Below are 57,671 nucleotides of genomic sequence, written 5' to 3' on the forward strand. Positions count from 1 at the left end.
TCGCCATCGCGCACCACCAGCGCGACCACGGTCGAACCCATCATCTTGCCCGCCTCGCGGCTGGTGGCGAAAATCCGCTCGTTGGCGGCGTGGATCGCATCGCCAAGTGCATCGCACGCCGGTTCGAGGCCTTCGGGTATCGTTGCCGCTCGCGCCGCCTCGACGATAGCCTGGCTGGCGAAGCGGCCATTGTCGTGCCCGCCCATCCCGTCGGCGACCAGCCATACCTGCTGTTGCGGCAGGCTGGCGTGGCAATCCTCGTTTTCCGCCCGGGCGAGGCCTGTGTCGGTCAGCGACACGTCCTCGATCCGCAATTGTGACGTCATTCGGTGCGCCCCCCAGGGTCTGTCTTAGCCGGCAACTTCGAGCATGCGTTCGACCACTCCTTCGGGGAACCGGCCGGTCATTTCAATCCTTGTGCCATCTTCAGCCTCGATCGCCCAGACCGATTGCGTGGGCGGCGGGTCGGCGGCTTTGTCGGCGACGATCGAGCCGAGCGCCAGCGCCAGCTGATCGGCATCCCAGCCTTGGCCGAATGTGGTGAAGACCAATTCCGAGCGCGGCGAGCGCAACCTCGCGCGCCGTTTCCGCGCCAGAGGCCGGGGCGGCGACAAGGATGGGAAAACGCCGCCCGACCTTGTCGACCGACAGGCAAAGCGCGCCCCCGCTCCACGCCCCCGCCCCATCGACATCGACGAAATACCACGGGGGCGCCTGGACATAACGCGCGTCGAAATCGGTGAAACGGCTTCGCCCTCGGGCCACTTCGGCCGAAAGCCAATCGTCCATCAGCACGTGCGTGGCGTGATCGATCCCGCGAGAGATGAAATCGCCGTGCGCGGGAATCTTGCCGAATAGCCAGGCTCCCGCGGGTCGAAGCGTTTCACCCAGCGTTTCCGCCGTCTCGTCGCGCCGCGGCCCGGAAGCGGACGAGAACATCTTCATCCGGGGGCGCTTGCGCCTGGGGGCGCCACCGTCTGCATGGCCACCTGCGGCACGGGCGCGGCGCTCTTCGACGACAAGTAGTTCATCACGATCAGCCCGAGCAGGACCACCGTCACCACGCCGATCCCGATCAGCGAGGTAATCAACTGCTTGCGCTGAGCCCTCACGCGCCGCGCGTCCGGTCTGAACTAGTCCCGCCTCGCGGAACACCACTTCGCGAAGCAGGCGGTTGAGGAAATAGGTCTTGCCCGATTCGCTGGTGGTTTGCGGCTTGGAATAGATTTCCGCCACGCCCGACAGCAGCCGGTCGAGCGGCGCGCCTTCCTGGACCCCGCTTGTGAAGTAGAATCCCCGCAACGATCCGACGGGCTCGCCCGGTCCGAAGGCGGCGCCGACGAATCGCGCGAGCCGCGAGCGCAGCGAGGCGAGCTGGGCGGGATAGCCCAGGATCAGGCTGCGGCGGGTGGCATCGCCCTCTTCGCTCAGCCGCTTGGCCTGGCGCGCACCCTGGGCTGAGACGAAGCGGTCGAATGCCGCGACGATCTCGTTCTGGTCATAGGCCGCGTCGGGGTCCTTCAGCGTCACCCCCAACACCGCGCGGCGCCCCTGCGCATCGAGATCGTCGTAGAACTCGATGAACCCGGCGAGCAGATCGACCTTCGTCAGCAGCATGTAGATCGGCACGTTGAGGTCGAGCACGCGCCGCAGTTCGCTCAGGCGGCGGCGGACGTTGGCGGCGTGGCGATCGACTCCAGCGAGATCGGCCTTGAGTAGTTCATCCACTCCCAACGCGATGATCACCCCGTTGATCGGCTGTTTGGGCCGGTTGGCGCGGAGCTGGCCGAGCAGGCTGGCCCAGCCCTGCGAATCGGCGGATGCATCGGAATCCTGGCTGGTATAGCGCCCTGCGGTATCGACGATCGCGGCCTCATCGGCGAACCAGAAGTCGAGGTTGCGGGTGCCGCCGATGCCCTTGAGCGACTGGTCGGAAAACGGGAAGCGCAGCCCCGAGTTGAGCAGCGCGGTGGTCTTGCCCGATCCCGGCGGGCCGATGATCACATACCAGGGACGGCTGTAGAGATAGTCGCGCTGGCCACCCGAGGCCGCCTTGAACTGGCCTATCGCCTCGGCCATCCGCTTTTGGACGACAGCATCCTCGGCCGCGCCCGAGGCGGTAGCGAGCTGGTTGGCGATGGTATCGTTGGCTTTTTTGGCCTTCATCCGGCGCAGGAGCGCAACCGTCGCCCACGCGCCCAGGACGATCCCCACGAGCGCCGCGCGGATCGCAACCGCGCCCAGCGCGGGCAGCAGGATCGGGAACCCGAACCAGATCAGGATCGCGACGGCGAAAGCGAGGAGTCCCGTGACTGCGGTCCAGTTGTTGAGGAAGCCCTTCACGCCCCGCCTCCCATCACGCGCAGCAGCGCATAGACCGCCAGCACCAGCACCAGCGCCCCGGCTGCGGCCAGCGCTATCACCGGCCCGCTCCCCACTTTACCCAGCGGGGCGTCGAACCCGACCCATTGCGGCGAGACGAAACGCTGCGAGAGCGCCTTGATGTGATCGATCCCGGCATAAATCCGCCCGGTTAGATCGTTCAACTGCGCCCGCCCATTGTCGGCGGTGCGGAACTTGCCCTGGTATCCCGCCGCGATGCAGGCGTGGGCCAGCTCGATGATGTCGGCGTTGTCCTCGGGTTCCTTCAGCGCGGTCTCGATCTCCTTCCAGATCGTCTCCTCGTCGCGGCTGGCGCCGTATTCGGCGGAAAGCGACGGGCCAGTCCATGGCATCGCGCCATCGAGATTGGGCAGGTTGGTGGCGATGTCGTCGATCGTTGCGGCGAGTAGGGCGCGCGCCGTCCGTCTGGTTTCGTCGGGATAGAGCGGGGTGATCGCGCGGTCGTAGGCGAGTAGGGCGTCGCTGGCGGCGCGTTGGAAATCGGGCATCGCGATGCGGGCGCGGCCCGAGCGGACGCTCGCCGCCAAGGCCAGGACCGGCCCCGCCTCTGTCGCCAGCGGTGCGCGCAGCTCGCGCGGGGTCGCGGGTACGGGAAAGCCTTCGTCGCTCAGCCGCGGCCCGGTCGGGCGGGGCGGCGGCGGGGCGGCGGCAGGGGGAGGTGGCGTGAAGTTCGGTGCGGGTTGGGCCGGCTCTGCCTGGCGCGCGGCCGCTTCGGGCGTCGGCGCGACAGGCGGCGGGGCGGCGGGTGCCGCGGGCTGAAATTGAGTTTGAAGCCCGGCCAGCGGCGACGGCCGGAATACCGTCCGGTTGCCGCCAGCAGAGGGGTCGTCTTCGCCGCCGCTCATTCGCGTTCCTTTCGTCACCCCGCCTCCTTGCGGAGGCTTTTCGACCCGGCAGCCCGGCATCTGACGTGCCGGTTGTCATGGACGAGGCAAGCCCGAACGGCGCATTGACGGCACCGGCGGGCGGCGCAGCGCAGCTTCGTTCCGGACATGGCGACAGGACACCCCTGTCATCCCCCGCGCAATGCGTTTAAGCACAGCTTCCGCCAATCCGAAAGGCGCGTTATGGTGTCGCCGGCGTCCTTTTTGGAGCGCCTCGGGCAGGGGACCGCGACAGCCGATGGGGCCAAACGATTCGTTCGACCCGCGCACCTGGAAAACGGGCGATCCCGCTGCTGGCGGAGCGCCCGTAACCGCGCTGAGCCCCGCACCGCCAGTGCCCAAACCGCAACCCGATGCAGGACCGGCTTCGCGCAGGTGGCTGGGGCTGGCGCTGAGTGTGGCGATCCTTCTGGCCGGCGCCATGGCGGCCTACGTGACCCGCGGCGATGAACCGGCCCAGGCTCCAGTCGCGTCAGCGCGATGACGATTCCACGGAAGCCATTCGTCGGCTGAACGCTGGCAGCAGCGGGATGATCAAAGCGGCCAGAACCAAGGTCATCGCGATACTGGCGTTAAGTCCTTCGTCCGAGCCGCCCCACATCCTTAGTCCGGTCAGATCGAAGTTCGTCAACGCTCCAAGCTCGTCCACGCCGGGGTTGGGGTCCAGCCCGAACCCAATCGATTCGCTGGCATTCCAGGCGAAATGCGCGGCCATGGGCGCCACGATGCCGCCGCTGCGCTCCGCCAGCAGCCCGAACCACAGTCCCCCCAGCATGAGGTTGGCCAGACTGACCACATCCGCGGTCGCCCCGCCCGCCCACCAGTGAAACCCCGAGAAGGCTATGGCCGAAAGCAGGACGGCCAGCGACGAGCCGAGCATGTCCTGGACCGCCCCCAGCAACCAGCCCCGGAACAGAAACTCCTCGGCCGCCACACCGAGCAGAACGATCGCAGCGCTGAGGATCAGGTGATGCTCCGCCGTCGGTTCGATTGGCACCTGATGCAAGCTCGCGTTGAGCCAGGCATAAATCACACAGGTCGTCAGTCCGCCCGCTCCGATCGCCAGACCTAGAGCAAGCCACCCGAGCGGGCTTTCCCCGGCGCGCAGCACCTGGTGCCTCCCAAGAAGGCCGAGCAAAAGACTCAACAGGATCAACGGCGCGAACAAGATGAGATAGAACAACACGTTCGCGGCGATCATCGAATCGACCGTGATCCTTTCGCCAATCGCGTCACGGACCGGTTCGGCCACCGTGAACAGCGCCGCGCCGATGCCGAAGACGATCATCGCCCAATCGGCGATTGCGGATCGTGGCTGTGCCTCTTGTCCGACCAAGCCTGGTTCCTTCCGCCCCCCGGCCTACCGGCTCGCCGCAGTGCCGGCCTGTCCCAGCAACTGCGCCTGCGCCTGGCCTGAGATCAGCGATTTGTTGGCATCGCCGACGACGAAGAACGCGCCCCAATAGATCGGGTGCGAACTTGCCCGCTGGTTCATGATCGCGAGCTGCGCGCTTTGCAACGCGTCGCCGATCGTGCCGCCCCGCGCGGCGCGATAGAAGTCCTCGATCAGCGCCTCGCTCTCGCCCTCGTCCGAGATCGGCCAGTAGGTGGTCAGAACCGCGCGGGCGTTGGCGGCCAGGAACGCGCGGACCAAGCCTTCGAGAGTATTGCCCGCTTCCTCCTGCCCGGCGGCGCGGGCTTCGGCCTGGCTGACCCCGCTGGCGGTCTCGCACGCCGAGAGCACGACCAGATTGGCGTCGAGCCTCAGCCGCGCGATTTCGTTGAAGCTGAGGATCCCGTCGGAACCGGCGTCGCCCATGCTTGTGACCAGCGCGGGAGGCGATTTGGCGCAGCCCCACTGACCTTCGGTTAGCCCGTGCGTTGCGAAGTGGAGCACCTGGAACTGGTCGAGATCGCTGCGTTTGAGCACCGCACTGTCGCTGAACGCAGCGTCGGTCAGCATCGGCGTTTCGCGCAGCCCCAGGGCATTCCCCGCGCGGACCAGCTCACTCTTGTCGATCGGTGCCAGCTCGCGGCTGAGCGCTGCGATGGTCTTGAGTTCGACCTGGCAGCCGCTGCCTACGCTGACCATCGTCCCCGCTGCCTGCCCGGTCATCGGGATCGGCATGTGCTCGGCAAAGCCCATGAACGGCAGCGGAGCGTTCGAGGCCGGGAGGCCCCTGGAGACCAGCAGCGAACGAGGGCTCAGCGCGGAGGACAGCGTCACGCGCCGGGCGAGGAAGTTTGTCCGGGTGTAATCGTAAGGATCTCGCGCACGAGTTGCTTTGAAATCATCGACGCTCGCCTGGTCGGTGACCAAGACGCCCAGCGGCAGCCGCTCGAGCGGGCCCGAGGGATCGACGATCAGCGATTTGGCACCTAGCATCCGGTTCTCGACCGGCCCCGCGACCAGCTGGAACAGCGCTCGCGCCGCGCCCACATCGAAGATAGGCAGCTTGTCATAGCCGCCGTCGATCGACGCGCGAGTCCGGTTGGCCAGCGCGTCGATCGTCGCGTTGTTGCGGGCGACCCGATATATCTGCGCGCCGTCGGCATCGATGAGGATGCCGAACGCATAGTTGCGCACCTCTGTCAGCTTGAAGAACGCTTCCCCCGGCCGCAGCACCTTGGTGATATCCGCGACCGTCACCGGGGTGTCGTCGACCGCGCTGAACGAAGAGTTGGCCTGAAGCTCGCCGTCGATCTGGACCAGGCGGCCCTCCAGCGCCTCGCGCTTCTCGTCGAGGCCCTTGGCAAGACCCGCCTGATCGTTGGGGATCGCCGCGATCTGATAGCGCAGCTTGGTGATCTCGCGCTCGACCTCGTCGCGGTCCTGGACTTTGGCGGCGAGCGCGCCATTGGCGGTGACCACCGACTGGAGCTGGACGAACTGCCGCGCCACTGCCGGATCGCCAACCGACTGGATCGCGCGGAAGAACTTCTCTGCGGCCTCGGGCGATCTGGTCCGCCGCGATTCGGAGACGAGCAGATCGAGGTACTGCTCGAGCGCGGGGGGCAGCAGCGAACCGGCCGCGTTGGACGAGACCAGCGCGTCGACCGCCTTGTCGAACTCCGCCATGACTTCTTCGCGCGGGCGCCCTGCCTGCGAAGCCATCCCTGCGCGCTCGAGCCGCGTCTCCGCCAGGCTCGGCCCGAAAGTCACTGCTTCGCTTCCCGCGCCTTCGAGATTGCTGACCGCCATGTCGAGCGCGGCAAGCGCTTCTGGATAACGCTTGTCCTGCGCGAGCAGCCGGGCGCGCTGGCGCTGGACCCGCGCGACCAGCCAGGCGACCTGCTGCTGATCGATCTGCTCGCCCTTGAGCGCGGCGATGCTGCGATCGGCGGCGTCGAGCGCGGCGATGGCTTCTGGTTTCTGCCCTTGAGCGAGCAACGCGACGCTGCGCGCCCAATTGGCCTGGGCATCGATCACCAACTGCGACAGCGAGGCGATGTCGGGGGTGGAGACCAGTCCGTTGCGGCGGTTTCCGGCCATCATCTGATTGATCATCCGCACCGTGGTCGGGTCGGTCAGCGGCTGGCTGGGGTCCATCGGCGCCGAGGCAAGCCGGTCGAGCGCGGCCACCGCGTTGGCGAAGTTGCGGCGGTTGAGCAGATCGAGCGCGCCGTAACTGTTGCGCTTGCGGACGAGGACTTCCGCGCCCGGCAGGGTGGGATTGGCGGCGAGCAGTTGATCCGCGCGATCGAAGTAGTTCTGCGCGGAATCGAAGAACCGCAAGTTGGAATCGGCAAGGCCCGCGACCAGCAGCAATTCGATGCGCTCGGCTATGGGGGCGTCGGCGGGCAAGCGGCTGATCGCGTCGTTGAGCGAGCGGCTGGCCTCCATGTGGAGCCCTTGGCGGATCAGCCGCAGCCCCTGCTGCAACGCGCTCTCGCTGTCCGCGGCGAGCGTGTTCGCGCCCATTTCCATCGGCGCGGGGGCGAGCGAGGCGAACTCGACGCCCGGCGCCGCGGTGCGGTTGCGATCCGGATTGACCTTGCTAGCCCCGGTCAGCAGCCGCAGCGCCTCTTCGCCCGGACCCTGCGCGGACGGAATTACGCTCAAGCTGAAGCGGCGCCCGTCGCGTTCCGCCACGGTCTCGATCGTCTGGAAGCCGAGCAGGCTGTCGAAACAGCGCCGCGCGCGGACCGTGCCGACTTCGGCGACGCGGGCATCGGCCGGGGCGCCGCACTGCAATGCCGCCTCGATCCGCGCCACATCGGCATCGCGCACCGCGCGGATCACGCCCAGATAGCGGTTCGCGGTCGCCCCGCGGCAGGTGATCGCATAGCTATCGGAAAAGTGGTCGGTGACCGAAGGGTCGTCCCAGTACCGCGTCGCCAGGCACGGCTCGCCCCGCGAATCGCGACCCAGTTCGAAGGTATCGGGTGCGTTCGGGCGCTTGGCCCATGCCGGGGCGGTCCCACCCGAAAGCGCCACCAGCGGCAACACCGCCAACATCGCCAAGCGCAGCGCGCGGCTTGCTGTGGAAGGCGCGGTCATGGGGCTCTGTCCTCGGATTTGGCGGCGCAATCGCCTTCCTTGTCGGGGTCGCACTCGATCGTCTGCAAGGGAAGATCGCTCAGCCCGAACGAGCCGACGTCGCCGAACAGCGATTCGTTGTTGGTCCCCACCACCGGATCGAAGGGAATGGAGAAATCGCCCTGGGTGCTGAAGATGTCGCCGCGGAACGCGTTGAGCGGGGGCAGCGGCGGCGAGCTGGTCGTGCTGGCGATGCAGCCCGACCCCGACCCGATGAGACAGCCGTTGATCCGCGCGCTGATCCGGTCGACCGCGTTCAAAGTGATAATCTGGTCGCCGAGAACCGCGGCGGCTGAATCCGGAACGCCGTTGATCGTCCCGAACAACGCAAACCCGCCCGCGTTAGGTGGGTTTGGACCCTGGAGGAAAAGCGCCGGGCTGGACGGACTGGCGGTCGAAGCCAGTACCGCGCCCGAATTGATCGCCGACCCGCCGGTGTTCTGGAACAGCGCGTAATCGGAATACCGCACCGTCACGCTGCTCGCCGACAAGATCGTCGGCGAGGTATAGACCGCCGCGCCAAATGCATCCGCGACGTAGAGCGTCGAGGAACCCCGCGCGACGTAGTCGGTGGCCACGGTCGCGGGTGCCGCGGGCGATCCGCCAGGCGTCAGCCCCAACGTAGCGAGGAAGCTGGCGTCGAGGCCCATCCCGATGCGGTCGGCCCGCAGATCGAGCGCCAGCCCCGGCACCAGAACCCGCCCGCCGGCGTCGGCAGTGGTGGCGAAGCGCATTGTCGTGGCGCGCGCGGTGGGCGACGCCGAACCGCCCAGGCGAAGCGTGCGCGTCCCGGTGGCGCTCGCCGAGATCGTCCCGGTGACGTCGAACCGCTGGAGTCCGAGCACGTCGATCCGGGTCGCTCCGGTATCGGCATCGAGCGCGAGCGTGCCGATCGCCACGTCCTGCCTGGCGCCTGCGCCAGTTCCGGCATCGAGGATCACGGTGGCGGCGTTGAGCCGGTTGATCTCCGCCTGGCTCAGCGCGAAGCCGCTGCTGCCGATCGCCCCGTCGCCCAATCGCAGCGGGCTGGCCCCGGTCGCGCGGTCGATCACGGTGATCTGGGTGGCGGCAACTGCCCCGTTGATGTCGGCATCGCTGGCGCTGAGCGTCACGTTGCGTCCCGTGGCGGTGACCGGACCCAGCGTAGCGCGGGTCGCCGCCGCCAGAGTGATGTCGCCGCCGGAGACCGCCGAACCCAGCGTCAGACTCGATCCGGTGGCGTTGAGGTTTAGAGTGGTGCCCGTGGTCACCGCACCCGCCGTGATCGCCCCCGCCGTGACCGCCGCGCTCGTTCCCGCCGCCAGGCTTCCGAGATTGGCCGTAGTCCCGCCGTTGATCGTCACGCTCGCCGCTGTCGCGGTGGTCGCGCCGGTGACGCCAAGCGACCCGCCGTTGACGATCACCGAGCGGGCGGCGGTGATGTTTGCACCGTTGATCGCTCCGCTCGCGTTGAGGACGACGTCGTGCCCGAGGTTGGTCGCGGTGATGTCGGTGAAGCTCAACGGGCCCGCGGTCACCGCGATGTCGACCGTGCTCGCGTTCGAAACCGGATCGGCCCCGCGCGCAGCGTTGCCCGCGCTGATCGCTTCGCCCGCTGCGAATTCGGTGGTCGCGCGCGCGGTCAGGCTCGCGCCATCGACCTTGCCCACGGTGATGCCGTTGGCGGTTAGCCGCACGTCGCTTTCGCGACCGGCGGTGCTTCCACCGGTCAACTGCGAATTGGCGAGCACGATATTGCCGCTGGCCGCCGAGACGGTGAGCGTTTCGGTGTTGTTCGCCGCCGTGCGGTCGGCATTGGCGACGAGCGTGAGGCGCCCGGCGCCCTTGGCGACATCGCCGCTGGTCGCGGTGACGGCGGCGTTGCCAGTGGCCGCCTGCGTCCGTGCCGAACCGTCGCCGAGCGTCACGCCCGTCCCGCCGGTCACGGTGTAGTTGCCGCCCGCCGTCACGTTCTGCTGGATCGCAGCGGTCGTACCCGCGCTGATGGTGGTGTTCGCACCAGTGGTAACGTCGCCGACGAGTTGCGAGGACGTGCCCGAGGCTACTGCGACGTTGCCGGCGGTCGCGGTGGTGCTTCCGAGCAGCGCCACGCTGGTGCCGGCGGCTACGGTGACATCGCTCGCTGCGGTGAGCGCCGCGCTGGCGATGACGTTCGCGCCGCTCGAATTGATGACGATGTCTCCGCCCGCGTTGGTCTCTGCCGCGTAGGCCGCGTCGAGCGCCGCCGCGCCGAAGGTTACGGTGCGCGTGTCCGGGCCGGTGCCTGAAGCGTTCACCGCTCCGCCGGTGGTGATTGTCCCTTGTCCGGCGAGCAACACGTCGTCGCCCGCGGTGGTGGCGCCGGTAATGGCGACGCTCGCGGTGTTCGATTTGAGCGCGATGTCCTCGCCCGCGCTGGCGCTGCCGATGGCGATGGCGTTGCCTGCCCGTCCGACCAGACTGCCGCCCGCACTCAGCGTGGCGGCGGTCAGGCCGGTTGCAGCTCGGATGTCGATGTCATGACCGGTGCCGATGGCGTTAACGGCGCCGACCGTGACCGAGCCGCCGGTAGAGACCAGATCGACCGACTGGCCCTGCGCCAGGTCGCCTAGATCGGCCGCGCCGTTCCCCGCATCGATGGTATCGGCGACAATGTTGCCGCCTGCACTGACCAGCGCGCGGTCGGCGTCGATGTCGTCGGCGGTTACCGCACCCGACGCCGAAAGGCCCACGTCGCTCTCGCGCCCGGCAATGCTGCCGCCGGTAAGCTGCGAGTTGGCCAGCACGATGCTGCCCGCGTTGGCAGTGATGCTCAGCGCCTCGGTTCCGGTGACGTCGCTGTTGCCGATCACCGTCAGGCGGCCCGAACCTTGCGCCACGTTGCCGCTGGTCGCGGTGATCGTCACCGCGCCCTTGGCCGCCTGCGTCCGCGCCGACGCATCGCCGAGCGTGACCCCCGTCCCGCCGGTGACGGTGTAGTTGCCGCCCGCGGTGACGTTCTGCTGAACCGCCGCGGTGGTGCCCGCGGTGACCGTGCTGTTCACGCCGCTGGTGACGTCGCCGACCAGTTGCGCGGAGGTACCCGAAGTCACCGCCACATTGCCCGCGGTCGCGGTGGTGGCGCCGAGCAGAGCCACGCTGGTGCTGGCGTTGATCGTCACATCGCTCGCCGCACTTAGGGCGCCGCTGGCGATCACGTTGGCAGTCGTGGAACGGATCACAATGTCCGCGCCGGGATTGCTCTCGGCGGGGAAGGCGATTGCGGTGGGCGAGGCGAAGTCGACCGTCCGAGTGTCCGGACCGACCCCACGCGCAATGGCCGCCGCGACCGTGACCGCGCCCGCACCAGTCACCAGCACGTCATCGCCCGCATCCATCGCGCCCAGCGAGGCATTGCGCCCGGCCGAAACACCAATGTCCTCGACCGCGGTCAGCGCGCCGGTCGAGGCGTCGCGGCGCGCGCGGGCGCCAAGGCTGCCAGCGCTGCCCACGGTCGTCAGGGTCAGGTCGTTCGCGGCATCGATCCGGGTATCGCCGCCTCCGGCAAGTGCGCCGCTGACGATGTTGCCGCTGTCGCCGCCGCCGCTGACGTTGCTGACGAGCATGGTAGTTCCGGCGGACGCGCTGCCGATCAGGATGTCGCCGTCGTGCGCCGCATCGCCCAGCGGAGCGATTCCGGTGGCGGTTAGCGCGAGCGCACCTCCGGCTTGCGCGGTGGTCAGGTCGATCGAACCATCGCTGGTGGCGGTCCCGGCGGCGACGGTCAGGCTGGTGCCCGCATTGGCGGTGCCAAGCTGGGCGAGCCCGCCAGCGGCCGCGCCGATCGCGCCAGTGGCGGTGACGTTCGCGCGCCCGAACGCGCTGTTGCTGGTGCCCGTAGATGCCCCTGCCAGTCCAGTGAGATCGGCGGGCGTCGCCAGAGTCACCGTGCCACCGGAACCGAGCGCGCCGAGGCGGATGTGAGTCGAACTTGTCAGCGTTGCGCTGCCGGCGGAAGTGGCGCTGCGTGCGCGCAGCTCGTCTCCCGCAGTCGCCGCGGCACCGCCCGATTTGGTCAGGCTCAGCGCACCGCCGAGCGAGGTCATCAGGATCGAGAGCGTGCCCGTGGTTGCCGTGATCGTCGCGGTGCCGTTGGCCGAGGTCAGCGAATCCGCCACTGCCGCAGCGGTGCCGAGATTGAGCGTGGTGCCGAAAGCGACGTCGCTGAGTTGCGCCGCGCCCCCGATCGTCCCCGAGATCGCGGTGCCGGCGCCGAGGTCGGTCTTGCTAAAGCTCGCGTCGAACGCTTCGGGCGCGCCCGCGGCGTCGAGCGCCACGAGAGGGATCGCGGCGGTCGGCTGCCCGGTGAGCACCACCGTCAGGTCGCCGGCGCCGCTCAGCAGCCCGACGTAATAGTTGTCCGCGGTCAACGCCGCGCCCGAGGTGTCGTTGAGCGTGATGGTGCCGGTATTGGTGGCGAGCGTGCCGATCGCCAGCTGATCGGCGTTGATCGTGATGTTGCGGTCGGCAACGATCCGATTGAGCGTGACCACGTCGAGCAGCGGGGTTGCCGCCAGCCCCGAACGGATGGTGACGTCGCCACCCGCACCGGTGGCGAAGATCGCCCCGCCGACGACGTTGGTTCCGGTCGGCGCGCCGCCGCTCAGCGGCGAGCCGGTGAGGGACCCGGCGATGTTGAGCGCCAGCGATCCGCCCGCGGTCAGGCTGTCGAACCGCGCGTCGCCGTCCGAATTGATCGTTAGGTTGCCGGTGGTGCTGAGCGCGGCGACCCCGCGCTGGGTCGTCGGCAGCGTGTTCTCGCCCCCGCCGATGCCATAGACCGAGCCTTGAGCATCGATCGCGACGTCGCCGCCGTTCGACCGGATCAGCCCGGTATCCGCCGCGGAATTGTAGGCCGCCAGCAGCACATCGTCGCCCGAATCGAGAGAAATGTTGCCTGCGGCGGTTAGCTTGGCCGCGATCGTGATGTCGCCGCCGGTGCTGGTGAGCGTGGCGGTCGTCCCGGCGCCGCCAGTGCCCAGGGCGATCGCCCCGCCGGTCGCGGTGATAGCCAGCGCGCCGCCGGTCGCGGTGACGGTGCCCGCGGTCACGCTCGCCCCGGTCAGCGTCGCGCTGGTCCCCGCGGTTACCGTCGTCGCGTCGAGCGCGGTCCCCGCGGTAAGCGCGGTGCTGGTGCCCGAAGTCACGCTGGCGAGCAGCGCGCTGGTGCCCGCGTTGGCGATGACGTTGCCGCTGCCCGCGCTGAGGTTCGCGCGCCCGCCGCCGGTGCCGCTGAGCGCGCCGGTGGCGGTTACGCTCAGGGTGCCGGCGGTCGCGGCGGCGTTGGCGATCCGCGCGTTGGTGGAAGACCCGATCGTCGTGCCGGTGGCCCCGGTGACCGAGCCATTTACGGCCAGTTCGCCGCTGACGCCGGTTTTGATCAGCGTCGCCGTGGCTCCGGCGCTGCCGGTGCCCAGCGTAAGGTTGCCGACATCGGCGCGCAAATCGATCAGTCCGACCGCGGTCGCGCTGTCCACGCTCACCACGTCGCCGCTGACGACGATGTCCGATCCAGCGCCGCTGGCGGAGACCGGGCCGAGCCGCGCCAGCGTTCCCGAGGTAACGGTGACGTCGCCGCCGGTTCCCGAAAGGTTGGCGTTGCCCGTGCCGATGCCGGTAACCTCGCCCGAGGTTGCGGCAACGGCGATCGAGGCCGCTGTCAGCGCGCCGATCCGCGCGTTGCCAGACGAGGTGATCGAGGCCGCGCCGGTGGCGGTCGCGTCGGTGATCGTGGTGTCGCCGCCATCGATCGTCAGCGAAGCGAGCGGCGCGGTGCCACCGGCGGTGCCGAGCAACGTCACTGGCCCGGCGGTCGTGATCGCCAGAGCCACTGCGCCGTTGGTCGTGCCGGCAAGCGTGATCGCCCCGCCGCCGGTGCTGGTCAGCGTGGTCGCCACGCCGAGCGTAACCGCGTCGTTGTAGGCCTGCGCCCCGGTGGTGCGCACCGTCCCGCCGTTGATCGCGGTGGTACCGCCCGCATCGGTGGTTAGCGAAGCCAGAGCCGCGCCGCTGCCGACCACCCCCCGAAAGTGGTGGCCGCGGAGGTGTTCACGGTCAGGGCGCGTGCGGTCGTGTCGCTGTCGACCGTCGTGGCGAAGCCGATGTTGCCGCCCGCGCTCAGCGTGGTGTCCGCGCTCAGGACCACGGCGTCGTTGTAGGTTTGCGCGCCGCTGGTGATGACGGTGCCGCCGTTGAGGTCGGTCGTCCCGGCCGCGTCGGTGGTCAGCGAGGCCAGTGCGGTACCCGCTCCAACCGTGCCGAGGAACGTGGTTATGCCAGCGGTATTTACCGCAAGGGCTTGCGCTCCGTTCACGGTCGAGCCGAGCGTGATCGCCCCGCTGCCGGTGCTAGTCAGGGTGGTCCCTGCGCCGAGCGTGACCGCGTCGTTGTAGCTCTGCGCGCCGGTGGTGGTGATCGCGCCGCCATTGATAGCGGTGCTTCCCGCGCCATCGGTGGTCAGCGACACAAGCGCATCGGTTCCGCCGACCGCGCCGCCGAACGAGGTGATCCCTGCGGTGTTGACCGTCAGCGACCGCGCGCCGTCGAGCGTGGTGGCGAAGGCGATGTTGCCGGTGGCGGTGCTGGTCAGGACGGTGGTCGCGCCCAGCGTGACCGCGTCGTTGTAGCTCTGCGCGCCGGTGGTGTTGATCGCACCGCCATTGATCGCGGTGGAACCGCCTGCGTTGGTGGTGAGCGAAGCGAGCGCCGTGCCTGCACCGACCGCGCCGCCGAACGAAGTGGTTCCTGCGGTGTTGGCCGTCAGCGCCTGCGCGCCGTCGAGCGTAGTGGCGAAGGCGATGTTGCCGGTGGCGCTGCTGGTCAGGATGGTGGTCGCGCCGAGCGTGACCGCGTCGTTGTAGCTCTGCGCGCCGGTGGTGTTGACCGCACCGCCATTGATCGCGGTGGAACCGCCTGCGTTGGTGGTGAGCGAAGCGAGCGCCGTGCCTGCACCGACCGCGCCGCCGAACGAAGTGGTTCCTGCGGTGTTGGCCGTCAGCGCCTGCGCGCCGTCGAGCGTAGTGGCGAAGGCGATGTTGCCGCTGCCGGTGCTGGTCAGGATGGCATTCGCGCCCAGCGTGACCGCATCGTTGTAGCTCTGCGCGCCGGTGGTGGTGACCGCGCCGCCATTGATCGCGGTGGACCCGCCTGCGTTGGTGGTGAGCGAGGTGAGGGCAGTCGTCCCACCGACCGCGCCGCCGAACGAAGTGATCCCGCTTGTGTTGACCGTCAGCGCCTGCGCGCCGTCGAGCGTAGTGGCGAAGGCGATGTTGCCGGTGGCGCTGCTGGTCAGGATGGTGGTCGCGCCGAGCGTGACCGCGTCGTTGTAGCTCTGCGCGCCGGTGGTGGTGACCGCGCCGCCATTGATCGCGGTGGAACCGCCTGCGTTGGTCGTCAGCGAGGCGAGCGCGGTGGTCGCGCCGACCGCGCCAATGAAGGTCGTTGCGCCGGTGGTGTTGACCGTTAGCGCCCCACCACCGTCCACTGCCGAGCCGAGCGTGATCGCCCCGCCGCCGGTGCTGGTCAGCGTGGTCGCCACGCCGAGCGTAACCGCGTCGTTGTAGGCCTGCGCCCCGGTGGTGCGCACCGTCCCGCCGTTGATCGCGGTGGTACCGCCCGCATCGGTGGTTAGCGAAGCCAGAGCCGCGCCGCTGCCGACCACCCCCCGAAAGTGGTGGCCGCGGAGGTGTTCACGGTCAGGGCGCGTGCGGTCGTGTCGCTGTCGACCGTCGTGGCGAAGCCGATGTTGCCGCCCGCGCTCAGCGTGGTGTCCGCGCTCAGGACCACGGCGTCGTTGTAGGTTTGCGCGCCGCTGGTGATGACGGTGCCGCCGTTGAGGTCGGTCGTCCCGGCCGCGTCGGTGGTCAGCGAGGCCAGTGCGGTACCCGCTCCAACCGTGCCGAGGAACGTGGTTATGCCAGCGGTATTTACCGCAAGGGCTTGCGCTCCGTTCACGGTCGAGCCGAGCGTGATCGCCCCGCTGCCGGTGCTGGTCAGGGTGGTCCCTGCGCCGAGCGTGACCGCGTCGTTGTAGCTCTGCGCGCCGGTGGTGTTGATCGCGCCGCCATTGATAGCGGTGCTTCCCGCGCCATCGGTGGTCAGCGACACAAGCGCATCGGTTCCGCCGACCGGGCCGCCGAACGAGGTGATCCCTGCGGTGTTGACCGTCAGCGACCGCGCGCCGTCGAGCGTGGTGGCGAAGGCGATGTTGCCGGTGGCGGTGCTGGTCAGGACGGTGGTCGCGCCCAGCGTGACCGCGTCGTTGTAGCTCTGCGCGCCGGTGGTGTTGATCGCACCGCCATTGATCGCGGTGGAACCGCCTGCGTTGGTGGTGAGCGAAGCGAGCGCCGTGCCTGCACCGACCGCGCCGCCGAACGAAGTGGTTCCTGCGGTGTTGGCCGTCAGCGCCTGCGCGCCGTCGAGCGTCGCGACGAAGGCGATGTTGCCGGTGGCGCCCACGCCGCTGCTCGCCAGCGTGGTCGCGCCGAGCAAGCTGACGATGTCGTTGTAGGTTTGGGTGCCGCTGGTCGAGATCGTCCCGCTCAGCGTCGTGGCTCCGCCGTTGCCGGTGGCGAGGTTGCGGACTCCGGTGAAACCGCTGTCGAGCGTGGTCGTCCCGCCGAAGTCGAGCGTGAGATCGAAGCCATTGCCGATGAGACCCATCGCGAAGCTGCCGCTGCCGCCGGTCAGCGTGGTGTTCGCGCCAAGGCTCACCTGGTCGCCAAAGCTCTGCGCCCCGCTGGTGGTGATCGCGCCGCCATTGATCGCGGTGGTCCCCCCCGTGTTTGTAGTCAGCGAAGTCAGCGCGATGCCAGCGCCGACCGCGCCGGAGAAGGTGGTCGTCCCGGTGGTGTTTGCGGTCAACGCGAAGCCGCCATTGACGCTCGAGCCAAGCGTCAGCGCGGCATTGCCCGAGCTCGCCAGCGTGGCGTCGCCGGTTAGGACCACCGCATCGCTATAGGTCTGCGAGCCGCTGGTAGTGATCATGCCCGCAAGCTGGGTGGTGCCGACAGCGTCGGTCGTAAGGTTGGCAATTCCCGTGAACCCGCCGTCGATCGCGGAGACGCCCGAGTAGTTCAGCGTCAGGTCGTTGCCGTTGCCGAGCACTCCGGGGGTGAAGCTGCCGGTGGTACCTATCAGCGTGGTGTTCGCGCCGAGCGAGACCTGATCGCCAAAGCTCTGCGATCCGGACGTGGTGACGAAGCCGCCGTTGATCGCCGTCGTCCCGCCGGCGTCCGTGGTCAGCGAGGCAAGCGAGGTGCCGACGCCCACGGCGGCGGCGAAGCTTGTCGTCCCGCCGGTGTTGACCGTCAGCGCCTGCGGCCCGTTCACCGTCGATTGGAAAGCGATGGCGCCTGCGTTCGAACTGCTAAGCGTGGTCGCCCCAGCCAGCGTGATCGCGTCGGAATAGGTCTGTCCGCCGACGGTCGCGATCGAACCCGAAAGCGCGGTAGTGTTGCCGCCGTCAATGACCAAGTCGTCGATCCCGGTAAAGGCACCGGTCAATGAACTCGACGCCGAATAGCTCAGCGTCACGTCGAAGCCGTTGCCCACGAGGCCCGCCGCGAACGTTCCCGCGGTCCCGCTGAACACCGTGGCGACGCCGAGCAGGATCTGGTCGTTGAACGTCTGCGCGCCGCTGGTGGTCACGGTTCCGTCACCGAACCGGGTGGTGCCACCCGCATTGGTGGTGAGGTTCGCGACCCCGGAAACGGTACCCGCGATGTTGGTCGCGCCCGAGAAGGCGAGCGTCAGGTCGGACCCGCCGCCCGCGATCGCGGCGAAATCGCCGGTGGTGCCGGTCAGCGTCGTCGCGGTGCCCAACGACACGGTGTCGCCATAGGATTGCGCTCCGCTGGTGGTGACCGAGCCGCCGTTGATCGCGGTCCCGCCGCCGGCGTCGGTAGTCAGGCTGGCGATGCTGACCGCGCCGCCCAAGGTCGTCGCTCCGCTCGTGTTGACCGTCAGTGCCTGCGCGCCGCTGACCGCGCCGAGCAGCGCAATCGCCCCCCGCTGGTGCTGGTCAGGGTCGTCGCTGCGCCCAGCGTGACCGGATCGCCGTAGGATTGTCCATTGACCGTCCGCACGCTGCCGCCGTCCAGTGCGGTGGTGCCCGTCGCATTTGTTGTAAGCGAAGCAAGCGCGGTGGTCGCGCCGACGGCCTTGGAGAAGCTGGTGACGCCCGCACTGTTCGCAGTCAGGTCGAACCCGCCGTCGAGCGTTTCGCTGAAGCCGATGGCGCTGCCGCTCAGCGTGGTGTTTCCGGTCAGCAGCACCACGTCGCCATAACTCTGGCTGCCGTTGGTCGAGATCGCGCCCGAAAGCTGGGTGGTCCCGCCGTTGCCTGTGGTCAGGTTCTTGATGCCGGTGAAGCCCGAACCGATCGCCGAGGTGCCCGAATAGTTCAGCGTCAGATCGAAACCGTTGCCGTTAAGGCCCGCGGCGAAGCTGCCGGTGGTGCCGGTCAGGGTGGTGCCGTTGGTCAGCGTCACCGCATCGCCGAAAGTCTGCGCCCCGCTGGTCGTGACCGCACCGGCGCCCAGCGACGTGGCGCCGCCGGCGTCTGTGGTCAGCGCGGTCAGCAGGGAGGTCCCGCCGACCGCGCCGCCGAACGTGGTGGTGCCGCCGGTGTTGACCGTCAGGTCGAAAAGACCATTGACCGTGCCGGAGAGTGCGATGTTTCCGCTGCCATTGCTCGCCAGCGTGGTGTTTGCTCCCAGCGTCACCGTGTCGCCGTAGGTCTGCGCGCCGGTGGTGGTGACCGCGCCGCCGTTGATCGCGGTGCCGCCGCCCGCGTCGGTGGTCAGCGAGGTGAGCGCTGTGCCTGCCCCGCCGCCGACCACGCCGCCGAACGTCGTGACGCCCGCCGTGTTGACGGTCAGCGCCTGCGCGCCGTCGAGCGTCGAGCCGAACGTGACCGCGCTCCCCGCCAGCGTGGTGTTCGCTCCCAGCGTCACCGCATCGCCGTAGGTCTGCGCGCCGGTGGTGGTGACCGCGCCGCCGTTGATGGCGGTGGAACCGCCTGCGTTAGTGGTCAGCGAGGCGAGCGCGGTGGTCGCGCCAACCGCGCCAATGAAGGTCGTTGCGCCGGTGGTGTTGACCGTTAGCGCCCCACCACCGTCCACTGCCGAGCCGAGCGTGATCCCGGCACCGCCGGTGCTGGTCAGCGTGGTCGTCGCGCCCAGCGTGACCGCATCGCCAAAGCTTTGTGCGCCGGTCGTGGTAACCGCCCCGCCGTTGATCGCGGTGGTACCGCCCGCATCGGTGGTTAGCGAAGCCAGAGCCGCGCCACTGCCGACCGCCCCGCCGAAAGTGGTGGCCGCGGAGGTGTTCACGGTCAGGGCGCGTGCGGTCGTGTCGCTGTCGACCGTCGTGGCGAAGCCGATGTTGCCGCCCGCGCTCAGCGTGGTGTCCGCGCTCAGGACCACGGCGTCGTTGTAGGTTTGCGCGCCGCTGGTGATGACGGTGCCGCCGTTGAGGTCGGTCGTCCCGGCCGCGTCGGTGGTCAGCGAGGCCAGTGCGGTACCCGCTCCAACCGTGCCGAGGAACGTGGTTATGCCAGCGGTATTTACCGCAAGGGCTTGCGCTCCGTTCACGGTCGAGCCGAGCGTGATCGCCCCGCTGCCGGTGCTAGTCAGGGTGGTCCCTGCGCCGAGCGTGACCGCGTCGTTGTAGCTCTGCGCGCCGGTGGTGGTGATCGCGCCGCCATTGATCGCGGTGCTTCCCGCGCCATCGGTGGTCAGCGACACAAGCGCATTGGTCCCGCCGACCGCGCCGCCGAACGAAGTGGTTCCTGCGGTGTTGACCGTCAGCGCCTGCGCGCCGTCGACGGTGCCGCCAAGGGTGACCGCGCCGTTCCCGCTGCTGGCCAAGGTGAGGTCACCGCCCAGGGTGATCGCGCCCCCAGAGACGCCGATAGCACCGCCCGCACTCTGGGTAACAGCACTCGCACCGCCAAGCGTGATCGCAGTGCCGCTGACGGTGTAGTCGCCCGCTGCGCTGACCGAGCCCGAGATGGTCGCGGCGTCGGTCGAGGCGACCGTAACGAACCCGTTCAGGCCAGTCGCGCTCAGCGACCCAGCGCTGACTATCGCAGAACCTGCCGCAGGGGCTCCCGTGCTGGTCGTCTTCAAGAGGATGCCACCATTATCGGCGGACGCGGTGAGGGTGGCAGCGCCATCGACGTTGAGCAGTGAACTGATGATGGCAGTCGCATTGGCCCCGACCAGCGCGACCGAACCGCCGCCCACTGTGCCGGTGGCAAGCACGTGGACGCCGCTGAGCGTCGTGCCGGTGGTGATCGTAAAGTCGAGCGGACTGCCGACACCGCTGTTGAAGGTCACGTCCTGCGCGGCGACAAGCGCGGTATCGCCGCTAGCCGAGATCGAGCCGGCGACCGATATTTCCTGCGCGACGAGGACGATGCTGCCGTTGGTCGCGCTGAGCCCGTAAGGTCCACCCATCGCTGCGGGCGCGCCAAGGACGATTTTCTCGGCCGAAGTGCCGGCTAGATTGATGCTCCCGCCGTCGAGGAAGTCGGTGTCGGTGACTCCCAGCGTAGTCATCACCAGGCTGCCGCCGTTGAAAGCGCCGGTCGGCCCGAAGGTGATCCCCGCCGGGTTGCTTAGGTAGACCGCGATGTTTGACTTGCCGTTCAGGGTTCCGTCGATCAGCGACCTGTAGATCGTCGGTGTCATCGCGCCATCGACGCCGGTGACCCGATTTAGCACCCCGATCGCTGCGGTGCCCGGTGTAGTGAAATCGACTTGGTTGCCGGCCGCGACGTTGAACGTCTGCCAGTTTATCACGCGCGATTGATCGTTGAGGTTTACACTGAGTTGCGTAGGGTTCGGGGTCGGCGATGGTGTGACGGACGTAGGCAATCCGAGTGGCCCGGTCGTGTCGGAAAAACTCGCTCCCTGCGTGCCGCTTAGCACTGGCAGCGTGTCGGTCATGCTTTGCGCTCGGGCCGCAGTCCCCCCGCCGAACGTCGCCAACGTCGTGGCCAGCGCGGTGCTGAGCTGGAGGGCTCCGGTCCGGCGAATGCGGGCGACGGTCATGGCAGCATTCCTTCGCGATACGGCATCAGTGGCGACCCCCGAAGGGCACGAGTTGCGCGGTGAGCGAGACGAGCAGGCGATCCTTGGGCACCTTAGCGCTGGCTCCGGTCAGCAACGGCCTGTCCAGCGGGTGCGCATACGTGACGTCGAGCCGGGCGATGCCCGACAGCGTCACCCGCACACCGCCGCCATAGCTGTTGAGCCGGCGGTTGGCCTCGGTGCTGCCGGTGTCGAGGTTGTACAGGTGGACGTGATCGTAGAAACCGAACACCTGCGTCGCCACGCGCGGCCCGGTCGGCAGGTTGGCGCGCAGCTCCGCGGTCCCCGCAATGGCCTTGTCGCCGGTATTGGCGCCCGGATCGTAGCCGCGCCCGACGGTCAGGTTGCCGATCGAGAATTCGTCGTAGTTGAGCAGGGGCTGCTCGGTCCATTGCCCCCGCGCCGATCCGAACAGCTCGAAAATCGGGCCGAGACCGATCTTGCTGTCGATCTGCCCGCGGATGACCCAGGCTTTGGCGTCGCCCTCGAACCGCGAGGGCGCATAGCCGGCCTTGGTGATGACACCGGTCTTGGTCGCGTTGAACAAGTCCAGCCCCTTGCGGACCTCGGCAAAGCCATTGACCGCGACGGCCTCGGTTCCGTCGCCGCGCAACTTGCGGGCATTGCCCGCGAACCGCATGTAGATCGTGCTGATCCGGTCGAGGTTCAGCGCGGCGCGGCCCCCCGCACCCCCCAGGTCGGTACGCTGGTCGATCCGCTCGAAGCCGACGCCCAGGTAATAATTCTCGTTAACCGTCCGCAGCAGGGGCTGCATCAGCTCGGCGTTGAGGATCCACGACTTGGTCCGCAGGTCGAGCGAGGGCAGGGTCGGGCGCGAATCGGCGAACGTCGCGCGCAGCGCCAGCGAGGTGCCGCTCTGGTCGACGAGCATCTCGTGGCCGACCTGGACGATCTTCTGCTCGTCGAAATCGACCGTCGTCGATCCGGCCAGATAGGTCAGGTCGCCCAGCCCGGTAAGGCCGTAAAGCTCGCCGCGGGCATAGACGGTCTCACGCCCCAGCTGCTTGGAGTTGTAGTTCTGCGCGTTCACCACCACCCCGAACGGGTGGTAGTCGACGGTCAGCTCGCCGATCACCTCGCCCGGCGCGCCGCCCGCGGGCTGGAGGGTGAGGCGGACGTCGAGCCCGGGGATGTCGTCGGCGAGCAGAAGCAGCCGCTCGGCCTGCGCTTCGTTGAGCGGATCGAACGATTGCAGCGCGGTGATCCGCTGCTCGATCAGGCCTTCATAGGGCCCGGCGTCGCCACGCACCCGGGTCTCGACGATGTGCGCGGTGACCACCTCGAGCTGGAGCGGTCCTCCCTCGAGCCGCTGTGCCGGAATCTGGACCGTGGCGACGTAGCGCGCCTGGCGCAGCGCGGCGTTGGCGGCGTCGCGGATGTCGCAGATGACGCGCACCGGCTGCTCGCCCGCGGGCGCACGGACATTGGCGAGGATCGGGACGAGTTCGGGCGCAAGCGGCTTGCCCCCCGCGCCGCCGAACTGGACCGAGGGGATCGTCGTTCGCAACTCGCTGCCGTCCAGCGGGCAGGGGCCGCGGTTGAAGGCGGCGCTGGAATCGACCGAGACCTTGCCCGGCTGTGCCTCGCGCTTGGGCGGCTCGGGATTGACCTCTTCGCGGGTTGGGGCGGATTGCGCCTGGGCGGCGGCCGAGAACCCGAACACCGAAACCAGAAACAGGGCTTTGCGCCAGTCGACCGTCATCGAATCCCCCATCGCGCCGCCCGGGCGTGTGTCGAAATCGGCGCGTACGATGCCTTCGTGGCAAGGCACGACCGGCAACCCTGAACATTGTTTTGATTGGCTGCCTGATTGGAACCAGAGGAAACCTCTGTCAACCGAACGTTAGCCGCCGAATCGCCGAATGGAAGCGGCTACATTTCTGTTCTTGCAAGAAACTCTGCCCAGGGCCGTGCCTCGGGCCGATCGCTGGTTTGCGGGTCCCACTGCCGGGTCATCAGCGTCCTCGCCATGGCTTCGTCCATCCCCTGGGTTTCGCGGTGCCAGCGAAAGAAGAACGCGGAAACGCGGTAGTTCATGATGCAGTGGACGTGGACCGGCGCGGTATCTGCGGAAGCCAGGGCCTGGGCGAAGGCGGCATAGTGCTCCCTCGCGGGGATCGTCGAACGGCACCGGGATATGGGTATAGCCGATGCCCAGCGCGCTCAGCTTTTCCGCCTCGTTCGCCAGCGCCTCGGGATGGTTGTCGAGCGCCAGGTTAACGACATGGCGCACACCGATCGCGGCCAGCGCCGCCAGGTCTTCGTCACGCAATCGGCCCGACGTGGTGGTCCGCGCATCGAGCCGCTGGAAATTGCGGATGCCGGTGGGGTCCTCAGCCATCACCCCGCCTTGCGATCGCCTCGCGCCGCGATCTCGCGCCATAGCCCCACGCCGCCCAGCCGGGCCGTGCGCTCGCCCAGCGCGCGGGCCCAGAACGCGTCGTTGCCGAACTCGCTGCGCCAACCCATCAAGCGGCGGGTGTAGCGGTTGAGCGGATACTCCATCGTGAACCCGATCGCGCCGTGGACGCGGTGGAGGATTGGCACCGCGATTTCGATCGCGCGGTTGGTGCGCAGCTTGGCCGCGGCGATCTCGAACGAGGCGTCGCCGGCATCGAACGCGGCGGCGGCGGCCTGTCCCGCCGCGCCGACCGCGGCGATTTCAGAACTCGCTTCGGCCGATGCCTGCTGGACCGCCTGGAACTTGGCCAAGGGTTTGCCGAACTGGACGCGGGCGTTGACGTGGTCGATGGCGAGCTGGAACCCGGCCTCGAGCGCGCCCGCAGCCATCGCCACGCGAACGAACGCGCCCTTGGCGCGCAGATCGGCATTGGAGGCGAAGACGGCGGCGGGTTCGCCGCTGAAGAACACCTTGTCGCGCGGGTTGCCGTCGGGCGAGGCGCCTTCGGTGAGCGTCAGCGCCGCGCGCGGATAGAGCTTCAGCCCCCCTTCGCCCGCCGTCAGAACCGCCGCGCAGTCCCGCCCAAAGCTCGCGTAATCGCGGTCGAGCAACCCGATCGCTCCCTCGGGCGCCTCGATCCCCGCTTCCGCGAGCAGCTTGTGCGCGACGATCGTCTCACCCAGCGGGGCGGCAAGCGCGTGGCTTCCGGCAAGGCGGAGAACGGCGAACAGGTCGCCCCAGTCGCCGCCGAACCCGCCCCCATTTTGACCGGCGCCTTCGGGCACGAGCAGTGTGGCGAATCCGGCTTCGGCCAGGCGCGGCCAGGCGGTCGCGCAATCGGCGCCGGCCAGTTCGGCGAACAGCCCGTCGGCCATGTCGGTCAGGAGGGTGCGGTTCTCGCTCATCTATCGAGGCCCCGTCATCGCAGGCCCAGGCCGCGCGCGATGATCCCGCGCAGCACTTCGGGCGTGCCCCCGCGCAGCGAATAGCTGGGCGATTGTACCAGGATGAACTTCAACAGTCGCGCCAGCCGGGTGTCATCGGCGAAATCGACGTCCTCGACCACCGCCTGGACCAGCCGCGGCATCGCCTGTTCATAGGCGTTGCCCAGGTCCTTGACGATCGCCGCCTCGACCATCGGGTCTTCGCCCGCGGCAAGCTTGGCGGCGGTCGCCAGGCTCATCTGCCGCAAGGTCCACATCTCCGCCGTCAGCCGCCCGATCAGCTCGGCCAGCGCGGGGGCGGGCGAGGGTCCGGCGTGGTCGATCAGCGCCTCGAGCAGCATGTGGCTCGAAAGATACCGCTCCGGGCCTGAGCGCTCGAGCGCGAGTTCGGCGGTGACTTGCGCCCAGCCGCGCCCCTCTTCGCCGACCAGTGCATCCAATGGCACCAGCACGTCCTCGAAGAAAATCTCGTTGAAGTGGTGCTGCCCGGTCATGTCGATGATCGGACGGATGGTGACGCCGGGCAGGTCGAGGTCGATCATCAGTTGGCTCAGCCCCGCCTGGCGTTCGCTGCCGGCCTCGGTGCGCAGCAGGGTCAGCGCGGCGTGGCTCTTGTGCGCGCCGCTGGTCCACACCTTCTGGCCGTTGACCCGCCAGCCCTCGGCGGTCTTTTCGGCAAAGGTGCGCACGCTGGCGAGGTCCGAGCCCGAGTTGGGTTCGGACAGCCCGATGCAGGCATAGATTTCGCCCGCCGCCATGCCGGGCAGGTACTTCGCCTTGATCCGTTCGGTGCCGTACTTGACCAGCAGCGGCCCGGTCTGGCGGTCGGCGATCCAGTGCAGGCCCGAGGGCGCGCCGTTCGCCAGCAGCTCCTCGATCACCACATAGCGTTCGAGCGCGTGGCGTTCGTGTCCGCCATATTGCTTGGGCCACGTCATCCCGAGGAAACCGGCGTCGCCGAGCGCGCGGCTGAACTCGGGGTCGAAGCTGAACCACGGGTTGGCGCGCTGTTCGGGCGCCCAGCGGTGTTCGTGCGCCGCGATCAGCGCGCGCACCTCATCGCGAAGGGCGGTCACGTCTCCGGGCGGGGCGAATTCGCGCAAGCTGAAGATTTGCATCGCCGCCGTCCCTATGGCAGCGGCAAGCCTTCCGCAACGCCCAGAGGTGATAGCCGATGACCCCGTTTCTCGAAGTCGAACGCCAGGGCCGGATCGCGATCCTGCGGATGGACCGCGCCGACAGCCTCAACGCGATCGGCACGCTCGAGGATTGCGACAATATTGCTGCCACACTCCAGCAACTGGGAGACGACCGCACCGTCCACGCCGCGATCCTCACCGGCAAGGGCCGCGCGTTCTGTTCGGGCGGAAACATCAAGGGAATCAAGGACCGCGTCGGCATCGGCCCGCTCGACCAGCCCGATTCCACCCGCTGGAACTACCGCCGCGGGGTCCAGCGCACCACCCGCGCGCTGCTCGATTGCGAGATCCCACTGATCGCCGCGATCAACGGCCACGCGATCGGTCTGGGACTCGACCTCGCCTGCCTGTGCGACGTGCGGATCGCCGCGAAAAGCGCCAAGATGGCGGCGAGCTTCATCAAGGTTGGGATCGTTCCGGGCGACGGCGGGGCGTGGACGCTCCAGCAGATCGTAGGCTATTCCAAGGCCGCCGAGCTGTTCCTCACCGGCGAGACTTTCACCGCCGAAGAGGCGTTGCGGATCGGCCTGGTCAGCCAGGTCGCCGAGGACGACGCACTGCTCGACGCCGCCCTGACGCTTGCAGGCAAGATCGCCGCCAACCCGGTCCGCGCGCTGCGCCTGACCAAGCGTCTGCTGCGCGAAGGGCAGAAGGGCGATTCGGACCAGGTGCTGGAATTGTCCGCCGCCTATCAGGCGATCGTCCACGAAACCAAGGATCACGTCGAGGCGGTGACCGCGATCCTGGAGAAGCGCTCGCCGACTTTCACCGGGGATTGATAGTTGCGGGAACAACCTGACCGCTCGGCGGCTTTGGCCGCATGACCCTCACCATCGCTGCGCATATCCGCTACAATTTCCCCGAACCGACCGATTTTCTGCTCCAGATCGAGCCCGCGATCATCCCCGAGCAGCGCGTCGATGGCTGGTTCTCGTGCACCCCGACCGAGCACTTTTCCCGCGTCGCCGCGCAGGACGGGATCGGCGAGCGAATCTGGTTGCGCCACCAGGGCGAGTTCGAGGCTTGGTACAACGCGAAGGTGCAGGTCGATCGTCTGCTCGCGCCGATCGAGAGCCTCGCTGCGGTGCCGACGCACCTGCTGCCGGGCGAGACCATCCAGTACCTGATGGATTCGCGCTATTGTCCGGCCGACCGCTTTCAATCGTTCGTCGGCGCGGAGTTCGGCGGGCTGGAGGGCGGGGCGCTGGTTTGGGCGATGCGCGACTGGATCTCGTCGCACTTCACTTATGCCCAGGGCTCGACCTCGATCACCACCGCGCTCGACACTTTCGTCGAGCGCCGCGGGGTATGCCGCGATTTCGCGCACATGCTGGTCACGCTGGCGCGCGCCGCGGCGATCCCGGCGCGGTTCGTCAGCGTCTACGCGCCGCGGGTGTTTCCGCAGGATTTCCATGCGGTCGCCGAAGTGTTTCTCGCCGATCCGACCCGGCGCGACGAGATCGGCGGCGCGTGGCACATGATCGATGCCACCGGCATGGCCGAACCCGCCGAAATCGCCAAGATCGGCATCGGGCGAGACGCTGCGGACGTCAGCTTCCTGACCAGCTATGGCTTTGCCGAATTCCTCGACAAGAGCATCGAGGTGAGCAGCGGCTAGACTTGCTTCGCGTTGAGTGACTGTCGTCCCGCTCGGCATGAGCGGGACTGGCGTCGGTTGGGTTCAGCCCAGACCCTTCATCAAATCCATCCGCGAGGCGTCGCCCACCTGGCTGCCGCCATCGACGTCGATGATCGTGCCGGTGACATAGGCTGCTGCGTCCGAGCACAGCCATACCGCCGCCTCGGCTACCTCGCCGATCTCGCCCCAGCGTTTGGCGGGAATTCGCGCGAACTGCTTGTCGGTGTCGCCGCGCGCGGGGGCGAGGCGGGACATGCCTTCGGTCCCGGCGATCGGTCCGGGCGAGATTCCGTTGACGCGCACGTCCGGCCCCCACTCGATCGCCAACACGCGGACGAGCTGGTTGACCCCCGCTTTGGCCGCGCAGGCGTGCGCCTGGAGCGCCATGGCGTTGACCGCTTGGCCCGCGGTGATCGCGATCAGGCTGGCGGGGGTGGCGAGCAGGTCGTGGCAGCCGCGGAACACGTTGAAGGTGCCGATCAGGTCGATGTCGATCACCGCCTTGAAGGCGTTGGCGCTCATCCCCAGCGCCGGGGCGAGGAAGTTGCCAGCCGCGCCCGAGACGACGATGTCCATCGGGCCGAGTTCGTTGCGGACGCGCTCCATCGCCGCGCGGGTCGCCCCGTAATCGCGCACGTCGGCGGTAAGCGCCAGCGCGCCGATGGGTTCGGCGGCGGCGGCGGCCTTTTCCGGATTGCGCCCAAGGATCGCGACTTTCGCGCCGAGTTCGGCAAGCCGCGCGGCGATGCCCAGATTGATTCCCGAGGTTCCCCCGGCGACAAAAGCGACTTTACCGGCGAACAGGCCGTCGCGGAATGGGCTGGTCATACGGTTCTCTCCCAAGGTCCGCTCGCGCCGAGCGAAGTCGAGACAAGCCGCGCAAGCGGGTATCCCTCGTCTTCGCTCGGGATGAGCGGGATTAGCGCATTTATCTGGGCGCCATTCTTATCGCGCCGTCGAGACGGATCGCCTGTCCATTGAAATAGCCGTTGCGGACGAATTCGAGCACCAGCGACGCGAATTCCTCCGGATGGCCCAGGCGCTTGGGGAACGGTACGCTCGCCGCGAGGCTGTCGAGCACGTTCTGCTTGGCGCCCAACATCAGCGGGGTGGCGAAGATTCCGGGCATGATCGAATTGACCCGTATCCCCAGGTCCATCAGGTCGCGCGCCAAGGGAAGGACCAGGCCGTTGACCCCCGCCTTGGCCGATCCATAGGTGACCTGGCCGATCTGAGCGTCCTGTGCGGCGACCGAAGCGGTCAGGGTGATGCACCCGCGCTCGCCGTCCTCGGTGACTGGCTCGAGACTGGCCATGCCCTCGGCGCTGAGCGAGGCGATGCGGTAGCTGGCGACGAGGATGCCATTGACCCCGTATTGATAATCCTCGGTCGACAGGCGCTTCAGCCGCCCCAGTTCCTTGTCGAACGCCAGCGTCTTGCCGCGGCGGCTGGTCATCGCGCAGTGGACCGTGATCCGCTCCTGCCCGTGCGCCGCGCGCGCCTTGGCGAACCCGGCGACGACCGATTCTTCGCTGGTGATGTCGACGTTGCAGAAGACGCCCCCGATTTCGCGCGCGACCGCCTCGCCCGCCGCGACATTCACGTCGAATACCGCGACTTTTGCACCCGCGGCGGCCAGCGCTATTGCGCTCGCCTTGCCCAAACCCGATGCCGCACCCGTGACGACGGCGGCTGTGGTCGAATCGATCTGCATTGCCTTCTCCCTTTAATCGGGCGATTAAACGGCTGCCTGCCCCGCTGCAAGGAGTACCCGACCATGACCGCCACCGCCGCCTGGGGCGCCACCGCCCCCGAATCGGGTCTCGCCCCGCTGACCATCGACCGCCGCAACTTGCGCGACGAAGACGTGGCGATCGACATCGCGTTCTGCGGGGTGTGCCACTCCGATCTCCATGCCGCGCGCAACGACTGGGGGCGGACGACCTATCCGTTGGTGCCCGGCCATGAGATCGTGGGCACGGTCAGCGCTGTCGGGTCCGGGGTCACCAGGTTCAAGGCGGGCGACCGGGTCGCCATCGGCACGATCGTCGACAGTTGTCGCCACTGCGACGCCTGCGTCGACGACGAGGAACAGTATTGCCGCGAGGGCATGACCGGCACCTACAACGCCAGGGACCGGGTCGACGGGACGACCACGTATGGCGGCTATTCCAAGAGTATCGTTGTCGCCGAACCTTATGTGCTGCGCATCCCCGACGGGCTCGACCTCGCGCGCGCCGCGCCGCTGCTGTGCGCCGGCATCACCACTTATTCGCCGCTCAGGAACTGGGGCGTCGGGCCGGGCAGCAGGGTCGGCGTGATCGGGCTGGGCGGGCTGGGCCACATGGGCGTCAAGTTTGCCAAGGCGCTCGGCGCAGAGGTGACCATGATCACCACCTCACCGGAAAAGGGCGCCGACGCGCAACGGCTGGGCGCGGACAAGGTGCTGGTCTCGAGCGACAAGGCGGCGATGAAAGCGGCAACGCGCAGTTTCGATTTCCTGCTCGACACGATCCCGGTAGCGCACGAGATGACGCCCTATCTCCAGCTCCTCGACCGCAAGGGCACGCTGTGCATCGTCGGCGCGATCGACATGTTGCCCAGCTTCCACACCGGCGTGCTGCTGATGAAGCAGGGCTCGGTCGCCGGATCGGGCGTGGGCGGTATCGCGCAGACTCAGGAAATGCTCGACCTCTGCGCGCAGAAGGGGATTTTGGCCGAGTGTGAGGTGATCCCGATGGACGGGATCAACGCCGCGTTCGAGCGGATGGAAAAGGCGGACGTGAAGTACCGCTTCGTGATCGACATGAGCACGCTTTAGCGTACGACACGCCTGCCAATCCCGTGCCGAGCTAAAGGCTCTGCCCGTCGTCCACGGTCAGCTCCGCGCCCGTGACGTGTGCGGCCAGGTCCGAGCAGAAGAACAACAGCGGTGCGTCCATCGCCGTCATCGGGGTGAGCGCCCGGCGGGGAAAACTCTTCAGCAACCACTCTCCGCCCTTGCTGCCCTCCGCGAACAGGTCGCCGGTCATCTCTGTCTCGATGTAGCCGGGCAGGATCGCGTTGACGCAGATACCCTTGCGCGCCCATTCGCGTGCCAGCAGTCGGCTCATGTGAAGCACCCCGGCCTTGCTCGCGGCATAGGCGGTCATCGCCGCGTAGGGCTTCTTGGCGGTGATCGAGCTGACCACCACCACCCGGCCCCGGCTCGCCCGATCCGCCGCGATCAGCCGCCGCGCGCCCTCGCGCACGGTCTTGAACACCCCGGTGAGGTTGATCGCGACGATCTGCTCGAACGAATCGGTCGGGAGCTCGAGCGCCAGGCGGTCGTCGGAAATCCCGGCATTGGCGACGATCGTATCGATCGGGCCGAATTCGGCTTCGCCTGCAGCATAAGCGGCGGCGGTGGCGGCTTCGTCGCACACGTCCAGCGGCACCGCCAATGCAGCGCCACCCGTCGCCCGGATTTCCGCCGCGACGGTCTCGAGCCGATCGGTCCGGCGCGCCGCCAGGACCACTTTGGCCCCCGCCGCCGCGAGCAACCGCGACCAATGCTCGCCGAAGCCGGAGGATGCGCCGGTGACCAACGCCACCCGTCCGGACAGGTCGAACCGCGGAACCGATACTTCGCTCATTTGCCCACCCCGAACGATCTCACCATCGTCTTGCGCAGCCGCCCCGGCATCCACCGCGCGGCGAAAGCAAGCCGCCGCGCGGTCTTGCCCACCAGGTGGTGGAGCTTGGGCGAACGGATCGCCTCCCAGGCGGTTTCCGCCACGACTTCGACGGGGGTGAACTCGAGCCCCGCCTCGACTACGGTGTCGCGCTTCGACTGGTTGCTGCCCGCGTGGGCGGGGGTGTGGAGCAGGGGCGTGTCGATGAACCCCGGCATCAGGCTGCGCACCGCGATCCCGTCGCCCGCCCATTCGACGTCGAGCGCCTCGGTCAGCGCGCGAACCGCGAACTTGGTCGCCGAATAGACCGCCAACCCCGCCCCGCCATAAAGCGCCGCGGCGCTGGCGGTGTTGAGCAGGACCGAGCTGCGCGTGTCGCGCAGATAGGGGAAAGCCGCTTGCGCGCCATAGGCGACGCCGCGGAAATTGACGTCGATGAGCTGGTCGATCTCGGCCTGGCTGTTGCCCTCGAACGGCCCGCCATGGGCGACCCCGGCGTTGTTGAACAGCACGTCCAGCCGTCCGCCGCTGGCCTGGACGAAGGCGGCGAGTGCCTGATCCCATGCGGCGCGATTCTGCACGTCGAGTTTGGTCGTCCAACTTGCGCCTTGTGGCAGCAGCGCGGCGGTTTCGGCCAGACCCGACTCGTCGATGTCGGCCAGCCCGATGAACCAGCCCTCGCGCGCGAACCGCTGCGCCACCGCGCGCCCGATCCCGCTGCCCCCGCCGGTGATGAATATTGCTTCGCGCATGATCGAGCCTCCCCGCTGGGCGAGCCTCTAACGCGGGAATCACGGCGCGGCCACTATCCTCTCCCGCAGTAGGAGAGGGGGTGCGGACGCCCGCGGCCGCTTGCCATCGCCGCCGCCTTCTGTTAGCGGCCCGCTCGCTTTCGGGCGGTCCACGTGGATTCGCCCTCATTTTGTTTTGCCTTGATCGGGCCTCTGACGCGCAAACGCCGTGTCCATGCCCGCAGACGAGAAGAAAGAGGTACAGGCGGTCTTATGCAAATCATGGTTCGCGAAAACAATGTCGACCAGGCCCTGCGCGCGCTGAAGAAGAAGCTGCAGCGCGAGGGGGTGTATCGCGAAATGAAGCTGCGCCGCCACTACGAGAAGCCGAGCGAAAAGCGTGCTCGCGAAAAGGCCGCCGCGGTTCGCCGCGCGCGCAAGCTCGAGCGCAAGCGGGTCGAGCGCGACGGCGGGAAATAAGCTTCCCGCTTGAAGCCGCCGCATGAAGCGGCCATGACAAGGCGTCGGGCAACCGGCGCCTTTGTCGTTTGCGCCGTGTCTCGGTGAGTTGGGGGGACAGTCATGACCGAAATCCACCGCGTACCGCTTTTGCCGATCGCGAAGGGTTCATTGACCAAGATTTGGCTGGGCGTACTGGTGGCGTTGCTGGTGGCCGCCGGACTGGTCTGGGTAACGCGTTCGCACGACGTGCGGGTGGAAACCCTCGTCCCGGGCAATGGCCCTTCGCCGAAGATCGAGGACGTGGTCCAGATCAACTACGTCGCCAAGCTGACCGACGGCACCGAGTTCGACAGGGGCCAGTTGGTGCCGATGAAGCTGGACGAGGTCATTCCAGGCTTCGGCCAGGGCATCACCCGGATGCAAAAGGGTGGCAAGTACCGCCTGACGATCCCGGCCGAAAAAGCCTACGGCCCCGAGGAAAAGCGCAACCCGCAAACCGGCAAGGTCGTGATTCCGGCCAATAGCGACCTGGTTTTCGACGTCGATCTCCTCGATTTCAAGACTCGCGAGGAGATCATGCGCCAGCAGCAGATGATGCAGCAGTTGCAACAGATGCAGGGCGGCGCGGGTGGACCGCCTCCGGGAGCCGGAGCGCCGCCGCCACCGCAATAGCCTCGCTTCGCTTGAAGCCCGCATGACGCGCTGCTAGCGCGCGGGCTTCGTTTTTGCCCCATCAACCGGTCGGGAAAGCTTGCATGTCCGTCGACAAGGCCACCGTGGCGAAGATCGCCTCGCTGGCGCGCATCCGCATGAGCGACGAAGAAGTCGCGGCGATGGTGCCCGAATTGAACAATATCCTCGGCTGGGTCGAGCAACTCGGCGAGGTCGACGTGACCGGGGTGGAGCCGATGACCGCGGTGATCCCCAACACCTTGCGCCTGCGCGACGACGTGGTCACCGACGGCCGTGTCCGCGCCAAGGTTCTCGCCAACGCCCCCGCGCCCGAACACGGCTTCTTCGGCGTTCCCAAGGTGATCGAATGACCGACCTGACGAGCCTTGGCGTCGCCGCGATCCGCGATGGAGTCGCTGCGGGCGAATTCAGCGCGCGCGAAGTAGCGGAGGGCTTCAACGCCAATGTCGCCGACGCGCAGGCTGCGCTCAACGCGTTCATCGTCGCGACCCCGGACAAGGCGCTCGCCGCGGCCGATGCGGTCGATACCGCGCGCGCCGCGGGCAAGCCGCTGGGCAAGCTGGCGGGCGTGCCGATAGGGATGAAGGATCTGTTCGCCACCCAGGGCGTCCAGACCACGGCGGCCAGCCACATCCTCGAAGGCTTCGTCCCCGAATACGAATCGAGCGTATCGCAGAAACTGTGGGACGCCGGCGCGGGAATGCTGGGCAAGCTCAACATGGACCAGTTCGCGATGGGCTCGTCGAACGAGACCTCGTACTTCGGGAACGTCCGCAGCCCGTGGAGGCGCAACGATGGCGGCAACACGGCCTTGGCTCCCGGCGGTTCCTCCGGTGGTAGCGCGGCGGCGGTCGCCGCGCGGTTGTGTCCCGCGGCGACAGGCACCGACACCGGCGGTTCGATCCGTCAGCCCGCCGCGTTCGTGGGGATCAGTGGGATCAAGCCCACCTACGGGCGCTGCTCGCGCTGGGGCATCGTCGCCTTCGCCTCCAGCCTCGACCAGGCCGGGCCCATGGCGCGCGACGTGCGCGACTGCGCGATCATGCTCGAGGCGATGGCCGGGTTCGACCCCAAGGATGCGACCAGCCTGAACCTGCCGGTGCCCGCGTGGGAAGCCGGATTGAACCCCGATCTGCGCGGCAAGCGCGTCGGCATCCCGCGCGAATACCGGATGGACGGGATGGACGCCGATGTCGCCAAAAGCTGGGACGACGGGATCGCCTGGCTGCGCGAAGCAGGCGCACAGATCGTCGAGATCAGCCTGCCGCATACCAAATATGCGCTGCCCGCCTACTACATCGTCGCCCCCGCTGAAGCCTCGTCCAACCTCGCGCGGTACGACGGGGTGCGTTACGGCCTGCGCGAGCTCGCCGAAGGCGGCGGCTTGCAGGACATGTACGCCGCGACACGCGCCGCCGGCTTCGGAGCCGAGGTCAAGCGCCGCATCCTGATCGGCACTTACGTGCTCTCCGCCGGGTTCTACGACGCCTATTACACCCAGGCGCAGAAGGTCCGGACTTTGATCGCGCGCGACTTCGAGCACGCCTGGACGGAGTGCGATGTGATCCTTGCCCCGACCGCTCCCAGCGCCGCGTTCGCCCTAGGCGACAAGAGCGAGGACCCTCTGGCGATGTATCTGAACGATGTGTTCGCGGTGCCTGCCAGCCTTGCGGGACTGCCCGCGATGAGCGTACCCGCGGGCCTCAACCGCGAAGGCCTTCCGCTCGGCCTCCAGATCGTCGGCAAGGCGTTCGACGAGCAGGGCGTCCTCAACGCCGGGCTGGCGATCGAGGCAAGAGCCGGGTTCAACGCCAAACCGGAGAAGTGGTGGTGAGCGACTATCGCATCGAAGGCGCGACCGGCGCGTGGGAGGTCGTGGTCGGCCTCGAAGTCCACGCCCAGGTCACCAGCCATTCCAAGCTGTTCTCGGGCGCCTCGACGACGTTCGGGGCCGAGCCCAACAGCCAGGTCAGCCTGGTCGATGCCGCCATGCCCGGGATGCTGCCGGTGCCCAACCGCGAATGCATCCGCCAGGCGGTGCGCACCGGGATGGCGATCGAGGCGAAGATCAACAAGTGGAGCCGGTTCGACCGCAAGAACTATTTCTACGCCGATCTGCCGCAGGGCTACCAGATCAGCCAGCTTTACCACCCGCTTGTCGGCGAAGGCGCGATCGAGGTCAGCCCCGACGACAAGAACCCCGACAAGACCAAGACCATCGGCATCGAGCGGATCCACGTCGAACAGGACGCGGGCAAGCTGATGCACGATCAGCACCCGACGATGAGCTACGTCGACCTCAATCGTTCGGGCGTCGCGCTGATGGAGATCGTCAGCCGCCCGGACATGACCTCGCCCGCGGAGGCCGGGGCCTACTTGCGCAAGCTGCGCTCGATCCTGCGCTATGTCGGGTCGTGCGACGGCAACATGGAAGAAGGCTCGATGCGCGCCGACGTCAACGTCAGCGTGAGGAAGCCGGGGGGCGAACTGGGGACGCGGACCGAGACCAAGAACGTCAACTCGGTGCGCTTCGTGATGGCTGTGGTCGAGCAGGAGGCGAAGCGCCAGGTCGGAGTGATCGAGGACGGCGGCAGGATCGTCCAGGAAACCCGGCTCTACGATCCCGACCGCAACGAGACCCGCTCGATGCGCAGCAAGGAAGACGCGCACGATTACCGCTATTTCCCCGATCCCGACTTGCTCCCGCTCGAACTCGATGATGCGTTTCTCGAAGAGTGCCGCGCCTCGCTGCCCGAGCTGCCCGACGCCAAGCGCCACCGCTACGAGACGGCGCTGGGCCTCTCGCCTTATCTCGCAGGCGTGCTCACCGCCGAGGCCGAGACCGCGCGCTGGTTCGAGGCACTGCTCGCCGAGAGCAGCGGACGCCAGGATCGCGACGAGCCCGATATCGCCAAGCAGGCGGCCAATTGGCTGACCGGCGAGTTGTTCGGCGCGCTCAACCGTACCGGCGCCACGTTGGCGACCTCTCCGGTCTCCCCGGTGCAGGCGGCCGAGCTGCTCGCGCTGGTCGCCGACGGAACGATTTCGGGCTCAATCGCCAAGCAAGTGTTCGAGAAAATGCTCGAAACCGGCGAAGGAGCGGCAGCAATAGTGCAACTGGGGGGGCTCAAGCAGACCAGCGATGCCGGCGCGATCAACGCCGCGGTCGATGCGGTGCTGGCCGCCAACGCCGACAAGGTCGAACAGTACCGCGGCGGCAAGGAGGCGCTGTTCGGCTTCTTCGTCGGCCAGACGATGAAGGCGATGCAGGGCAAGGGCAATCCGCGGCTGGTGAACGAGGTGCTGCGGGAGAAGCTCGGACCGGCGACGGCGTAAGTCCCGCATTTCATTGGCGCTTCCGCGGTGGCATGATCCGCGCGAATCGCCGTGGAGCCGGGCCGGAATGCCGATGAAGAGGATGTTTGCCGGATTGGCCGCCGCGGCGCTCGCCGTGGCGATCGCCCAACCCGCTGCCGCCCAGTTCGGCGGGCCCGAGGCGACCGCGGTCAAGCCAGGGTTCCTGTTACCCCCGGGAGAAGCGCGGATTCTGGTGTTTCGGCCCGATATTGCGGTCGGTGAGCAGACCACCGGCGGGATGAACGAGCCCAACGCCGATTGGACCCGCACCGCGCGGGCCAACTTGCTCGCCGCGCTGGCCAGGGCGCCCGTGATGCAGGGCAACCGGGTGACGCTCGCGCCCGATCTTCAGGGCGCGGATAGCGCGGCGCTCAACGACTATACCGCGCTGTTCAAGACCGTCGCGCAGGCGGCGTTCAGCCATAAGATGTTCCCCGGCAACCGCCTTCCGACCAAGAAGAGCGATTTCGACTGGACCCTGGGCGAGGGCGCGGCGGCCTTGAAGCCGCTCGGCGGGGACTATGGCCTGTTCTTCCTAACTTACGATTCCTACGGCTCGGCGGGCCGCAAGGTGGCCCAGATCCTGGGGGCGGTGATGGGGCTGGGTTTGATGAGTTCGGGAGTCCATATCGGCTATGCGGGGCTGGTCGACCTGAAGACCGGCGACCTCGTTTGGCTCAACGCCGATACCTCGATGGGCGGCGATCCGCGCGATGCGGTGGGAGCGGACAAGCGCATGGCCCAGCTGCTCGAGGATTTTCCCAAGAAGGCCGGCACGGGGCCGACCGGAACGGTCAAGGTCGATGTCCCACCAGAGAAGAAGCCGGAGCAAACCAAGGGTGAGCCGCAGCCGTGAGAGCGCTTGCCGCGCTTCTGGCGGGAATCGTGCTGACGGGCGCCGCGCCCGTGAAGCCGCCTGCCAAGCCCGCGCTACCGCTGCCCAGCACCGCCGGATACCGCCCGCAGGACAAGCTCGAGGAAGGGCTGTGGTTCGAAATGGACGAGCAGGAACGGCTGCTCAAGCAGTCGAAATTCCTCGTCACCGACCCCGCGCTCAACCAGTATGTGCGCGGCGTGCTGTGCCGGACGGTGGGCGAACAGCGTTGCGCGGCGACGCGGCTGTACATTGTCCGTACGCCGTATTTCAATGCAAGCATGGCCCCCAACGGCGTCACGATCGTCTATACCGGACTGTTCCTGCGGATGCGGGACGAGGCGCAACTCGCGGCGGTGCTGGGCCACGAATACACCCATTTCGAGCAGCGCCACACGCTGCGCCTGTTCAAGGACATCCGTGCCAAGACCGACGCGCTGAGTTGGCTGAGCTTCATCCCGATTCCTTACGTAGGAATGCTCGGGCAGATCGCGCTGATCGGGGGGATCTATTCGTTCAGCCGCGACATGGAGCGCGAGGCCGACGCTGGCTCGCTGGCCGAGCTGGCGCGGGCGGGTTACGATCCGCGCGAGGCCTCGGCGATCTGGGAGCAACTCGGTGCGGAGAACGACGCAACCGCAAAGGTGCGCGGCCACAAGAGCCAGAAGGACAAGAACGGCGGGATGTTCGCCACCCATCCCAAAAGTACTGAGCGAATGGCGACGCTGCGCGACAAGGCCGCAGCCATGGCGCTGGCCGAGCCGGGAGCCAAGCGGACCGCCGAGTATCGCACGGCGCTCAAGCAGTGGTGGCCCAAACTGATCGACGACCAGATCAAACTGCAGGATTTCGGCGGGACCGAATACTTGTTGGGCACGCTGGCGGCGGGCGATCCCGCAGGATGGACCCCGGACTTGCTCTACGCGAAAGGAGAGCTTTACCGCAGTCGCGGTGCGCCGGGGGATTTCGAGCAGGCCGTGGCGGCGTATGAGGCGGCGGTCGAGGCCGGAAGGAGAATTGGGGGCGGGGCATTTCCCGAAACCTGGCGTGGACTTGGCCTGGCGCGATTGCGGCTGGGGCAGGCCGAAGCAGGGCGCGCGGCGATCCGCGAGTATCTGGCCAGGCGGCCCAACGCCGAGGACGCGCTGATCTTGGCCTCGATGGTGCAGGGGGTATGAGAGCCGGTTTCGCAACAAATATCCCCGTCGCCCCGGCGAAGGTCGGGGCCCAGCCGGACTCGCCACCTCACGCAATGGTCGCATGGGAGGATAGGCTGGTTGGGCCCCGGGCTTCGCCGGGGCGACGGCTTGGGGTTTTGGGGCGGTGGAGGATTTGTTTGGCCATTATCGCTCTGGCACCGCTCGCCGCCCCGCCGCCCGCCGCCGCCCAGTTCGTTCTCTCGACCCCGTGGAAGCTCGTCCGCGACGGCGAGGTGCGCAAGGTCGGGACGGACGAGATGGTGGTTACCGCGGTCGGCGACTGGAACCGATCGACCAACAGCGACCTGAAGCGCAACGAGAGCTGGACCCAGAACGGCACCGGGCTAGACGATTTGTCGTTTTACGGTGGGATCGCGAAGGGCAAGGCGCTGTTTCGCCAGCGCGACAAGAAGAAGGATCCACTGCCCAAGTTCGATCCGGCGATGCTGCCCACCGACATTGCCGAATGGTTCGAGAACTCGGCGCGGATCGCGCTTGCCAGCGCGGTATTCGAAGTCGGCGCGGTCCGCCCGGCGACGCTGGCAGGCGCGGCGGGCATCGAGATGGACTATGCCTATGCCACGGAGGGCGACAATCTCGAACGCCAGGGGGTTGCGCGTGCCGCTGTGGTCGGCGGCAAGCTCTACGTGATCAGCTTCGACGCGCCCAAGATCCATTACTTCAAGGCGGGCCTGCCGACCGCGCTCGCGATCATGGATACGGCGAGGGTCGCGGAGAAGCGGCGATAGTTCGTGCTTCAAATTCTCCCCGAGACAAGCTCGGGGAGAATTCGAGAATTACGCCGCCCGCGTACCGCTCATCGGCATCTTGCCGAATGCGCCAGCGTCGACGGTACCGGTGATCGTGTCGCCTTCGACGGTGGCCTCGCCGGTGAGCTTCATCGGCATCGGAACGGTCATGTTCATCGTCCAGGTCAGGGTGTTGCCATCGACCTTGCCGTCGACCACGTCCATGCTGCCCATCGCCCCAGCCTGCTGCCCAGTGAAAGTGTCGCCGTCGACGTTGACGGTGAACTTGGACTTCTGGTCACCCATCGGGGTCTTGGTCACGCAGTCATAGGTTCCGGCAACGCTCATCGCTTCTCTCCCGATGGGGGTGATTGTGGTGGAAGTGTTTCAGTCGCTGTCGACACTCGTGTCAACGGGGGGCGTGTCAACCTGCATGTATTCGATCGGCAGGCCCAGGCCCTTGAGTTGCGGGTCGATCACCTTGCGATCGCCCACCACCACGAACACCAGATCATTCGCGCCGAGATAGGCCCTGGCGGCCGCGTCGAGCGCCTTGGCGTCAAACGTGCGGTACAGCGTAGGCAGCTTGGCAACATAGTCGTCAGGCCGCCCCAGGCGGTCGTTGAGCACGATCGCCGAAAGGATTTGCGCCATCGTCTCATAGCGGTTCGGCAGTCCGCGGATGTTTCCGTCGGTGACCCGCTGAAGCTCTTCGGCGTTGACAGGGGTCTTGCCGGTGGCAAGCGCCTTCATGTCGGCGATCAGAAGCTTGAGTGAATCGCCGGTCTTGTCGCTCTGCACCGGTGCGGTGATGACGAAGCTGCGCTTGCCCAAGTTGCGCGCGACCCGGCTCGAGACGCCATAGCTCCAGCCCTTGTCCTCACGAAGATCCATATTGAGGCGGCTCAGGAAGCCGTTGCCCAGCACTTCGTTGGCCAGGTCGATGTCCTCACCCTGCTGCCCTCCGGTCACCGGCAGCACGCGCCCGCCCATGATCACCGATTGCGGCGAATTGGGGCGGTCGATCACCACGATCCGGCTTTTCGGTGCGGGGATGGCGACGGTCAGGTCCTTGTTCGGCCGCGGTCCGGCGGGCGCCTGCCAGCCGCCGAACGCCGTCTCCAGCTTTGGCAGCAATTCGGCCATCGTCGTGTCGCCGACCACGGTGATCCGCGCGAGGTCGGGACGCAGCCAGGCGTCGTGGACTTTTCGCAACGTCTCCGGTGTCAGCGCGGCGACCGCCTTGGGATCGCCGAGCCCGCTGGCCGGAACGCCGTAAGGGTGGTTGGGGCCGTAGATCAGCGGCTGAATCGCCCGATTTGCCAATCCGACCGGCGAAGCTTGTTCCTGCGCGATCTCGGACAATCGCTGATCCTTGAGCCGCGCGACCTGATCGGGCGCGAACGCGGGATTGCGGACGACGTCGGCCATCAGAGCCAGCGAGGGGGCCAAATTTGCTGACAGCGCATTCAGGATCACTGAACTCGAATCGATGTTCGCCCCGCTCGAAAGCTGCGCGCCCAACCGCTCCTGCTCCTCGGCGATGGCGATGCTGTCGCGGGTGGTCGTGCCCTCGTCCAGCAGCGTCAGCATCAGCGACTGGGTGCCGAGCGCGTCGCGTGGGTCGGCGGCGTAGCCCGCGTCGAAGTTGAGGCTGACCAGCACCTTGGGTACCGTGGTGCGCCGCGCGAAGGCGACCGGGATGCCGTTCGACAGCGTCGCGCGCTCGACCGCGGGGAAGGTCAGGTCGCCCACCGGAGCGATGCCGGGGAGTGTGCGCTTCGATCCGGTGACGAGTTTGGCGGCCGGCTTCTTGGCGTCGGGCTTGGGCGTCGGCGTCGTGGCCTCGTCGCCCCAGCCGCCCAGCTTTCCGCCATCCAGGGTGCGCGCGCCGGGAACCACCGCGAGCTTGTAAGCGGGGCGGGTCAGCCATTTCTGCAGGGCGGCGCGAACCTCATCGGGGGTGATCGCGGCGACGGCTGCCAAGTCGGTCTTGTAGTGCGCCGGATCCCCCGAATAAAGCAGCCCCTCGGCCAGCGTCTCCGCTTTGCCTAGCACGCCTTCGAGCTGGCCCAGCGACTGCGATACATACTGCGTCGCGGCCCGCTGCAGCTCGTCGGCGGTCGGCCCCTCGCGGATCAGCTTGGCGATGACTTCGTCATAGCGCCGCTCGGCCTTGGCGCGATCTACTCCGGGCTTCACGTCCATATAGGCCTGGACGAACGTTACCTGCTCGAAATCCTGCGCTTGGGCGGTGACCGCGACGGCCAGTTGCTCGTCACGGACCAACGCGTTGTCGAGCCGCGAGCTGGATAGGCCGCCGAGGACGCTCATGCCCAGCTTGAGTGCCTGCGTCTCACGGTCGTTGAGCCCTGGCGCGCTCCAGGCGCGGTAGAGACGGGTGACCGGCACCTGATCCTTCAGTTCCTCGCTGACCGCCGCAGCCAGGGTCACCGGCGCGGCGGCGGGATTGGTCACCTTGGGACCCGGTTTGATGTCGCCGAACCACTTCTCGACCAGCGGCCGCGCAGTGGCGGCGTCGATGTCGCCCGTCAGCGCAAGGATCGCGTTGTTGGGACCGTAGTGGTCGGTGAACCACTTGCGCACGTCGCCGATCGAGGCGGCGTTTAGATCGCTCATCGAGCCTATCGTCTGGTGGCGATAGGGATGGCCGACCGGGAACAGACCGTCGCCGATCAGGTAGTCGTCGAGGCCATAGGGCTGGTTGTCGCCTTGGCGCTTCTCGTTCTGGACGACGCCGCGCTGCTTATCGAGCTTGTCCTGGGTCACCGCGCCCAGCAGGTGCCCCATCCGGTCGCTTTCCATCATCAACGCGCGGTCGAGCGCGCCGGTGGGCACGGTCTCGATGTAGTTGGTGCGGTCGTACCAGGTGCTGCCGTTGGTCGGGGTGGAACCGGCGCCTTCGAGCGGAATGTCGAAATTGGGGACGTTTTCGCTGCCGCCGAAGAACAAGTGCTCGAACAAGTGGGCGAACCCAGTTCGGCCCTTGGGCTCGTGCTTGGAGCCGACCCGGTAGTATGTCGTCACCCCGACGATCGGCGCTTTGCGATCGGTGTGGACCAGCACGGTCAGGCCGTTGGCCAGCGAGAAGCTCTCGTAGGGGATATCGACCGCGGCGACTAGTTGGCTGAGCGGCGCGGGCTGGACTGTTGCGGCCGGCTCGGGCGGGGGCGCCGAAGCCTGCGGTTTTTCGACATTGGCGGCGCAGGCGGAAAGCGATACGGCGAGGACGGAGGTGGTGAACTTACGGTGCATGGCGAACCCTACAAAAGTCCCGCTCATGTCGAGCGAAGTCGAGACCATCTCGCGCTACGGTGAGGCCGGGCGCGCGATCCCTCGACGTTGCTCGGGATGAGCGGTGGGGAGATATGCGCTCGGACTAGCAAAGCCCTAGCGATTGCTCACCACATATCGACGAACGGCGTGCGCGGTCACATCGGCGGCGAAGAAGTGGACTGGCTTGAGCCGGTGCGCGGCGAACAGCGGGGCCTGGTCGGTGAAGTGTGGGCTGTCCGGCCGGGTGGTCGCGGCGCCGAACGGCTGGACCGAGCGCGAAGTCACCTTCCCGTCCTGGGGCCATTCGATAAACATCACGAAACTGTCGCCGTGCTTGATCAGCAGGCGTCCGTCTTTCGGATCGACGTTCCAACTGGTTGCGGCGCGCAGGGTATCGCCGCCGCCGTCGAGCGGCAGGTCGATCCTGTACTTGCCCGGCCCCTGGCGCAGCCGCTCGACCCGGCCCAGCGGCGGATCGAGGCGCCCGAAGTATTTCATCAGGTGGCTCGAGGCCCATTCGAGTTGCGCGCGCGGATCGGGTGGGACGGTGTGCTGGTAGCTGGTCTTCATCGCGTCCTTGAGAACCATTACAGCCAGCGCATCGCCTGGGTTGCGGCCGTCGGCGCGTAGGTCCCAACCGCCGATCAGCGCCTGGGCCTTGCTCAGAACGGGATCATTGCGGACATCGAGCCTGGCGATCCCGTCGAGCATCCACGCGACTTCGGCGGTGCGCTCGTAGCCGGTGTCGTACTTGATCGCGTGCAGGTCGCGCCGCCCGATCGGGTTGGTCGCATCCATCAACCGGCCCGCGCGGCGCGAGCGGTTGGTCTCGTCGAGTTCGACCCCGAGCAGCGGCGATGTCTGCGCTGGATCGAGATCGTGGCCCTTGCCGGCGGCCCGAAATGGGGTGTTGTTGGCGTTGTAGAGGAAACCTGAAGCCGGGTTGAGGTAGTGCGGAACCTGCTCCGATCGCACCGTTTCGTGCCAGATGAGGTCGGATCGATCGCCAGGCAAGGTGCGTCGCCAGTCGAACCCTGGTCGCCTCACCGGAAACGCCGCGTTGTAGAGATAGGCGATGTTGCCCGCGCGGTCGGCGTAGATGAAATTGGTCGAGGGCAGCGGGTGCTTGGCCATCAGCGCCTGCCATTCGGCGAAGTTGCGGGCCTTGTTGAGGTGATAGTAGTCGGCGATGTTGGCAATGCTGTCGATCGCGGCATAACGGATCGCAAAGGCGCCCTCGCGGTTGACGATCACCGGGCCATGGATCGAGCGCCAGACCGTCTTGGGCACCGGCAGCACCAGCGGCCCGAACCGCACGGGCAGCCACACCCGCAGTTTTTCCAACGGCTGCCACTTGCCGTCGAGGCGGTAGTGCGAGCCATCGCCGTCGAGCACGAGCTTGTAGGTGTCGATCAGGTCCGGCCGATTGACGGTGTTGGTCCAACCCAAGGCTTCGTTGTGGCCCAGCGCGAGGAACGGCATTCCCGGAAACAGCGCCCCGGCCATGTGCCAACCGTTGTCGCTCTCGACCACGATTTCGTACCACGCGACCCCGCCGCGGTAAGGCTGGTGGGCGTTGGAGACGAGCCGCGTAACTCCGTCGCCCGAGCGCGATGGCGCAACCGCGAAAGCATTGGAACCAGCCAGCGCGGCATCCTCGCCGATCGGCAGCGGACCTGGCCGAGCGATTGGATCGACGGCTGCGGGGATCAGGCTGCCGCCGCCATGCTCGTAGTCGGGCAGCGGCTTGCCATCGAGCGCGGGGCCGTTGTCGGCGCCCAGCGGGGTATCACCGACGAGCGCGCCGATGACGTTATCCAGTCCGAAGAAGAACGGCTGGCGCAGTGCGAAGCCGGTGGCGATGTCGCGCCCGTTCAGCGGAAACAGCCGTGCCAGTTTGATCTCCGCCGGGTGCTTGGCGGCGTAAGTGTTCAGCCCGGCAGCGTAGGCGTCGAGAAGCGCGCGGGTGTCGGCCGGCAGCGCCGCGTAGCGGCGCCGCACGGTCCCCCGCGCGTCGAGCAGATGGAACGCGAAATCGACCTTGGCCCCGTTCACCCCGGCGATCGCGCCGTAGCGCCCTCGGGTCATCGCCGCCACGTCCTGCAAGGTCGCGAAATCGTCCTCGGCATGGGCGAAGGCGATTCCGAAGGCGACATCGGGATCGCTCTTGCCGTGGACGTGTGGCACGCCGAACTCGTCGCGGGTGATCTGGACCGAATAGCTTCGCGGCGCGGGCGCGGCGGGGGCGGGGGCGAAGAACGGCTCCCAGGTCATCAGTCCGACGAGGATGACGAGCAGGAAGGAGGCTAGCCCCCAAGCTATCCGTGCCCTCATGCGCAATTCGATACCCCCATTTCGCAACGGTTCTCTTTTGCCCGTCTCATGCTTAGTGTCTATCGTGATGAGCGAAGTGCAAACCCTCACCGGCCGCTTGCTGCTCGCCATGCCGGGAATGAGCGATCCGCGGTTCGATCACGCGGTGATCGCCATGTGCGTCCACGATGAGGCGGGTGCGCTGGGGATCGGCATCGGCAAGCTCCATCCGGGGCTGCGCTTTCGCCAACTGCTCGAGAACATCGGAATCGACCCGGGCGAGGCTCCCGACGCGCCGGTCCACAACGGCGGTCCGGTGGAAATGCAGCGCGGGTTCATCCTCCACTCGCCCGAATGGTGCTGCCAGGACACGATCCTGGTCGAGCAACAGTACGCACTTTCCGCCAGTCTCGAGGCCCTGCGCGCGATCGCCCGTGGCGAAGGGCCTACACGGTGGATTTTCGCGCTGGGCTATGCCGGATGGGGACCGGGCCAACTCGACGGCGAAATGCAGCGCCACGGCTGGTTCGCCGCGCAGGGCCACGACAGGATCATCTTCGATACCCCTGCCGCGGTGCGCTGGACCGCCGCGTGGAAGGCGGAAGGGATCGATCCGGCGTTGCTGGCGAACACGACCGGGCGCGCTTGAGCCGACCGTTCTCGATCCGACACCGCTAGGAAGCAACGGATCGATGCGTGGCCGCGTATGCTTACTTCTTGACCTGGCACCCCTGGCCCGAGGCCTTTAGCTTGGTGCACAATTCGGTGGCGGATGCCACGTCGCCCGCGACGGCCTGCAAGCGGAACACCCGTCCGAACTCGGCCTGGCCTTCGACCACTCGGTGCTTGAAGCCGGACAGCGCATCGTGGCGTGCGGAAAGCGCCGTCCAGCCGGCTTCGGCGTCGCTGGCCGAGGTATAGGCCCCGACCTGAACGCCGACACCGCCGCTCGTGACGGGCGCGGCGCCGGTCGCCGTGCTGGCCTTGGGCGCGGGCGTGGCTGAGCCGGTGGCCGATGGGGACGCTGTCGCCGTCGCGCCGACGCCGGGCGTGGGCGAACCGTCCTCACCCGCGATCGTCCCGCTGCGGGTCTCGCCCTGGGCAACCGCGTAGCTGGTGTCGCCGGTGCCGGCGAATTTCTTGCCGCCGGGGTTTTCGGGAGGGACCTTGTAGGGCCCGGCCTCGGCGCGGATCGTGCTGCCGTCGGCGGCGGCGGGGCCGCGGTGGCTGGCGATCCACACCGCCGCCACAATCATCCCCAAGGCGACCAGACCAAGCAGGACGAAGCCGATAACCCGCCCACTGTCGAATCCTTCGTGGGGATCGATGTCGTCGGCGGATTCGAGCCAGGGCAAGCGCTCCTCGCCATCGCCCAGGCTGAGGCGTGGCGGTGCGGCAGGCGCGAAGCCTTCGCCGCTCGTGCCGTAATCCTCGTCTTCGCGGTCACCGTCCCAGCGCGGCGAGACTGGGTTGCCCGCGGGCGGGATGGCGTCCTCGGGTGGCAGATCGTCGCTGGTGAAGATCGATCTGCGCCCGGTTTTATCATCGCCTGCCATCTGCCTATAGCTCCTCGGCCGCTTCCACCCCCAGGATGGCGAGACCGTTGCGGACAACCTGCCCGATCTGGGCGACCAGGAAAAGTCTGGCGGCGGTTAGCTGACGGTCCTGTGTCACTATGAAGCGTTTGTCCGGGCGGTCGTTCCCAAGGTTCCAGTGGGCGTGAAAGCCCGCGGCGAGGTCGTATAGGAAGAACGCCACGCGGTGCGGCTCGCGCGCGGCGGCAGCGCCTTCGACCACGCGGGGAAACTGCGCCGCCAACTTGATCAGTGCCAGTTCGTCGGCTTCGAGCCGGTCGATGGCGGCTACGTCGGGCACGATCCCCTCCGCCTCTGCCTTGCGCAGCGTCGAGCATGCGCGGGCATGGCAATACTGGACGTAGAATACCGGATTGTCCTTCGACGCCTCGACCACCTTGGCGAAATCGAAGTCCATCTGCGCTTCGGGTTTGCGGGTCAGCATGGTGAAGCGGACTACGTCCTTTCCCACCTCGTTCACCACATCGGCCAGGGTGACGAAGTTGCCGCTGCGCTTCGACATCTTGACCGGCTCGCCGTTGCGCATGAGCTGGACCATCTGCACGAGCTTGACCTCGAACGGTTTGGGCGGTTTCCCGTCCGCCCCGGTCAGCGCGGCGACCGCGGCGCGGATGCGCTTGACCGTGCCGGCATGGTCCGCGCCCCAGATGTCGACCAGCGCGTCGGCGGACTGCGCCTTCTGGAAGTGATAGGCGAGGTCGGCGCCGAAATAGGTCCAGGCGCCGTTGGACTTGCGGATTGGACGGTCCTGATCGTCGCCGAACCGGGTCGAGCGGAACAGGGGAAGAGTGACCGGCTCCCAATCATCGTCCGGCGTCTTGCCCTTGGGCGCTTCGAGCACCCCATCATAAACCAGATCGTGCGCGCGCAGCCAGGCTTCGGCGGCCTCGGGCTTGCCCGCGGCCTGGAGTTCGGCTTCCGAGCTGAACAGGTCATGGTGGATGCCGAGCAGCGCGAGATCGGCGCGGATCATCACGAGCATCGCCGCGACCGCGCGGGCGCGAAACAGCGCGAGCCAGTCGGCTTCGGGTGCGGCGGCGTAGCGGTTGCCGAATTCCGCCACCAGTTCCTGCCCGATCGGGATCAGGTAGTCGCCGGGATACAGGCCGTCGGGGATTTCACCGATGTCTTCGCCCAGCGCTTGGCGATACCGCAACTGGACCGAGCGGGCCAGGACATCGACCTGCCCGCCTGCGTCGTTGACGTAGTACTCGCGCGTCACTGTGTGGCCCGCCGCTTCGAGCAGGCTGGCCAGCGCATCGCCGACCACCGCGCCGCGGCAGTGGCCCATGTGCATCGGCCCGGTCGGGTTGGCGGAGACGTATTCGACGTTGACCCTAGTGCCCGCGCCGATCGCTGAGCGGCCATAGGCGTCGCCCGCTGCCGCGATCGCGCGCAGTTCGTCGCGCCAGGCGGCGGGGGTCAGGCGCAAGTTGATGAACCCCGGCCCGGCGACTTCGGCGGCCTCTACGCCGGGGGCCGCGCGCAATTCGACCGCCAAAGCCTCAGCCAAGGCCCGCGGGGGGTCGCCGCGGGCTTCGCCAGGACCATCGCGGCGTTGGTCGAAAGGTCCCCATGGCTCGGATCGCGCGGCGGTTCGCAGGTGATGCTGGCGCGGTTTAGCCCGCCCGGCAGCGCACCTGCCGCCTCGAGCCGATCGAGCGCGGCGGCGATGTGGCCGGTGTAGGTGGCGAACAGGTTGGCGGGGGTCTGGGTCATGGCGATGCCGGGCGGTTAGCCGAGGAGGCCGGGAGATGAAAGCTATCCTCTCCCCTCGCGGGAGAGGATAGCGCAGCTTGTTCCGTCAGGAACTAGCGAAGCTTGGTGGGGGGCGAGAAGCGGGCGCGACGCTGCGCCTCCTCGCAAGCTTAGCCCGGCGAGCGCGCTCGCAAGGCTCCACATCCTCTCCCGCGAGGGGCGAGGAGGACAGCCTCATCGCGTGGCGTTATAGGCGATCTGGGCTTCGCTCAGTTGAAACCCCACCAGCAGCTCGAAGCTTGCGCGAGCGAGCGCGGCGCGGACGTCGGGTTCGGCGAGCGGATCGAGCGCGGCGTTCTCGTCGCCGGCCTTGCGCTTGGCGGTGATCCGCTTGCGGATGTCCTCGGGCAAGGTGGCCTCGGCGCGGTCTATGTAGGACGCGGCTTGAGCGTGGCCCTGGGCGCGCTCCTGCCCGTCGGCGAAGGCGATCGTTACCGTGCCGACCCGTTTGGCGATCACTGCGGTGCCGCCGCGGACGACGGTCACGAAATAGGGCAGTTGAACGGTCCGCGCGCCGCGCACGTCCGTGCGCCGAGCGAGGACGTCGAAATCGGCCACGGTATAGACCTTCTCTCCCGTATCGTTGCACGTGCTGCGAACGTTGGTGAGCGAAGCGGTGAGATCGATTCCCCCCTGCATCGGTGCGCCCGGGCGCGCTGAACTGGGTCACGTCACCCGTGTAGTCGGGTACGCCCACGGTTGGGCAGGCGGTGCGCAGCGCGGTGACGCCGACGCCCGAATCGATCACCAGCTCGCCCTTCTTGGCGCAGCCTGCCGCAAGCGCGAGCAGAGGCAGGGTGGCGAGGGCGAGGTAACGGGTGGGGGTCATGCGTCTGGCATCCTTGGTGTCGCGCGGTTCTCTAGACATCCCGGCGGCTTTGCGAAAGGCGGGATTTGCGGGTAGGGCGCGGACCATGAACCCGGCCTTGCCTCCCTTGCGCATGCTGATCGCCGCACCGCGCGGCTTCTGCGCCGGCGTCGATCGCGCGATCCTGATCGTCGAGCGGGCGATCGAACAGTATGGCGCGCCGGTCTATGTGCGGCATGAGATCGTTCACAACCGCTTCGTGGTCGATTCTCTCAAGGCCAAGGGCGCGGTGTTCGTCGAGGAACTCGACCAGGTTCCCGATGGCGTGCCGGTGGTGTTCTCGGCCCACGGGGTGCCCAAGGCGGTGCCTGCGGCGGCGGCCCAACGCGGCCTCGACTGGCTCGATGCGACCTGCCCGCTGGTCAGCAAGGTCCACCGCCAGGCCGAACGCCACCTCGAGGCGGGGCGGCACATCCTGTTCATCGGCCACCGTGGCCATCCCGAGGTGATCGGTACGTTCGGTCAGGTGCCTGCAGGCTCGATCACACTGGTCGAGACGGTCGAGGATGTTGCCGCGCTGGCGTATTCGCCCGACAAACCGCTGGCATTCCTGACCCAAACAACACTTTCTGTCGATGATACCGCCGAGATCGTCGCCGCCTTGCGCGCGCGCTTTCCCGCGATCGCCGGGCCGAAGGCCGAGGACATCTGCTATGCCACCTCGAACCGCCAGACCGCGGTGAAGGCGATCGCGGAGGAGTGCGAGCTGGTGCTGGTGATCGGCGCCCCCAACAGCTCGAACTCACTGCGCCTGGTCGAAGTGGCCGAGCGTCTGGGTACGCCGGCGAGGCTCATCCAGCGCGCGATCGAAATCAACCGGTCGTGGCTCGACGGAGTGACCACCCTGGGCCTGACGGCGGGGGCCTCCGCTCCCGAAGTGCTGGTCCGCGAGGTGGTCGATACCTTGCGCCAGTGGCGCGATGTTACCGAGGAAACCGTGGTCAGCGCGGAAGAACGCATGGTCTTCAAGCTGCCGCGACAGCTCGTCGCCTGACGACAGATGGCCGTCTATACCCAGATCGGCGCCGAGGCGATGGCCGAGCTTGTCGCCCAATACGATGTCGGCGAGCTGGTTTCGGCCAAGGGCATCGCCGAGGGCGTGTCCAACAGCAACTGGCTGATCGAGACCACCGGCGCCGACGGAAACGGTTCGCGCTTCATCCTGACGATGTACGAATTGCGGATCGAGATCGCCGACCTGCCCTACTTCCTGTCGCTGCTCGATCACCTCGCCGCGCGCGATTGTCCGGTGCCGCGCACGATCCACGATCGCGACGGTCGATTGTTTCGCTTGCGTGATGGCAAAGCGATCGCGCTTATCGAGTATCTGCCCGGCGTCTCCGTCAGCCAGCCGACCGCCGGCCAGGCTCGGGCGGTCGGTGAGGCATTGGCGCGGATGCATCTTGCGGTGGAGGATTTCCCCGGCGAGCGAGCCAATGCCATGGGTGTAGCAGAATGGCGGCGCCTGGCGGAGGCGTGTGGAAGCGAAGGGCTGGGCTCGATCGATCCGGTGCTGGCCGACCTTGTTGCGCGCGAACTCCCCCTGCTCGCCGCGCAGTGGCCTGCGGACCTGCCCCGCTCGGTGATCCATGCCGACCTGTTCCCCGACAACGTCCTCATGCGGGGCCAGCGAGTGACCGGACTGATCGATTTCTACTTCGCCTGCAACGACCTGACCGCTTACGACGTCGCTGTAACCCACGCGGCGTGGTGTTTCGCCGAGGAGGGGCGGCGGTTCCGGCCCGATCTGTCGGCGGCCTTGCTTGCCGGATACGAAGCCCTGCGTCAGCTTTCGGCCCGGGAACGCGAGGCCTTGCCACTGCTGGCGCGCGGCGCGGCGCTGCGATTTGCGCTGAGCCGAGCCTACGACTGGCTCAACACCCCGCCGGGCGCGTTGGTCACACGCAAGGATCCAATGGCCCCCGCTCGGCAACTTCAGTTCTACTCCGATCCGGCCAACGCGGCGGTTTTCGCGTGAAGCACGTCGAGATTTTCACCGACGGTGCGTGCAAGGGCAATCCCGGCCCTGGCGGATGGGGCGCGCTGCTGCGGATGGGGCATCATGAAAAGGAGCTATCGGGCTCCGACCCGGCGACTACCAACAACCGGATGGAGCTGACCGGCGCGATCCGGTCGCTTCAGGCGCTGGCCGAGCCCTGCCGGGTGACGCTCCACACCGATAGCAAGTACGTGCTCGACGGCATCACCCGCTGGGTCCACGGCTGGCAGAAGAACGGCTGGCGCACCGCGGCGAAGAAACCCGTGCTCAACGCCGAGCTGTGGCGCGAACTGATCGACGCGGTGCGCCCGCACCGCGTCGAGTGGGTCTGGGTCAAGGGCCACGACGGCCACCCGGAGAACGAGCGCGTCGATGCGCTCGCCAGCGCTGCGGCGGATGCGGCGCGGGGGTGAAATCAGTTCCCGCACCCCAAGTTCCGTCACCCTGAACTCGGTTCAGGGTTCATCTCTCCCCACAAACCGCTGGTCGCGACCGCTGGATGGATGCTGAAACACGTTCTGCATGACGAGGTGAGTGGCGATAAGTGTTGTGCGTGGACTCAGCCGGTGGTGGTGTCCACGGTCTCCGCACCGACACCATTCTTCTTGATCGACTCGATCGCGTTCTTCGCGCTGGCTTTGGACGAGTAACCCTCGGTCCAGAACATCGTCTCGCTGTTATAGCAGAAATAGGCGACGTACTCGCCCTTCTTGTTTTGGCGGATTTCGAAGCGGTGCGCCATCTATCGTCTCCCAAGGGCAAGGCCCGGAACGGATGGTAGCGTGCCGCGCGCGCGGCTCAAGCGGCGAAACGCCCGGGCGAATAGAGACTTCGGTCGAGCTCCCCGGTCATCGCATCGCGCGGCTCGCCAAGGATGAGTTGCGCGGCCAAGCGCGCCGCGGCCGGCGCGGTCTGGATACCGAAGCCGCCTTGTCCGGCGAACCAGAACAAACCCTCGCGCCGCGCATCGAAGCCATAGACGGGCAGACGGTCGGGGGCGAAGCTGCGCAGACCCGCCCAGCGCCGCTCGACCGCCTCGATCCGCCAGTCGACCACTCCTTCGAAACGGTCGATCGCCTCGGCCACGGCCAGTTCCTCAGGCGCCGCGTCGCAGGCTTCGGACGGGGTTTCGTCATGGGGTGAAAGCCACAGCCGCCCGCTTTCGGGTTTGAAGTAGAAGCTACCGTTGATGTCTAGGGTCAGCGGCAGGGTTGCAGGTGGGGCGGGCGCCGTGCGCAACTGGGCGACGGTGCGCAGCATCGGGGCGATCCCCAGCGGCGCGGCTCCGGCGAGTCTGGCGACGTGATCGGCCCAGGCGCCCGCGGCGTTGGCAAGAACCCCGGCGGTCAGCTCCAGTCCGCGTTGGGTCGCCAGCCGCCACCGCCCGCCCTCGCGCTCGGCGGCGCTCAGCCGTGCGCTGGTTTCGAGCACTACGCCCGCGCGCTTCGCCAGCGTCAGATAGTGCTGGTGCATCGCGGCGACGTCGATGTCGGCGCTGGCGGGTTCGTGGATCGCTCCAGTCCACGCGGGTTTGAGCCCAGGGATCAGCGCGGCCAGCTCGGCCCGGCCGAGGCGGCGAATGTCGATTCCGGTGGGCGCAAACCGCTCGATGAACGCATCGAGGGTGGCCGCGTCCTCGTCGCGCCCCATGTAGAGTCCCCCGCGCGGGCTGAGAAAGCCGTGCTCGGCAAGATACGGCCCCGAGGCCACGGTCAGCGGGACGATGTCCGGCCCACCATAGCATTCGTCCCAGAATGCTGCCGAGCGCCCGGTGGTGTGATAGCCGGGGTAGTCCTCGGCCTCGAGCACCACGACCCGCGCGTGGTCCGCGAGCTCGGCGGCGAGCGAGGCCCCCGCAATGCCCGCGCCGACGATGGCGATGTCGTAGTGTTCGGTCATGCTACGCCCATCTCGGCTGGGACAACCCGATCGAGAAAATCGTCGATCCGGCGCAGCGCCTTGGTGCGGACCGGGTCGGCTTCGCGGAAAATCTCGTGCGCGGCCTCGGGGCCGAAGCGAACCAGCTCGGCGCGGACGATGCGCCGCGCGGCGCGCTCGATCGCGGGAAACGAGACCAGCTTGTCGCCGGTGCTGGCGACCAAGATCACTGGGATCGCGATCCGTTCGAGCACGCCGGGCCTCTCGAGCCCGCGCATCGAGGCATAGGCGCGCTCGACCCAGCGCCAGCTCCCCGGACCCATCGCGAGTTCCGGGCGATGCTGACGCCACCACAGTTCATCGCCATAGCGCGCGTCGTCATGCGTGAGCATGCGCTGGCGCCAGGCGAGCTTGTCGCCGGGTTCTTCCTTCCATTTCCATGCAGGACGCCGGGCATCGCCCCAAGCCGCCATGATCCGCGCGACCTGATGCATCGCCGCGCCCGGAACACGTCCGGCCAGGCCGAGCATCGGCGCGGCCAGCACCAGCGCATCGGGATCGATCAGATCCTCGGCTACGGCGCGCAACGCCAGCTGCCCGCCCATCGAATGTGCGACGACGATCCGCGGTCGAACGCTGTCCGTTCGCCACGCGCCCCAGAAAGCGGCGAGGTCGCCGAGCCAGAGCGCGAAATCCTCGACATGCCCGGTAGCCTCGTCGATCCCCAGCCGCCCCGATCCGCCCTGGCCGCGCCAGTCGAGTGCGGTTACCCGCCAGCCGCGGCCGACCCAGTGATGCAGGGCTTCGAGATGCTTCTCGTAATAGTCGCCACGCCCAGGAAGAAACAGCAGAGAGCCGCGCGGTGGGCCGGCCGCAGATGACCAGTCGAGCCGCCGAACCGGATGGCCGTCGGGCGCCGCCCACATGCTTTCGCGCGCCGCGGCGGGAATCGCCCGGCGGTCGAAATCCATCCCTTTACCCGTCACCGATGCCGATGATGTCTGCTCTGCGTGGATAATTTCGCCCTGCCGCCGATAGTTACTATTTGGTAAGCCATGGTGCGTAAGCACTAGCCCCTATGACGGGGGGAATTCTGGCTTACGGGCTGCTCGCAGCCTTGGCAATCGCGCTGCTCGTAGCGGCGGCCAGCGATCTGCGCACCCGCCTCATCCACAATCGGCTGACCTTCGGGATCGCCATGGCTGCCCCCGCCTTCTGGTGGGCGAGCGGGCTGTCGCTGTGGCCGGGAGTAGGCGCGCAGTTGGCCTTGGGTCTCGCCGCCTTCGGCATGCTGGCGGGGTTGTTCGCGCTGGGCGCGATGGGCGGTGGCGACGTCAAGCTGCTGACGGCACTGGCGCTATGGCTGCCGTGGCAGCCGTTCCTGCAGCTCGTGATCGCGATGGCGCTGCTCGGCGGCGCGCTGACGCTGGTCTGTATGGCCTGGCATCGGATCGCGCGGCGGGGCGGCAAGCTGGAGGTTCCCTATGGAGTCGCAATCTCCGCTGCTGGGCTGTGGGTCATCGCCAGCACGTACGGGCCGATGGCCGCATCGGCGATTAACACCGGATTTTAACCATTATCCCCGATTGCTCGGGATGACTTTCGAAGGGGCGGGGCTTTAGCCATGGACAGAAAGAAGATGATGCTGCTGGTGGGGGCGCTGATCGTCGCGATCGGCACCGCGCTATTGGCGAGGAGCATTTTCGCGGGCGCCGCCGCGCCCACGGCGGATGCCGCGGCTGCGGCTGCGGCGGCTAAGGGACCCAAGGTTCTGGTGGCGCAACGCGCGCTGCCTGTCGGCACGATCATCACCGCCGATGCCCTGGCTTATCAAGCCTGGCCCAAGGACATGGTCCAGGACGCCTATTTCATCAATGGTGAGGCGGACGTCTCGAAGCTGCTGGGCACCGTGGTTCGCTTTGCGGTGACCGCAGGTGAGCCGCTGACGCAAGGCTCGCTGGTCGCTCCCGGCGATCGCGGCTTCCTGGCCGCGGCGCTTGGCCCGGGGATGCGTGCGGTGACCGTGCCGGTTTCGGCCAAGACCGGCGTCGCCGGCTTCGTCTTCCCGGGTGATCACATCGACCTGGTGTTGACCCAGACCGTCCAGGCCCAGGACGGCGAGCCGCTGCGCGCCTCGGAAACCATCCTGCGCAACTTGCGCGTCCTCGCCACCGACCAATCGACCGAAAGCTCGACCGTCGATGGCAAGACCGTGGTCAAGGAATTCAAGACCGTCACCCTTGAGGCTACGCCCAAGATCGCCGAAAAGATCGCAGTCGCCCAGACCATCGGCACGCTCAGCCTGTCGCTGCGGGCGATCGCCGACAACCAGGGCGAGCTCGAGCGGGCGATCGCCGCGGGCGATGTCTCGATCCCCGAGGGCGCGACCAAGGAACAGGAAGAAAAGCTGCTCAAGGCGGCGATGAGCCGGCCGATGGACAGCGGCAGCACGTTCGTCACCGGCGGCGACGTGTCGCGCTTCCAGCGCCGCTCGATGCCCGCCTCGCGCATGGAACTCGCCCGCCAGGCCGCCGCCACCGTGGCTGCGGTCAGCGGCCCGCCGTCGGGCGCGACCAACGTGGTGTTCAATCCGGGTCCGACCGTGCGCATCAGCCGCGGCAAGACCATCGAAGTCGTGCCCGTGGGGGGCAAATAAGATGCGCGTCGCAGGTTCGCACCCGCGTCACGCCATCATGAGGGGCAAGACCATGAATCGCCGTTTGATCGCCACCCTGCTGAGTGCCGCCTGCGCGGTCGCTCCGCTGGCCGTGCTGCCCGCTGGCAGCGCCCACGCCCAGAACGTGTCGCGCCCCGCCAACGACATCGTCCTCTCGATCGGACGCGGCCAGTTGGTCACCCTGCCGAGCAAGATGGCCGACGTATTCGTCGCCAACGATCAGGTTGCCGACGTCCAGGTGCGCAACGCCAACCAGCTCTACGTGTTTGGCAAGGCGGGCGGCGAGACCACGGTCTACGCCAGCAATGCCGCGGGTCAGACGATCTGGTCGGCCAACGTCAGGGTCGGCTCGAACCTCGATTCGGTCGATCAGATGCTCGGCCTCGCGATGCCCGACGCGCACGTCAACGTCGCCACGATGAACGGCACGGTGCTGCTTACCGGCACGGTCGCCGCGCCCGAGGACGCGGCCGAAGCCGAGCGCCTGGTCAAGGCGTTCGTCGGCCCCACCACCAATGTCATCAGCCGCCTGCGCACGGCGACCCCGCTGCAGGTCAACCTGCAGGTGCGGATCGCCGAAGTCAGCCGCTCGTTCATCCGCGACGTGGGGGTCAACCTTACCACGATCGACGGGAGCGGCGGGTTCCAGTTCGGCCTGGGCCAGGGCGGCCGCAATTTTGCTCCCAGCGTTTACGCCGGACCCGGCCAGGCGCTGGGCGTGGGCAACCAGCTCAAGATCGCCATCCCCGATCCCAACGATCCGACCAAGACGATCCAGGTGAACGGGTCTTCGGTCAGCCCCGTCAGCGTCGGTTCGACGTTTGCAGGGGCGGGCCGCCTGCTCGGCCTCAACCTGCTAGGCGCGCTCGATCTGGGGGAGACGGTCGGGCTGGTGACGACGCTGTCCAACCCCAACCTGACCGCGCTTTCGGGCGAAACCGCCGACTTCCTCGCGGGCGGCGAGTTTCCCATTCCGATCAGCCAGGGCCTCGGCTCGACCTCGATCGAATACCGCAAGTATGGCGTCAGCCTGGCCTACACCCCGACGGTGCTGGCCAACGGCCGGATTTCGCTGCGGGTGCGGCCCGAAGTGTCGGAACTTTCCACCCAGGGAGCGGTCACGCTCAATGGCTTCCAGGTTCCCGCGCTGACCATTCGCCGCGCGGAAACGACGGTCGAACTCGGTTCGGGGCAAAGCTTCATGATCGCCGGGCTGATGAGCAACAATGCGCAGAACCTGCTCAAGAAGACTCCGGGCGCGGGCGACATTCCGGTGCTCGGCGCGCTGTTTCGCTCGACCAACTTCCGCAAGGGCGAGACCGAGCTGGTGATCGTGGTGACCCCGTATCTGGTCAACCCGGTCGACGCCAACGCCATCAAGCTGCCGACTGACGGGTTCCAGACCCCGACCGAGCTCCAGCGCCTGCTGGGCAACATGGAGAACGACGGCAAGTCCGGCGCGACCCGCCCGATGCCGCGTGCCGCGGACGAGGGTACGGCGCCTGCGGGTCCCCGGGTCGGTGAGCTGGTCGCGCCCTCGGCCCCGGCGGTCGCCGCCGAGAGCAAGGGCAAGCCGTCGAAAAAGGACCGCCAGGCCGATGCCGCCAATCCCGGCTTCAACACCCTGCTGAAAAGGTGAGAGTGATGACCCAGACCCTATTCCGCGCGATCGCGCCCGCTCTCACCCCGCTGCTCTTGGGCGCGCTCGGCGTCGGCCTGTCCGGCTGTGCGACCAACCGCCAGCTCGAAAGTCTCAACCAACCGGTGGTGAGCCGGACCAACTACACCCTCGATGTCGCCTCGTATGGCGGGGTAGTGCCGCTTCCCGAGCAGCGCCGCTTGGCGGGCTGGTTCGAGGCGCTCGACTTGCGCTACGGAGATCGCATCTCGATCGACGACCCGGGTGCCAGCGGCGCGAGCCGCGAAGCGATCGCCGCGATCGCCGCGCGCTATGGCTTGCTGGTCGGCGATGACGCACCGGTTACCACCGGGCAAATCGCGCCGGGAACCGTCCGCGTGATCGTGAGCCGTTCGTCGGCGACGGTGCCCAACTGCCCGAACTGGTCGGCCAAGAGCGACGTCAACCTGAACAACGCAACATATTCCAACTACGGCTGCGCGGTGAACTCCAACCTCGCCTCGATGGTCGCCGATCCCGAGCATCTGCTCCACGGCGCCAAAGGTACTGGTGAGACCGTGGTGATGAGTTCGAGCAAAGCGATCGACAGTTATCGTGAGGCCAAGCCCACCGGCGAACAGGGTCTCAAGCAGGCTTCAACCGAAAGCGGAGGCAAGTAAGATGAACGCGCCTTGGAAACCAGCGGCCGTTGGCGGCCGTGACGCGTTCGCCGCGTTCATCTGCGACGAAGCCGCGCTCGACGTCCTGCGCCCGGTGGCGGTC

Annotated in this window: 45 protein-coding genes and 1 pseudogene (2 of these 46 only partly in view); 20 read left to right on the top strand and 26 right to left on the bottom strand. The window is 67.6% G+C overall.

Translation table 11 applies throughout. The annotated features are described in order from the left end of the window. The 13 genes from GKE62_RS12820 to GKE62_RS12880 form a co-directional block, all read right to left on the bottom strand. A protein-coding gene (locus GKE62_RS12820; RefSeq protein WP_230206682.1) for a PP2C family serine/threonine-protein phosphatase crosses the window boundary here: on the bottom strand, positions 1 to 326 show its beginning. The gene continues 433 nt to the left of window position 1, outside the view; only the first 326 of its 759 coding nucleotides appear in the window; its start codon is at positions 324 to 326; its stop codon lies beyond the left edge, outside the window. Between the two features lie 100 nt (positions 327 to 426). Beyond that, entirely contained in the window at positions 427 to 2,343 is a 1,917-nt protein-coding gene (gene tssM, locus GKE62_RS12825; protein ID WP_154692573.1) for a type VI secretion system membrane subunit TssM, read from the bottom strand. After that, entirely contained in the window at positions 2,340 to 3,248 is a 909-nt protein-coding gene (gene icmH / locus GKE62_RS12830; protein ID WP_195908380.1) for a type IVB secretion system protein IcmH/DotU, read from the bottom strand. The genes tssM and icmH overlap by 4 nt, the downstream gene beginning before the upstream one ends. A gap of 511 nt (positions 3,249 to 3,759) precedes the next feature. Next, positions 3,760 to 4,575, bottom strand: a complete 816-nt coding sequence (locus tag GKE62_RS12835) for a CPBP family intramembrane glutamic endopeptidase (protein WP_154692575.1) — start codon at positions 4,573 to 4,575, stop codon at positions 3,760 to 3,762. 72 nt (positions 4,576 to 4,647) lie between these two features. Next, on the bottom strand, positions 4,648 to 7,788 hold the full coding sequence (locus GKE62_RS12840) for a CHAT domain-containing protein (RefSeq protein WP_154692576.1): 3,141 nt from the start codon (positions 7,786 to 7,788) through the stop codon (positions 4,648 to 4,650). Then, positions 7,785 to 13,865 carry an S-layer family protein gene (locus GKE62_RS12845; protein WP_154692577.1) on the bottom strand — a complete coding sequence of 2,027 codons (6,081 nt, stop codon included), beginning with the start codon at positions 13,863 to 13,865 and terminating at the stop codon, positions 7,785 to 7,787. Before GKE62_RS12845 ends, GKE62_RS12840 begins: the two co-directional genes overlap by 4 nt. Further along, complete coding sequence (locus GKE62_RS12850; RefSeq protein WP_154692578.1) at positions 13,832 to 15,505, bottom strand: hypothetical protein; 1,674 nt, start codon at positions 15,503 to 15,505, stop codon at positions 13,832 to 13,834. Before GKE62_RS12850 ends, GKE62_RS12845 begins: the two co-directional genes overlap by 34 nt. Continuing rightward, entirely contained in the window at positions 15,472 to 17,781 is a 2,310-nt protein-coding gene (locus GKE62_RS12855) for a hypothetical protein (protein ID WP_154692579.1), read from the bottom strand. The genes GKE62_RS12850 and GKE62_RS12855 overlap by 34 nt, the downstream gene beginning before the upstream one ends. Before the next feature lie 26 nt (positions 17,782 to 17,807). Beyond that, positions 17,808 to 20,903, bottom strand: coding sequence for a filamentous hemagglutinin N-terminal domain-containing protein (locus GKE62_RS12860; protein WP_154692580.1), 3,096 nt, complete (start codon positions 20,901 to 20,903; stop codon positions 17,808 to 17,810). 25 nt (positions 20,904 to 20,928) lie between these two features. Beyond that, entirely contained in the window at positions 20,929 to 22,734 is a 1,806-nt protein-coding gene (locus tag GKE62_RS12865) for a ShlB/FhaC/HecB family hemolysin secretion/activation protein (protein WP_154692581.1), read from the bottom strand. A 72-nt stretch (positions 22,735 to 22,806) separates the two neighbouring features. Continuing rightward, positions 22,807 to 23,304: a hypothetical protein gene (locus tag GKE62_RS12870; protein ID WP_230206683.1), complete on the bottom strand. Its 498-nt coding sequence runs from the start codon at positions 23,302 to 23,304 to the stop codon at positions 22,807 to 22,809. After that, a complete protein-coding gene (locus tag GKE62_RS12875) occupies positions 23,304 to 24,269 on the bottom strand; it encodes an acyl-CoA dehydrogenase family protein (RefSeq protein ID WP_154692582.1) in 966 nt (321 codons plus the stop codon). Before GKE62_RS12875 ends, GKE62_RS12870 begins: the two co-directional genes overlap by 1 nt. A gap of 14 nt (positions 24,270 to 24,283) precedes the next feature. Then, the gene (locus GKE62_RS12880) at positions 24,284 to 25,426 is read right to left on the bottom strand and encodes an acyl-CoA dehydrogenase family protein (protein WP_154692583.1); all 1,143 of its coding nucleotides are present in this window, start codon (positions 25,424 to 25,426) and stop codon (positions 24,284 to 24,286) included. 56 nt (positions 25,427 to 25,482) lie between these two features. Between GKE62_RS12880 and GKE62_RS12885 the strand changes: the two genes are divergently transcribed. Continuing rightward, positions 25,483 to 26,286, top strand: a complete 804-nt coding sequence (locus tag GKE62_RS12885) for an enoyl-CoA hydratase-related protein (protein WP_154692584.1) — start codon at positions 25,483 to 25,485, stop codon at positions 26,284 to 26,286. A gap of 41 nt (positions 26,287 to 26,327) precedes the next feature. Then, complete coding sequence (locus GKE62_RS12890; protein ID WP_154692585.1) at positions 26,328 to 27,125, top strand: transglutaminase family protein; 798 nt, start codon at positions 26,328 to 26,330, stop codon at positions 27,123 to 27,125. A gap of 63 nt (positions 27,126 to 27,188) precedes the next feature. On the opposite strand, the gene GKE62_RS12895 is transcribed toward GKE62_RS12890, so the two are convergent. Together GKE62_RS12895 and GKE62_RS12900 are read right to left on the bottom strand one after the other, a co-directional pair. Beyond that, positions 27,189 to 27,974, bottom strand: a complete 786-nt coding sequence (locus GKE62_RS12895; protein ID WP_154692586.1) for an SDR family oxidoreductase — start codon at positions 27,972 to 27,974, stop codon at positions 27,189 to 27,191. 100 nt (positions 27,975 to 28,074) lie between these two features. Then, positions 28,075 to 28,860, bottom strand: a complete 786-nt coding sequence (locus tag GKE62_RS12900; RefSeq protein WP_154692587.1) for an SDR family oxidoreductase — start codon at positions 28,858 to 28,860, stop codon at positions 28,075 to 28,077. A gap of 63 nt (positions 28,861 to 28,923) precedes the next feature. On the opposite strand from GKE62_RS12900, the gene GKE62_RS12905 reads away from it, so the two are divergent. Next, positions 28,924 to 29,967, top strand: coding sequence for an NAD(P)-dependent alcohol dehydrogenase (locus GKE62_RS12905; RefSeq protein ID WP_154692588.1), 1,044 nt, complete (start codon positions 28,924 to 28,926; stop codon positions 29,965 to 29,967). A gap of 31 nt (positions 29,968 to 29,998) precedes the next feature. Here GKE62_RS12905 and GKE62_RS12910 read toward each other — a convergent pair whose 3' ends face one another. After that, on the bottom strand, positions 29,999 to 30,781 hold the full coding sequence (locus GKE62_RS12910) for an SDR family NAD(P)-dependent oxidoreductase (protein WP_154692589.1): 783 nt from the start codon (positions 30,779 to 30,781) through the stop codon (positions 29,999 to 30,001). Then, positions 30,778 to 31,572 carry an SDR family oxidoreductase gene (locus GKE62_RS12915; RefSeq protein ID WP_154692590.1) on the bottom strand — a complete coding sequence of 265 codons (795 nt, stop codon included), beginning with the start codon at positions 31,570 to 31,572 and terminating at the stop codon, positions 30,778 to 30,780. Before GKE62_RS12915 ends, GKE62_RS12910 begins: the two co-directional genes overlap by 4 nt. 252 nt (positions 31,573 to 31,824) lie before the next feature. On the opposite strand from GKE62_RS12915, the gene rpsU reads away from it, so the two are divergent. The 8 genes from rpsU (at position 31,825) to GKE62_RS12955 (ending at position 38,885) form a co-directional block, all read left to right on the top strand. Continuing rightward, a complete protein-coding gene (gene rpsU / locus GKE62_RS12920) occupies positions 31,825 to 32,031 on the top strand; it encodes a 30S ribosomal protein S21 (protein ID WP_154693719.1) in 207 nt (68 codons plus the stop codon). Positions 32,032 to 32,133: 102 nt separating this feature from the next. Beyond that, on the top strand, positions 32,134 to 32,685 hold the full coding sequence (locus tag GKE62_RS12925; RefSeq protein ID WP_154692591.1) for an FKBP-type peptidyl-prolyl cis-trans isomerase: 552 nt from the start codon (positions 32,134 to 32,136) through the stop codon (positions 32,683 to 32,685). Positions 32,686 to 32,768: 83 nt separating this feature from the next. Next, positions 32,769 to 33,056 (top strand): Asp-tRNA(Asn)/Glu-tRNA(Gln) amidotransferase subunit GatC, encoded by a 288-nt coding sequence (gene gatC, locus GKE62_RS12930; RefSeq protein WP_154692592.1) that lies wholly within the window; start codon positions 32,769 to 32,771, stop codon positions 33,054 to 33,056. Beyond that, positions 33,053 to 34,540, top strand: coding sequence for an Asp-tRNA(Asn)/Glu-tRNA(Gln) amidotransferase subunit GatA (gene gatA / locus GKE62_RS12935; protein WP_154692593.1), 1,488 nt, complete (start codon positions 33,053 to 33,055; stop codon positions 34,538 to 34,540). The genes gatC and gatA overlap by 4 nt, the downstream gene beginning before the upstream one ends. Beyond that, positions 34,531 to 36,042 carry an Asp-tRNA(Asn)/Glu-tRNA(Gln) amidotransferase subunit GatB gene (gene gatB, locus GKE62_RS12940; RefSeq protein WP_154692594.1) on the top strand — a complete coding sequence of 504 codons (1,512 nt, stop codon included), beginning with the start codon at positions 34,531 to 34,533 and terminating at the stop codon, positions 36,040 to 36,042. Before gatA ends, gatB begins: the two co-directional genes overlap by 10 nt. A 73-nt stretch (positions 36,043 to 36,115) precedes the next feature. Then, positions 36,116 to 36,919, top strand: coding sequence for a hypothetical protein (locus tag GKE62_RS12945; RefSeq protein WP_195908382.1), 804 nt, complete (start codon positions 36,116 to 36,118; stop codon positions 36,917 to 36,919). Then, positions 36,916 to 38,115: a M48 family metallopeptidase gene (locus GKE62_RS12950; RefSeq protein ID WP_154692595.1), complete on the top strand. Its 1,200-nt coding sequence runs from the start codon at positions 36,916 to 36,918 to the stop codon at positions 38,113 to 38,115. Before GKE62_RS12945 ends, GKE62_RS12950 begins: the two co-directional genes overlap by 4 nt. A gap of 158 nt (positions 38,116 to 38,273) precedes the next feature. Next, positions 38,274 to 38,885 (top strand): hypothetical protein, encoded by a 612-nt coding sequence (locus GKE62_RS12955; RefSeq protein WP_154692596.1) that lies wholly within the window; start codon positions 38,274 to 38,276, stop codon positions 38,883 to 38,885. A gap of 48 nt (positions 38,886 to 38,933) precedes the next feature. Here GKE62_RS12955 and GKE62_RS12960 read toward each other — a convergent pair whose 3' ends face one another. The 3 genes from GKE62_RS12960 to GKE62_RS12970 all read right to left on the bottom strand — a co-directional run bounded on the left by GKE62_RS12960 (position 38,934) and on the right by GKE62_RS12970 (position 44,516). Next, complete coding sequence (locus GKE62_RS12960) at positions 38,934 to 39,233, bottom strand: hypothetical protein (RefSeq protein WP_154692597.1); 300 nt, start codon at positions 39,231 to 39,233, stop codon at positions 38,934 to 38,936. 39 nt (positions 39,234 to 39,272) lie between these two features. Next, a complete protein-coding gene (locus GKE62_RS12965; protein WP_154692598.1) occupies positions 39,273 to 42,161 on the bottom strand; it encodes a pitrilysin family protein in 2,889 nt (962 codons plus the stop codon). A gap of 135 nt (positions 42,162 to 42,296) precedes the next feature. After that, positions 42,297 to 44,516 (bottom strand): penicillin acylase family protein, encoded by a 2,220-nt coding sequence (locus GKE62_RS12970; RefSeq protein WP_154692599.1) that lies wholly within the window; start codon positions 44,514 to 44,516, stop codon positions 42,297 to 42,299. 67 nt (positions 44,517 to 44,583) lie between these two features. Here GKE62_RS12970 and GKE62_RS12975 point away from each other — a divergent pair, with 67 nt between their 5' ends. After that, a complete protein-coding gene (locus GKE62_RS12975; RefSeq protein WP_154692600.1) occupies positions 44,584 to 45,144 on the top strand; it encodes a YqgE/AlgH family protein in 561 nt (186 codons plus the stop codon). Between the two features lie 61 nt (positions 45,145 to 45,205). Here the strand turns inward: GKE62_RS12975 and GKE62_RS12980 are convergent, their stop codons facing one another. From GKE62_RS12980 to GKE62_RS12990, 3 genes and pseudogenes are all read right to left on the bottom strand, one after another. Then, the gene (locus GKE62_RS12980; RefSeq protein WP_154692601.1) at positions 45,206 to 46,051 is read right to left on the bottom strand and encodes an SPOR domain-containing protein; all 846 of its coding nucleotides are present in this window, start codon (positions 46,049 to 46,051) and stop codon (positions 45,206 to 45,208) included. A gap of 4 nt (positions 46,052 to 46,055) precedes the next feature. Continuing rightward, positions 46,056 to 47,809, bottom strand: a pseudogene (gene argS, locus GKE62_RS12985) (arginine--tRNA ligase). Between the two features lie 213 nt (positions 47,810 to 48,022). Beyond that, a complete protein-coding gene (locus GKE62_RS12990) occupies positions 48,023 to 48,487 on the bottom strand; it encodes a hypothetical protein (RefSeq protein ID WP_370516006.1) in 465 nt (154 codons plus the stop codon). 275 nt (positions 48,488 to 48,762) lie between these two features. Between GKE62_RS12990 and ispH the strand changes: the two genes are divergently transcribed. Genes ispH through rnhA form a run of 3 tightly spaced genes read left to right on the top strand, consistent with a single transcriptional unit; the run spans position 48,763 to position 51,128 of the window. After that, positions 48,763 to 49,710: a 4-hydroxy-3-methylbut-2-enyl diphosphate reductase gene (ispH, locus tag GKE62_RS12995; RefSeq protein WP_154692602.1), complete on the top strand. Its 948-nt coding sequence runs from the start codon at positions 48,763 to 48,765 to the stop codon at positions 49,708 to 49,710. A gap of 6 nt (positions 49,711 to 49,716) precedes the next feature. Beyond that, complete coding sequence (gene thrB, locus GKE62_RS13000; protein WP_154692603.1) at positions 49,717 to 50,694, top strand: homoserine kinase; 978 nt, start codon at positions 49,717 to 49,719, stop codon at positions 50,692 to 50,694. Continuing rightward, on the top strand, positions 50,691 to 51,128 hold the full coding sequence (gene rnhA, locus GKE62_RS13005) for a ribonuclease HI (protein ID WP_154692604.1): 438 nt from the start codon (positions 50,691 to 50,693) through the stop codon (positions 51,126 to 51,128). The genes thrB and rnhA overlap by 4 nt, the downstream gene beginning before the upstream one ends. Positions 51,129 to 51,274: 146 nt before the next feature. Here the strand turns inward: rnhA and GKE62_RS13010 are convergent, their stop codons facing one another. From GKE62_RS13010 to GKE62_RS13020, 3 genes are read right to left on the bottom strand one after another with little or no spacing between them, the layout of a single operon-like run. After that, on the bottom strand, positions 51,275 to 51,457 hold the full coding sequence (locus tag GKE62_RS13010) for a DUF1508 domain-containing protein (protein WP_154692605.1): 183 nt from the start codon (positions 51,455 to 51,457) through the stop codon (positions 51,275 to 51,277). A 56-nt stretch (positions 51,458 to 51,513) separates the two neighbouring features. Next, complete coding sequence (locus GKE62_RS13015; RefSeq protein ID WP_154692606.1) at positions 51,514 to 52,614, bottom strand: FAD-binding oxidoreductase; 1,101 nt, start codon at positions 52,612 to 52,614, stop codon at positions 51,514 to 51,516. Then, complete coding sequence (locus tag GKE62_RS13020; RefSeq protein ID WP_154692607.1) at positions 52,611 to 53,564, bottom strand: alpha/beta fold hydrolase; 954 nt, start codon at positions 53,562 to 53,564, stop codon at positions 52,611 to 52,613. The genes GKE62_RS13015 and GKE62_RS13020 overlap by 4 nt, the downstream gene beginning before the upstream one ends. Positions 53,565 to 53,671: 107 nt before the next feature. On the opposite strand from GKE62_RS13020, the gene GKE62_RS13025 reads away from it, so the two are divergent. The 5 genes in view from GKE62_RS13025 to GKE62_RS13045 are tightly spaced (at most 52 nt apart) and all read left to right on the top strand, a layout consistent with a single transcriptional unit that may run on beyond the window. Further along, positions 53,672 to 54,166 (top strand): prepilin peptidase, encoded by a 495-nt coding sequence (locus GKE62_RS13025; protein WP_154692608.1) that lies wholly within the window; start codon positions 53,672 to 53,674, stop codon positions 54,164 to 54,166. 51 nt (positions 54,167 to 54,217) lie between these two features. Continuing rightward, positions 54,218 to 55,249, top strand: a complete 1,032-nt coding sequence (cpaB, locus tag GKE62_RS13030) for a Flp pilus assembly protein CpaB (protein WP_154692609.1) — start codon at positions 54,218 to 54,220, stop codon at positions 55,247 to 55,249. Positions 55,250 to 55,301: 52 nt separating this feature from the next. Beyond that, a complete protein-coding gene (locus GKE62_RS13035) occupies positions 55,302 to 56,909 on the top strand; it encodes a type II and III secretion system protein family protein (RefSeq protein ID WP_154692610.1) in 1,608 nt (535 codons plus the stop codon). A gap of 5 nt (positions 56,910 to 56,914) precedes the next feature. Beyond that, the gene (locus GKE62_RS13040) at positions 56,915 to 57,568 is read left to right on the top strand and encodes a CpaD family pilus assembly protein (RefSeq protein WP_154692611.1); all 654 of its coding nucleotides are present in this window, start codon (positions 56,915 to 56,917) and stop codon (positions 57,566 to 57,568) included. A gap of 1 nt (position 57,569) precedes the next feature. Next, positions 57,570 to 57,671 carry the beginning of a pilus assembly protein CpaE gene (locus GKE62_RS13045; RefSeq protein ID WP_154692612.1) on the top strand. 1,170 nt of this gene lie beyond the right edge of the window, so only the first 102 of its 1,272 coding nucleotides appear in the window; the start codon lies at positions 57,570 to 57,572; its stop codon lies off the right edge, out of view.

It is taken from the genome of Novosphingobium sp. Gsoil 351 (assembly GCF_009707465.1).
Taxonomy (GTDB): domain Bacteria; phylum Pseudomonadota; class Alphaproteobacteria; order Sphingomonadales; family Sphingomonadaceae; genus Novosphingobium.

Excerpts from the sequence above, each read along its gene's own strand:
- GKE62_RS12960 (WP_154692597.1), bottom strand. The coding sequence starts at position 39,233 with ATGAGCGTTGCCGGAACCTATGACTGCGTGACCAAGACCCCGATGGGT.
- GKE62_RS12875 (WP_154692582.1), bottom strand. The coding sequence starts at position 24,269 with ATGAGCGAGAACCGCACCCTCCTGACCGACATGGCCGACGGGCTGTTC.
- gatC (WP_154692592.1), top strand. The coding sequence starts at position 32,769 with ATGTCCGTCGACAAGGCCACCGTGGCGAAGATCGCCTCGCTGGCGCGC.
- cpaB (WP_154692609.1), top strand. The coding sequence starts at position 54,218 with ATGGACAGAAAGAAGATGATGCTGCTGGTGGGGGCGCTGATCGTCGCG.
- GKE62_RS12970 (WP_154692599.1), bottom strand. The coding sequence starts at position 44,516 with ATGAGGGCACGGATAGCTTGGGGGCTAGCCTCCTTCCTGCTCGTCATC.
- GKE62_RS12945 (WP_195908382.1), top strand. The coding sequence starts at position 36,116 with ATGAAGAGGATGTTTGCCGGATTGGCCGCCGCGGCGCTCGCCGTGGCG.
- ispH (WP_154692602.1), top strand. The coding sequence starts at position 48,763 with ATGAACCCGGCCTTGCCTCCCTTGCGCATGCTGATCGCCGCACCGCGC.
- GKE62_RS12915 (WP_154692590.1), bottom strand. The coding sequence starts at position 31,572 with ATGCGCGAAGCAATATTCATCACCGGCGGGGGCAGCGGGATCGGGCGC.
- GKE62_RS13015 (WP_154692606.1), bottom strand. The coding sequence starts at position 52,614 with ATGACCGAACACTACGACATCGCCATCGTCGGCGCGGGCATTGCGGGG.
- GKE62_RS13020 (WP_154692607.1), bottom strand. The coding sequence starts at position 53,564 with ATGGATTTCGACCGCCGGGCGATTCCCGCCGCGGCGCGCGAAAGCATG.
- GKE62_RS12860 (WP_154692580.1), bottom strand. The coding sequence starts at position 20,903 with ATGACCGTCGCCCGCATTCGCCGGACCGGAGCCCTCCAGCTCAGCACC.
- gatA (WP_154692593.1), top strand. The coding sequence starts at position 33,053 with ATGACCGACCTGACGAGCCTTGGCGTCGCCGCGATCCGCGATGGAGTC.
- GKE62_RS12990 (WP_370516006.1), bottom strand. The coding sequence starts at position 48,487 with ATGCAGGGGGGAATCGATCTCACCGCTTCGCTCACCAACGTTCGCAGC.
- GKE62_RS12890 (WP_154692585.1), top strand. The coding sequence starts at position 26,328 with ATGACCCTCACCATCGCTGCGCATATCCGCTACAATTTCCCCGAACCG.
- GKE62_RS12835 (WP_154692575.1), bottom strand. The coding sequence starts at position 4,575 with ATGATCGTCTTCGGCATCGGCGCGGCGCTGTTCACGGTGGCCGAACCG.
- GKE62_RS12975 (WP_154692600.1), top strand. The coding sequence starts at position 44,584 with ATGAGCGAAGTGCAAACCCTCACCGGCCGCTTGCTGCTCGCCATGCCG.
- GKE62_RS13035 (WP_154692610.1), top strand. The coding sequence starts at position 55,302 with ATGAATCGCCGTTTGATCGCCACCCTGCTGAGTGCCGCCTGCGCGGTC.
- GKE62_RS12870 (WP_230206683.1), bottom strand. The coding sequence starts at position 23,304 with ATGGCTGAGGACCCCACCGGCATCCGCAATTTCCAGCGGCTCGATGCG.
- GKE62_RS12965 (WP_154692598.1), bottom strand. The coding sequence starts at position 42,161 with ATGCACCGTAAGTTCACCACCTCCGTCCTCGCCGTATCGCTTTCCGCC.
- GKE62_RS12980 (WP_154692601.1), bottom strand. The coding sequence starts at position 46,051 with ATGGCAGGCGATGATAAAACCGGGCGCAGATCGATCTTCACCAGCGAC.
- GKE62_RS12900 (WP_154692587.1), bottom strand. The coding sequence starts at position 28,860 with ATGCAGATCGATTCGACCACAGCCGCCGTCGTCACGGGTGCGGCATCG.
- GKE62_RS13010 (WP_154692605.1), bottom strand. The coding sequence starts at position 51,457 with ATGGCGCACCGCTTCGAAATCCGCCAAAACAAGAAGGGCGAGTACGTC.
- GKE62_RS12895 (WP_154692586.1), bottom strand. The coding sequence starts at position 27,974 with ATGACCAGCCCATTCCGCGACGGCCTGTTCGCCGGTAAAGTCGCTTTT.
- GKE62_RS13025 (WP_154692608.1), top strand. The coding sequence starts at position 53,672 with ATGACGGGGGGAATTCTGGCTTACGGGCTGCTCGCAGCCTTGGCAATC.
- rpsU (WP_154693719.1), top strand. The coding sequence starts at position 31,825 with ATGCAAATCATGGTTCGCGAAAACAATGTCGACCAGGCCCTGCGCGCG.
- icmH (WP_195908380.1), bottom strand. The coding sequence starts at position 3,248 with ATGAGCGGCGGCGAAGACGACCCCTCTGCTGGCGGCAACCGGACGGTA.
- GKE62_RS12905 (WP_154692588.1), top strand. The coding sequence starts at position 28,924 with ATGACCGCCACCGCCGCCTGGGGCGCCACCGCCCCCGAATCGGGTCTC.
- thrB (WP_154692603.1), top strand. The coding sequence starts at position 49,717 with ATGGCCGTCTATACCCAGATCGGCGCCGAGGCGATGGCCGAGCTTGTC.
- GKE62_RS12880 (WP_154692583.1), bottom strand. The coding sequence starts at position 25,426 with ATGCAAATCTTCAGCTTGCGCGAATTCGCCCCGCCCGGAGACGTGACC.
- GKE62_RS12840 (WP_154692576.1), bottom strand. The coding sequence starts at position 7,788 with ATGACCGCGCCTTCCACAGCAAGCCGCGCGCTGCGCTTGGCGATGTTG.
- GKE62_RS12910 (WP_154692589.1), bottom strand. The coding sequence starts at position 30,781 with ATGAGCGAAGTATCGGTTCCGCGGTTCGACCTGTCCGGACGGGTGGCG.
- GKE62_RS12885 (WP_154692584.1), top strand. The coding sequence starts at position 25,483 with ATGACCCCGTTTCTCGAAGTCGAACGCCAGGGCCGGATCGCGATCCTG.
- GKE62_RS12925 (WP_154692591.1), top strand. The coding sequence starts at position 32,134 with ATGACCGAAATCCACCGCGTACCGCTTTTGCCGATCGCGAAGGGTTCA.
- GKE62_RS13040 (WP_154692611.1), top strand. The coding sequence starts at position 56,915 with ATGACCCAGACCCTATTCCGCGCGATCGCGCCCGCTCTCACCCCGCTG.